Here is a 57,671-nt window from a genome sequence, read left to right as displayed (position 1 = left end):
GAACGGAACCATCGCCTAAGACATCATTGACCAGTTGTTTACGGTCAAGGGTCATGGACATCGCTTGACGTAACTTAGTATTTGACAATTCTTTGACTTTCTTTTCGTTGAATTCCAAATAGTTCAAACGCGACGACTTGCGGATGACCATTTTCTTATTGTTCTTTTCGTTCTTAACTTGTTGACCGGATAAGGTGGCCATATCGAGTTTGCCACTCTGGAACAAATTAAAACCAGTCGTCGTTGACTTAACATCTTGATCATTGATCTTGTCTAGGTAGACGTGTTTCTTATCCCAGTAGTCGTTGTTACGGACTAAGGTCCAAGTTGAGTTGGTGCCTTTCCAACCAGTCATCTTAAATGGTCCATCGTAAACCATCTTAGCAGAACTGGTCCCGTAATCTTTGCCATATTCTTGAACCACTTTTTGGTCTTGTGGGAAGAAGACGTCAAAGCCCATTAATAATTTGAAGTATTCCAAAGGCTTTTCCAAAGTCACGGTTAATTTGTACTTGCCATCGGCTTTAATCCCCAAGGTATCAACGTTCGCCTTGCCGGAAGAAATTTTATCGGCATTTTTAATGCCTGAATACAAATAAGCATATTGAGAAGCAGTCTTTGGATTAACGGTGCGCCGCCAAGCATAGACGAAATCTTGCGCCGTGACGGGATCGCCGTTACTCCATTTGGCATTCTTACGCAGTGTGAATGTATAAATTAACTTGTTCTTTGATTCGGTCGTGCCCGTCGCGATTCCGGGTGTGACCTTGCTATTATTGCCTAAACGATACAAGCCTTCTTGAGAGTTACTGATCATCGTACTACTGATGACGTCGGTCGCGAGCGATGAGTCTAGCGTCGTAATATCCCCACCATTTTCGGACCAGTTTAAAACTTGTGTTTTAGCCATATTGCCGCTTAAATTACCTGCATTTTCACCACTAGAACTAGCTTTTGTGCTGCCGCAACCAGCTAGTAATAATCCTACCGAGGCGGTGACTGTTGCCGCCGTCCCAATCATTTTCCACTTCATAATGATTCCCCCTCGGATCCTTTATATGATACGAGTCTGAGAATACATTAGAAAACGATTAAAATCAATTTGAAACAATGCTAAATTTTTACGATTAAAAAGCAAAAACGCGTAACCCCCGTCGCACTTGCGTTAACGGGGAGACGTGTTTGATTAGCAAGCCTGATTAACGATGCCAGCGCATGAGATAGTCAGGCTGATTGGTGGCTTTATCGATCGATTGTGACTGGACTTGAAAGCCACTGTGATGATAAAACGCCACGGCCGATCGATTGGCAATGTAGACCGATAATTGGAGTTTTGGTCGTTGGGCTTTGGCGGCGTTGAGCAATGCCGTGCCAACCCCATGCTGTTGCGCCTGATCAGCAACGAAAATGCCAGCGATGGTGTGGCCCTGCAGACCTAAAAAGCCAATGAACTGGTTGTCATCACTGGCAACAATTAAGTTGGCAGTGGGCAAGGCTTGACGAACAGCGGCGACCTGTTTGCGCCAATAATCAGCCTTAACGAATGGATGCGCAGCCAAATTGCCCGCGAGCCAAAGGGTCATGAGTTGGTCGAGTTGTGTTTCAGTCGGTTGTTTCAACGTTTCGATTTGCATATCGTTTCCTTAGTGATGGATTAACAGTCGGACGCGATAGACTGCCGGAATTTTATTTAGCGCGTCAATTAAGTGCTGGCTGCTTTCATGGTCAAGGTCATCCACGTCAATAATTGTGTAAGCTGTGTGTTGCTTAGCAGCGTTGGCCATTGTTGTAATGTTTAAGCCGGCCTCGGCTAACTTGGCTGTGATCTGACTGACCATGTTGGGAACGTTTTGGTGCATGACAGTGAAGCGATAGGCGGCATTGAAAGGCACGTTTAAGGTTGGCAAATTAATGGCGTACTGAACATTGCCAGTTTCCAAATAAGTCATAATCGTCCGAGCAGCTTGTGTCGCCCCGTTGACTTCGGCTTCAATGGTTGAGCCGCCGATGTGCGGGGTCACGGTGACAGCGGCTTGGTTGGCCAGACGCGGTTCACCAAAGTCGGTATAGTAATGCGCGACTTGGCCTGTTTGTATTGCGTCTAGGACAGCGGCATTGTCCACGATACCGCCCCGAGAATAGTTAAATAATTGCACACCCGCAGGCATCGCCTTTAGTTCAGTTGCCCCAATCAAATTCAAGCTGTCTTCACTCTTAGGTACGTGAACGGTCACATAATCCGCGTGATTAACGGCAAATTGTAAAGTTGCGGCACGTTGAACTTGTTTTGAAATGTTCCAAGCCGCATCTGCAGAAAGATAAGGATCATAGCCAATCACATTCATCCCAAGGCTTAAAGCCGCATTAGCGACTAATGACCCAACGTGACCTAAGCCGATAACGGCCAAGGTTTTACCAAGTAATTCGGTACCATTAAATTTCGTTTTGTCGTGCTCGGTTCGTTGTGACACATCTGCCTCAGTATGTTCGGCGGAATAGCTGGCCGCAGCCATTAGATTACGTGACGCAATGACTAGCAGCGCAATGATCAGTTCTTTGACGGCATTGGCATTACTCCCGGGCGTGTTGAAAACCGCCGTCCCGTTGTTTGTTGCCACGTCCAGCGGAATATTATTGACGCCAGCCCCGGCCCGGGCAATTACTTTGAGGGATTTTGGCAAGGCTTGGTGGTGCAAGTCAACTGAGCGGATGAGATAGGCATCTGGTTGGTCGGATTGGTTTAAGGCATAGTCATTAGTGAAAGTATCCAGTCCAGCTTGAGCAATGGCGTTATAAGTTTTAATTTGATACATGAGCAAGGTCTCCTTTAACATGATTGGCTTCAAAAGCAGCGAGATAATCAACGAGTGCTTGAACACCGGCGAGTGGCATGGCGTTGTATAAACTGGCCCGCATGCCCCCGACTAACCGGTGGCCCTTTAAGTTTAGCAAGCCTTGCTTGGTTGCCCCCGCAATGACTTGCGCATCTAATGCTGGGTTGCCAGTCACAAAGGGAACGTTCATGAGCGAACGGTCGGCCGGGTTAACTTGGCAAGTGAATAAGTTAGACTGGTCTAAGAACTCATAAAGTAAGGCCGCCTTTGTTTGATTGCGCTGCTCGATCACGTTTAGCCCGCCTTGCGCTTTAAGCCACTTTAAGACTAGTCCAGCAGCGTAAATCGCGAAGACCGGTGGGGTGTTGAACATTGAACGCTTGTCGGCAAATAGTTGATAATCCAACATACTTGGCAAGTTCTTGGCTTTACCGATGAGATCATCACGGACGATAACGATGGTTAATCCGGCTGGCCCGAGGTTCTTTTGCGCACCAGCAAAAATCATCCCAAAATCAGAAACGTTGTAGACTTGGCCCAAAAAGTTTGAAGACATATCCGCAACGAGTGGCACCTTGCCCGTGTCTGGTAGCGTGGTATAAGCGGTCCCTTCAATCGTGTTATTGGTTGTGAGATGGACGTAATCCAACTCTTGATCGACCGGGGCAGTTAGCGTTGGCAAGGTTGTAAAATTCGTCGCCGCGGCGGTGCCTAGAATCTCAACTTGGGTGTTAACGCGACGCGCTTCATCAGCGGCACGACTGGCCCAATGACCACTATCTAATAGCCCAATATGGTGATGCTTAGTTGCTAAGTTCAGTGGGGCGGCAGTGAATTGTAGCGTACCGCCGCCTTGAAAAAAGAGCACGCGATAATTATCAGGAATTTTCATTAAATCGCGTAAATCCGTTTCAGCGTCATTAATCACTTGGTCAAACAGTTGAGAGCGATGAGAAATCTCCATGATACTCATTTCGGAACCTTGAAACGACGGTAATTCGGCTTGAATTTGATCAATCACTGGTTGTGGCATGACGGCCGGACCAGCTGAAAAGTTATACGTTGACATAAAAAATCCCTACTTTCAAAGTTAATTTTTACTCACAAAAAAAGTCCTAATGGTTGTGATAACCACGAGGACTGTTGATTTCAGTAATAGTCTAGCCCTCGTCATCGAATGTTGGTGAACATCCATGAAGGGCTTAAAGTCACACGAAATTAGGCCGACACAGATGTTTGTGTTGACCAGGAGGAGACGATTAAGTTAGCATAGCGATTGATAAACATACTGACCACTCCTAAAATTTCATTGCCTTAAATTTACCAACTTGGTAAACTTTTGTCAAGATGAAAAATTAGACGATTTGAGCTTAGTATTAGAAAAAGACCGACTGTTTTCATGAAAACTTAATTTTAATATCAGGGAGCGACTTAAATGACAACTTTTTACATTATCCGTCATGGACAGACTACGGCGAATGCGCAAGATTTAAAGCAAGGCACAATCAATACGGCGATTACCCACTTGAATGACGTCGGCGAACAACAGGCCCAGGCCCTCCATGCGGCCTTTGACATCAGTTTTGCGGACCGCTTAATTTGCAGTCCGTTGGCTCGGACACAAGAGACGGCGGCAATTTTAAATCACGGCCGTGATCTACCAATCAAAACAGATTCACGACTATTGGAAATTTCGTATGGTCAGTGGGATGGGCAAAAAAATGACCAACTGAAAGCGACTTATCCGCAATATTTTGACCAAGCCTTACGCGATGTGTTACCCACTTATGTTGAAGTGGCGACCAAAGGCGAAACTTTCGACCAGGTCATTGCCCGAGCTCAAGATTTCTTGAACGGTATGGCGCAACAGTATCCCACGGAAAAAATAATCGTTGTGACCCATGGCTTTACGGTTAAGGCGATGGCGTTGGCGGTACTACAACCACAAAATCCGATGAGTTTACCGGAGCCGGAAAATACGAGTGTCACGAAGATTACGGTTGATTCGGCGCTAGACCGCGCCTTTCTGACGTATTATAACCGACAAGTCGGCTATTAGGTGACGATGATGACTAAATATGAATGGCGTAAACAAGATAAGCGCTTGTATCTTCCCAAGGCGGTGCCAACGCCGATTCAAGTACCAGCGTTTAATTATTACACGATTACAGGGCATGGCGATCCGAATGACCTCGAGTTTGGCGAGCGGACGGGCGCGTTATATCAAGCGGCCTATGGGATTCGGATGAATCCGAAAGCCGGCGTGGCGCCCGTTGGTTATTATGACTATACCGTGTTTCCATTGGAAGGGTTATGGACCTTAGATCCAGATGATGTTCGTGCTGATGGCAGTTTTGACAAGGCTGATCTGCGCTACAAACTGATGTTGCGCCAACCAGACTTTGTGACCCCAACTGTTGCACAGGAAAATTTAGTGCGGGTCCAAGAAAAGAAGGCCAATCCGCTTTTAAACGAGGTTAAATTTGAGACATTGACAGATGGCGATTGCTTACAAATCTTGCATGTCGGTTCGTATGACGATGAACCCGCGACGTTCCAACAATTGGCGGTATATGCCGCTGAGCGACAATGGAAACGTCGCACGTTAGCGCATAAGGAAATTTATTTATCCGATCCCCGTCGGACGGTGGCTGCCAAACGCAAAACGGTTCTACGTTGGTTAATGACACCATTAAAGGCTTAACGAATGGCTCATTTGGTCCTACAATAGGACTAGGTTGACTTGGGTCGCCCTAACTGTTGCTCTCGGACCCAAGTTTTAGTGATTAGTAGCAGCAACAGCAGACATCACATATCTGTAAACTCCTAAGTGAAGGCAATCCTGACTAATGCGAGGACTGCCTTTTTTGTTGTATCGGTGAAAAGTAACCGTGCCGCTTCCGGTCGCCGCTGATTACATGCGGGCGTGGGACCAGGACAAGCCAGGCACGTCTTGGCCCTCACGACCGATGCTATCAGCAGCAACCTCCAGCTAACTAGGTCTGGTAGAGACGGTCGAAGTCGCAGAGCAAGAGTCTAATTTAGAAGTGTTGGTTGTAGGCATAAAAACGTTCGCAACATATTTTTAATCTTAGTTGACCCATTAAAATCATCATTCAGAGGGATAGGTTGACTGGATTAATCGGTAATCAAAATGTAATTTAAAATATCGAACACACGTTCTGAAAATGTGCTATGATTAAGCTACTATTTTCGATGAGGTGATCTGAATGGAACAGCTGAAGACGTTAGAAGCGTCATTGTTACAAGCTTATGAGTTAAATTGCGTGGTACGGTTGACCTTGGAAGATGGGCAACGTCCCAGTGGTTTGATTGCGGCTGTGAATGCCGGGCAACTTTTATTAAATCAACAAGCGGGTGTCGTAACGCAAATTAAGATCAGTGATGTGACTGAAATCACCTTTTTGAAAGAACCGTGGTGGCAGCGTTAAAAATAAGCTTATTGCAGTGACTGGTGATTATTGCCAATCTTCAGCCGCTGCAATAACCATAAAAAAATAAGGTCCCGTATTTTTTTACGAGGCCTTTTTTGACCGATAGCACGAACACTACTTGTGTTGATTCTAGTTGCTTAACCATCCAGCTAAGAGTATTCGTACTGGTATTAATTACAGTGTCTTTCTGATAAAGCGATCTACTAGATCAATCATGGTTGGTGTAAAGAAGGCATCAGTTCCGTGATCACTTTTTGTCATTTTATAAAATGTGACATTTTGATGGTTCTCTTTGAGTGCATTATAGAGTAAGACGCTTTGTTCAAAAGGAACGAGTCGATCTTTGCTACCATGCATAATTAAAAACGGCGGGAGCTTTTTACTGCTGATATAACTGATTGGATTTCCTTTTTGAACGAGCTCTGGTACTTTGTACAGGTCATTGGTACCGAAAAATTCACCTTCTAGGCTATGTGGTGATACATGATCTTGAGTTGAAGGAACCTTGTTCATCCGGCTAATATCAGTGGGACCATAGAAGTCAATACAAGCAGCATAATGCAATGGGAGAACTGTGGTATCCTCGTCATTAAATTCTGGTAAGTTTTCAGTAACTACCGCGGTAGTTACTGTATGGCCGCCAGAAGAATCACCCCAAGCAATGTATTGTTTGGGATTAACGTGGTAGTCGCTTGCATGAGCTAGCATAAATCGTGTCGCAGTTTTTAAATCTTTAATTTGGGCTGGGAAGGGATTCTCTGGTGCCCACCGGTATTCAACCATGGCAACCACATATCCTCGTTTTGCAACCTCGATAAAGTGTGCCAAGTGATTGCCGAGGAATTGCTTATGAAAGGCAGAACCTTGAACCCACATAATTAATGGAAATTCTTGTGATTTCTCGGTTATAACTGGTGTGATAACGTGTAAATGTAATGAAAGCCCATTTTTTTGCGCGTAAGGGACATTTAAAATCACATGTGGATAGGTGTCATCCAATGGTTCATTTAATGTTAACATTCCTTCAGGAGCAGCAGAAGCTTCTGGGAAGGTATCCCAACTGTAATCCTGTGGTGCAATGAATTCAGATTGATTGTTCATGATAATAGTTGCTCCTTAGATGATTTTTGACTGGGTTTCTTTTCTGCTTGATACAAGTAAATTAGACCGATTAACAATATCAATGTAAAAGCGCTACCAAAATAGAACGAGAATTGACTGGTGTTGTTATTAAAAAGATGAGCTAGTAGGCCATAAACATATGGAGCTAAAAAATTGGCGAATGATGCGGCAGCAGTAGTGGCACTGGTGGCATAGGCAGAATTAGCGGCAGTTGTGTGCGTATTGACTGCTGTAAACATGTAGGGCATGAAAAGGCCAAAGCCGGCACCGGCCAAGATCATGGCCAGATAGTAAGTTACTGTCGTTGCGGACACGGCAACTAGCACGTTACCTGCTAAAAAGAGGGTTGCTGCAATAATACCGCCGTATTGTTTTGCAAACTTCATGTATATCCCAAAGCTTAGACCTGTTAACAGTCCTAAAATTGAGTATGCCACCATCATATTGGCCGCACCCGTGGCATTTGCAACGTGTTCTTCAACAACAGCTAAGTTAAAATCAAGAGTGATAGCATTTTGTCCCAAATTGAAGAATAAGGTAAGTACGACCCACCAAATGACTTCTTTACCTAACTTAGTTGAACCGGCTACCTTTTGTTGAGTGACTGTGTCTGCTTGGTTTTGAATTTCTTTTGGCAAATAGATAAAAGTGAGTAAGAAAACAAGCAGACCGACTAGATAAATTAAGAAAGCATAGCGCCAATTTAGGCCGATTAAGATCCCAATTGCGTAAGTTAAAACTGTTCCCGAAACGCCAATAACTGCACTTTGGATGCCCATTAAGGTATTGCGAATCTCTCCCTCATAGAAATCCGCAATCATGCTAGTTCCAATTGGTTGTATCAATCCTAAACTGAAGCCCAAAAATAATCTTGAAACCAAGATGAAATTAAAATTATGCATGAACAGTGGGATAGTCCCGCTGATAGTCCATAAAAGCGCACCTAGTAAGATGACACGCTTTTTTCCCAACTTTGTAGCTAAGAATCCGGCCATTAGTAATGCGATGAATTGTGGCAATGCAGGTAATGATAAAAATGATTGCAACGTTTGTTTGCTGACAGCGGGGAAAGCTGTTCGTAAGCTGGGTAATAATGCCGATGTCGCGCTGACGCCAGTTATTAAAAAGGTTGAAGATAGCAAAGAGACTTTAAAGATTAGTGTGTCCCGTTTATCATGTGTGTCGGACATGGGTAAGACCTCCAGAATAAGTTAATATCGAATTGCAATTCGTTTTACAAATGCAATTGTAACCGCTTACTGGGTTGGCCATTAAGTCATATTCAACTAAAAAAGCGTCATATTCTGCTTTGATGTCGCAGCCGATATTGATGTGGCGTCATTTGGTACTTAATTTTGAATGCTTTTGTTAATGATTTTTCGTTGGAAAAACCTGTTAATTCGGTGATTATTTCAATACTATGAGTTGAATTTAAAAGTAGCTGTTGGGCGTGTAAGAGCCGAACATCAGTCAAATAATCCAATGGGGTTTGTTGCAACTGCTTTTTGAAAATATGTGCAAGATAACTCACTGAAATATGGGCGACTCCAGCCAAGTCGTTAATTGAAATTGACTGTGAATGTTTTTTTTCAATCCAGTCAAGGACCGGTTTAAGATAATCCATTTGTGAAATGTTTCGATTAATAGTTACTGTATTTTTGTTAGCGCAAGCATAGTTTTTTATCAAAAGGCCAAATAGCAAGTATCCGTAGCCAATCTGCAGTGCTAGTTGGGCATTGTTTGAATTGCATGTTGATAAATATAACTTTTCTAACAAGTTTTTAAGACGTGGAAAGTTTTTGTCTGTGTGTGAAATGTAGTTTTGAATGGCGTATTGACTAGTGTAACCTGTAGTTCGAACGAACTTATCCGGTAACATGATAGTCATTGAAATACGATTAGGATTCTTGGGCAATGAAAGTCCGTGGACTTCGTACGGATTAACAACGACCAGATCACCGGTATGCTGAGTAAATAGGCGGCCATTTAAATAGTAATTAGGATTTTCACCACGAATGGTATATGAAATTTCGAACGACTTATGCCAATGGCGTAAAACAACATGTTCGTCGCCAGTATTATGGACAAGTAGTCGAAACGGTAGTTCATGGTTTGGCGTAATGTTTTCATAGAAGAAGTTGTCTTTTTGCAAGGTTAACACCAGCTCACATTAATTAATTAGGTTCAGTATAACAATATATTTCTTTGTAAACTGACATACCGTATAGATTGTTGGTTGTTTTTATCTAGCGGTTAGCGTTTTAAACGAATAAGTTCTGGGTGAATTAACAGGTCGGCGTGGTTAATCATTAAATATCAGTGATGCGATTGTCTTTTTGAAAGAACCTCGGTGGTGGCACAAAAAAACTTAGCTGAGGATAGGGGCAATCACAACTAAGTTTTTTAGCACTCTATTTATGATAATTTGAATTTTTTCATAACTTCTTGCTTGCGGAATTCAGTAATCCGCCGAATTAGATCTAGTGGGAGCGGGGTATCTAATGGAAACTGAATGGCACCCTTACTCGTTTTGTAGTTGGTCAATTCGGAAGCGAAGGCTGCAACCCCACTAGGCGTCGGATATAGCCCAATATGGTGCTTGAAGAGGGCAAAATGAATGACGTTTTCGTGCCAATAAAACGTTGGCATTTGATATTTCAGTTGTTCCTCAGCATCCGGTAGACTAGCTAAAATTGTGGTGCGTAGCGTGTTTAGTTCGGCCTGATAATCAGCAGGCTGTTGGGTAATATAGGTTTCAACAGGGGTCATCTGATCACTCCTCAATACGTAATTGTTTGACTAAAGTAGCATCTGGTCGGACCGTAATGGTTGCCGCTTTGCCGGAAAAAGTCACGAGTCCTGATTTCGCACCCTTGGGTTTGCGTAATTGGCTCACCTTTAAAACATCGACTGGGACCCGTGGATACTTGCGGCCTTTACTGTAATAAGCCGTCAAAACAGCCGCTTCTTGGAGTGCTTGTTGGCTAGGATGATTGCTATGGATGACGACATGCGAGCCCGCAAGCTCGCTGACATGCATCCAATAATAATCTTTTCGAGCGGTCAGCGTTAAGTGATCATTTTGGTCACTATTTTTGCCGACCTCAACGAGGACATGATCGGTCGTATAAAAACGACGTGGGTGAGCCGGTTCTGGCGCTTTGGATGAATGCAGCACGGTCGTTTTTAGCGCGCCTTCGGTAATGAGCTGTTGTTTAATTTCCGCGATAAGGTTGTCATTTGCAGGATCGAAGTCAGCTTGCCGGGCTAATTGCTTTTTTAAGTCGGCCTCGGCTTGGTCACGATTGCTAATGACTGTTTGAAGACCGCGTTTATCTTTACGATATTGATGAAAGTAAGCTTCTGCATTTGCCATGATTGATTTTGTCACATCCAGTTGGATCGTTAATTTTTGATCAGGATTGCGATAATCAGGTAATTCGACAAAATGATGGTGGCCATCAATTTGACTGGCATAGGTTTTTAGCAAGGTCCCCTTCACTTGTAAGTCGGTGGCGTCATCGACGCGCGCAATTGCACGGGTTAGGGCTTCAATTTGTTTATTTGTACGAAAAATTTGGCGTGCCATCGCTGTTTGAACGACAGCAGCATCGGTTGATTCGGCTTGAGTTGACATGGTTGGCCGTCCTTTTTTAAAATTAATGCTGCTTTTAGTATACCGCAGCGAAAATAATTCAGCAGTTTTCATGAAAATTCGGTATTCTATTAGAGGGAGCGTGATAACGATGCAAAAAACATTAATTATTAATGCTGGTAGTTCGTCATTAAAATGGCAATTATTTGAAATGCCAGCAGAAACGGTTTTAGCAAGTGGACTAGTTGAGCGAATTAGTATGCCAGGGTCAATTTTTACGATCAAGTATGGTGATCATCAAAAATTTGAAACGACCGTCGACAATTTGGACCAAGGTCAAGCAGCTAAAATGATGTTGACTGAATTGCAACGATTGGCAATTATTCAATCGCTAAGTGAAATTACGGCTGTCGCTCACCGAGTAGTTGCTGGTGGCGAAACGTTTAAGCACGCAGTTGAAGTCACGCCGACGGTTTTAGCTGAAATTAAGGGCCTCAGTAACTTTGCGCCTTTACACAATCCGATGGAAGCAAAAGGCATTGAGACCATGGCAGAGACATTACCGGACGTTAAACAATACGCCGTGTTTGACAGTCAATTCTTTACTGACCTACCAGAAATGAATGCGATCTATAGCTTGCCGTATGAGTTGACGCAAAAGTACCATATTCGGCGTTATGGTGAACATGGCATTTCGCACAGTTATTTAACTGGTCGCGCCGCAGAGCTGTTGAATAAACCCAAAAATGACCTGAATTTGGTCACCTTGCATCTCGGTAGCGGTGCCTCGTTAGCCGCAGTTAAAAATGGCAAGGCCTATGATACCTCGATGGGGTTCACACCACTAACCGGTGTCACGATGGGCACGCGCTCGGGTGACTTGGACCCGTCGATTTTACCTTTCTTGATGAAAGAGCTTAAAATAAGTGACCCTAATGAAATTATGATGATGCTGAATAACGATTCTGGTCTATTGGGCGTTTCTGGAATTTCGCCAGACATGCGTGAAATCAAGGCACAAGAACAGACGAGCGCACGCGCAAAACTGGCGATTGATATTTTTGTCAATCGGATTGCGAAGTATGCCGGTAGTTATCTCACCGAATTACATGGTGCCGATGCAATCATTTTTGCTGGTGGGATTGGGGAGCATAATGCCGAGTTACGACAACAGATTATTACTGAACTGCAAGTCTTCAACATTAAGTTAGACGCTGACCTGAACGCTGCTGGCAATGAGGGATTGATTAGCCGTCCTGATTCAGATATCAAAGTCTTGTTAGTACCAACCAATGAAGAGCTAGCCATGGTTCGCCAAGTCGCTGCCTTACAGGAATAATTAAGTTTTTTTCAAACTCAGGCATGTTGCTAGTGTCGGCCTGATTGACATGCTAAACTATTGGACAAGAACAGTAATGTTCAACCAGCGGTCGCGACGACCGTAAGGAGGGAAGCGCCGAACTTGGCGCGGAAAAATGATCGGTTTATTGATTGCTTTGGTGATTGGATTCTGGTTGCTAAAAGTTGTCTTTAAAGTTGGTTTTTGGCTACTAGGTGTGATTGCGATGGTCGTCATTGGGCTATTTCTAATTCGAGTGGTGTTATGGCTTGGGTTAGCGGTCGCCGCCATTGGTGGGCTGGCACTTTTAGCGATACCATTTCACAGTTAATTATAAAATGAAGGATTGAGCGATAGTGCTTGATCCTTTTTCATTACAGTAAAGTTCCTAACCAAACCATGGCTAAACCACCGAGTAGACTGCAGCCCAAATACCAACTGGCAGTGGTCCAGTGTCGATTTTGTATGAGTAAGACAATCTCATTAATCATCGTTGAAAAAGTTGTTAAGCCACCCATGATACCGGCGCCTAAAAAGAGCTGCCAGATGCTTGTGAGCGGGCTAGTCATAATCCAACCAAGTAGCAATGCGCCTAGCAAATTGAGGCTAAGTGTGGTCACTGGTAACTTGAAAAAACGGTTCAGTGGCTTAGTTACTTGCATAACTGCGTAACGAGAGACGGCACCTAATGCTGCGCCAAAGCTAACAATGGTTATCGTCATTATCATTGAGCGTCACCGACCTTTTTCAAGTGTGTGCTGAGTAGATTACCAGCAATACCGGCAAGTAGACCGAGGCCTAAACTCGCGCCAATATTTGCTAGAGCTAAAACGCTATGGCCTCGTTGTACGAGCTGTAGCGTTTCAAATGTAAAGGTTGAAAAGGTAGTAAAGCTGCCAATTAACCCCACACTCATGCCGGTGATGAGCGTTTCGGAGATGGGCAGTCGTGCAGGTAACAGGGTAATGACGAAGCTTAATAGAAAGGTACCGGTAACGTTGATGATGACGGTCAGCCAGAAGTGTTGTGGCCACGTCACTAACAGATTCAGCCATTCACGCAAGCCGCCGCCAATCATACCGAAAATAATAATTGCGAAAACCTTTTTCAACTGCAGTTCCTCCTCTTGCAAATAAGACTAGTTTACAAAAAAAGTCGACTGAGAACAATCTTTGATAAGTTGCAAAATCAGTTAAATCATGCTAACCTATGAATCAACTTATGAAAATACGGAGGATTTCAGCCAATGCGTAACTAATTAATTCTAGTAATTAAACAGTCGAACCAGCGTAACAGGGGTGGACTGTCTTTTTTCAGGATTAATTGGTTGCACTGGCTGGATTCTAATTGCCAGCGGTCTCTACTTAAACGAGAACGCTTTTTTTGTGCGACGATTTAATCCTTGATCCTAAGGAGGACGATTGAATGACTGAAATAAAATTATCAAAGCTCGAAAAATTAATTAACGGCCGACCACTGTTTACGATCGACCAGTTGCTTGCCAATGATGGGGATCATATTGGTATTGTCGGGCGCAATGGGGCCGGAAAGTCGACGCTGGCGCATCTGTTAACCGGTGTTGATCAAGACTATACGGGTCAATTAGTGGTGGCTGGACCGGTGACCTATGTCGCGCAAATTGCGCCTACCCAAGATCGCAGTGGGGGACAAGCCATGATGGCGCGAGTTCGTGAAGCGTTAAATACGCGGCCAGAGATTTTAATTTTAGATGAACCATCGTCTAATTTAGACGAACCGCATCAAGCGTGGTTGATTAAAAAATTGCGTCAATTTCGGGGGCTGTTACTGTTGATTTCGCATGATCGCCAACTGTTAAATGCCGTGACGACGCAGACATGGGCAGTGAGTCATCAGGAATTTAAAGCCTATCCCGGGAACTATGCGGCCTATTTGGCGCAAAAGAATCAAGCAATTGCCACACAACAAGCAGCCTACACGCGTCAAAATCGACACGAACATGACTTGCAACAAGCCATGCAAGCCCGCAAGGAAAAGGCCCAGCGGATTCGGAAGGGTAATCGCCGGATGACTGCTGGTGAACGGTCTAATTCGCGGTCTTTACGAGAAGCAACTGCAGCTAAAATGGATCGCAGTGCGAAGAGTCTCATGACTCGAGCAACGCGTGAAGCGACGGTCAGCAAACCGTTCACACAAGCTGGGTTTAAGTTAGTGGCAACTGACTTTCCCACTTTTACGGGTAAAACGGTCATTTCTGCTAGTGGCTTAACCTTACGTGAACATGAAGAACTGTTGCTTACACAGACCAGCTTTCAAATTAAACCAGGTGAGCGCGTAGCATTAGTTGGCCCCAATGGCTGTGGCAAGACAACATTGTTGACTGCGATTTTGGCGAAACACGCGGGCTTATCAGTTTCACCATCGGCTAAGATTGGTGTCTTTAAGCAAGATATGACCGCTTTAGATGGCAACTTAACCGTGTGGCAAACGGTGCGTGCAGCCAGTCAATTGCCCGATCAGACGATACGTAATGTCATGGGCGCGATTGGCTTGCCCGCCCGCTTTTATGGGCAAGCGGTTGCCGGCCTCAGTGGTGGCGAGCTGGTGAAATTGCAGTTGGTCAGCATTTTAGTTGGCGCCTATAACGTTTTGATGTTGGATGAACCGACGAATTATTTAGATGTGGATGCTTTGGATGCCTTGGCAGACTATTTGCAAAATTATCCCGGCACCGTCATCTTTGTTTCACATGATGCCGTCTTCCGCCAACAAGTGACGACCCGGACTTTGGCTTTCAAACAGCAACGACTAGTCGATCCTGACCAAGTAGCGACTAAAGCCAGTTCGCCGTCAGAGCTGCCATTATTACAATTTAAGTATGATCAGCTGATGGCTGACCCGGAAGCATCGACGGCGGCGATACAAAAGTTGCGTGATCAAATCGAAGCTGCCAAAGCCTAATTTTGAAAGTGAGTTTACTAACGTCTAAAGCTAGGCTGTGGTAAACTTTTAAACACTTTTGAATTTAGGAGTATTGTGATGACAACAATTTTGATCGTATTAGTTTTATTGCATTTTTTTCATGAACAATTTGAGTTCAGCTCGATTAATCGGCTAGGCTATTGGATTATTCCTATTCTGACTGGTTATGAGTTTTTACAAAGCTTTAGTTGGTCTTGGTTGAATGCTGGTTTGTTGGTCGGCATTTTAGGCTTTGCCAGTTTAGTCAGTTGGTATCAGGCTAAGCATACTAAAATTCGTTTAGAGGAAACGGCCACCACTTATTTTCGTGATGACCAGCAGCAAGAAGTGCCCATTTACCGCAAAGATGTCACAGCGCAAGGTGGCCGGTATTATTTATACGGTTGGCTAGTGGTTATCGTGGTGCAGTTGTTAATTGAAGCACTTTATTTACACGAAAACTTAACGCCGCATAAAGTTTGGGAAGATTTTTTTGAAGAAGTCATGGCCGATGTTTTCAGCTTTTATCGATTTACACGTGCGGGCGCGCCTACGAGCTGGATTTTATGGGCGTTAACGGCAAGTACTAGTTTAGGTTATACCTTGTGGTTGGCTAAGCTTTCCCCAGCGGCACGGCGGACCTTATTCGGTCAAACGAAGTATCGCCGTGTGACTGATGAGGAAAATTAAAAGGTCGTGCGATTAGTTCAGATGAACTGATTGCACGACCTTTTAGGTTTTAAACCCAAGGAACCAGGAAAATACCAACTTGCAGCAAGCCCACGCCAATAATCAAGATAGCCCAGTCTTGCCAGCACAAAACTGAGTGACGATAATGTGTTCGTGGCGCATCTTCGACAAAGCCGTGAGAAGTCATAGCTTGTGCCAAATTCTGTGACCAATTAATTGAAACTAAAATGGCTTTGAAATAGAGTTTTGGTGACCAGAACGAGAGCTGTTGCCCCCGCATTAACCCCGCGGTACGAATGATTTGGACTTCGTGCTGAATCTTAGGCACAAGATTATAGGCGGCCAAGACACCATACGCGAATTTCGATGGCAAGTGCCAGTTTTGTTCTAGTGCGTCTGCCAATTGAAGAATATTAGTGGTTAACGTAAATGTTGCGCCGGTGAAAACGAAGGCATAGATCCGAGTAAATAGGACCCAAGCCATCAAAGTCTTATTGCCGCTACCATTAATATATTGTGTGCTCCAGAGTCCAATTGCAGGTAACAACGGCACAATTAGCAACCAGCCAATCGTTCGTAGCTTGGTTCGGTGCGCGAGTAGATAAATCATTGCCAAAATGACTAAGGTAATATTTAAACTGATAATCATGGTGAATGAAATTTCGAGCGCAATGATGAAGAGTAGTAATAATTTAATACTGGGATTCATGTCGTCGCCTCCCGGTATTGCAATTGATGCTGGTCAAAGAGGAGATGATAGTCAATCAAAGGCGTTAAACCAGTCAATTGATGACTAATGATAATTAAAGATTGCTTAGTTGAGGCCAAGGTTGTCTGTAAAAGTGCAACCAATGCATGCACAGAGCTTAGATCTAAGCCCTTGAGTGGTTCGTCCATCAGTAAGACAGGGGACTGCATGATTAACATAATTAAGATTTGTAACTTTTTCTTTTGCCCTTCACTCAAAGTGTAGATGACCTGATCTTCATGACCGGTTAAATTCAATTGGGCCATGGCAGCGTCAATTCGTGCTTGGGTAAAATAGTCGCCATAGACATATTTTTGGCTTTGTGCCAGTTCTTCGGCTACCGTAATGTTTAAAAATTGCGTTTCAGCATCTTGAAAGAGTAAGGCGACTTGACGCGCATAGCGTTTTCGACGTAGCGTTTGGATGTCATCAGTCAAATAAGTGATTTTGCCAGTATAGCTGATTAGCCGGACTAGGCTTTCAAATAAAGTTGATTTGCCACTACCATTCGGCCCGGTAATTAAGGTGTTGTGTTGTTTGAGTAACGTTAAGTTAGTTGGTTGTAACAGCTGATGGCTACCCTGCTTCAGAGCCACTTGTTGTAATTGAAACAGTGGCGTGGCCGTTTCATCAGGTAAGGGCCAACGTTGATCTGACTGATTAGTTTTGGCGAAGGCTGAAAACAACGCTGACCAGTCTGAGGTTGGGACAGTTGCTAACTGACGTGCCGGCGTAATCCGCACAACTTGGTCAACGATAGTCGCATAGTCGGTTAAATCGTGGTCGGCCAAAATAATTGTTTTACCAGCCTCATCGCGCAACTGAACCAGACGTTTGAGTAAGCTCGCCCGTGCAGCTGGATCAACACTGGCAAAAGGTTCATCCAATAAGATGACATCGCTATCCATTGCAACGATGACCGCTAAGGCGACCTTCTGTTTTTCACCACCAGATAAATGATTGAGCTCACGTTTGCGTAGCTCACTGATACCAACAAACGATAGGGCGGCGGTGATTTTAGCGTCAATCTGGTCAGGCTGAACAAGGCGATTTTCCAAAGCAAAAATCAGCTCATTTTCAACGCTGTCCATCGCAAACTGTTGATTAGGATTTTGAAACATTAAGGCGACTTGTCCGGCCCGGTCGGTTAGTGCCATCTCAGCCAAATCCTGACCATCATAACTGATGCTTCCTTGCGTGCGTGGCAGGCTCAGAAGTCCGGTCATCAGTTTGAGCAAGGTGGATTTACCGGTACCGGAAGGCCCTGTCAGCAACGTAAATTGTTGCGGGTTAAATGTGAGCTGGACGTGATTCAAGGTTGGCGCTTGCGCCTCAGGGTACGTGTAGCTTAAGTTTTTCAGCGCAATGGTTGCCATGTTGCTCCCTCATTTCTAGTTAGTATGGGTTGATTTTAAGACATGACTACGATCTAACAAATCCGTAATTAAACGGGTCAGAACGCCGCCAAATAAGAACATTGAACAGAAGCGAACGACGAAATACAAGATTAATAGCCATAGTTGAAGCTTGAAGTAACCATTCCGGGCGAGATCCCAACCAAAAGTGACAATTGTGGTTGTCAACGCTGAAGCAGTTAAGCCTAGCCAATCATAGTGCTTGTAACGTGTCACGATGTAGCCTAACTCAGCACCAAAGCCTTGAGTCACACCAGAAATCAAAGTTGAAATGCCCCATTGACCACCGAAAAACATTTCGACGGTTGCGGCTAAGAGTTCACCTAAAGTCGCGGAACCTTTGAGTCGTAACATGTAGCCGGCGAGCATCCCTGGCATGCACCATAGTCCTAGTAAGAGCTCATTTGCGAGCCCAGATAGGCCGACCGGCGCCAAGACAGCGGTTAAAACATCGTAAACATAATTTGTTCCCATGAAGATTGCTCCAAAGAAAATCCCAATTAAGGCGATTAAGATAATATCGCTAAGTCGCCAAGCTTTTGCCCATTTCATGATAAAAAAACCTCCCAAAGTTGTTATCATCCATGCCACCGTGAGACAAAAAAACGGTCATCACTAGTTTTAACAACTAAGTGATGACCGGCTAAAGTCTGAATTGATGGTTCCCCAAATAAGCATTGCTCCCTTGCGCTGGCATTATCCAGATCAGGTTCAATGGGTATTATCTCAGCCGAATGGCACCCCAGTTGCTATGAATGATTGTCCTTAGTGTAACCGAATTCAAGGCCCAACGCAATTAACAATTTGGTATGCTGAGCAAAGTTCATTGGAAAGTCACGATTTTGTGCTTTACTATAAGTTAGTAAGGCTCGCAGCTTAATATGTTTAAGAGTGGGAGGCGATTTAAATGACGTCAGTTTATGATTTTAAAGAAACAGAAATGAGCGGTGAAGAACTTGCTCTTGAAACATATCGTGGACAAGTGTTATTGGTAGTTAACACCGCTAGTAATTGTGGCCTAGCACCGCAATTTAAAGGACTAGAAGAGCTTTATCAAAAGTATCAGAATGAGGGATTAGTTGTCTTGGGGTTGCCATCCAACCAGTTTCATCAAGAAAAAGCGGATGATGACGCGACACATGATTATTGTCAGCGACATTATGGGGTCACTTTCCCGATGACGAAGCGCGTGATGGTGAATGGCGAACAGGCCGATCCACTATTTAGCTATTTGAAACAAGCTGCCGGCCATGGGCGGATCAAATGGAACTTTACGAAGTTTTTGATTGGTCGTGATGGCCAAGTTTTGGAACGTTTTGCGCCAACCACACGACCGCTCACATTTGAAACGGCGATTCGCGATGCGTTAGCCGATCGGTAATTTATGCAAGGATATTGATATAGTAATGATTTGAGGAGGCTGTTCAGCTTGGAAACTTATACATTACGTGATGGTTTGACTGTCCCGAAAGTGAGCTTTGGGACTTATAAATTAAATGGCGCTCACGGGGTCAATGTCATTGATTCGGCGATTGACCGTGGTTATCGGCTGTTAGACACGGCGTTTAATTATGAAAATGAAGGCACAGTGGGTGAAGCCGTGCGGCGTTCCTCGGTGCCACGTTCAGAATTGATTATTTCATCGAAGTTACCGGGACGTCACCATGCTTATCATGAAGCGATTGACACGATTCAAGAATCTTTGTATCGCGCCGGACTGGATTATTATGATCTTTATTTGATTCACTGGCCAAATCCAAAAGAAGACCACTATGTTGAGGCCTGGCAAGCTTTAATTGATGCCCAAAAGTTTGGCTTAGTTCGTTCGATTGGGGTTTCTAATTTTCTACCGGCTCATTTAGATCGGTTGGAAAAGGAAACGGGCGTCATGCCAGTCATCAACCAAATTGAACTCCATCCGTATTTCAATCAACAGGCACAGCGCGATTACGACGCAGCGCATCAAATCTTGACGCAAGACTGGAGTCCACTTGGCCGTGCCAGCGAATTATTACAAAATACAACGCTGAAAAGCATTGCGGCCACCTATGGCAAAAATGTGGGTCAATTGATTTTACGCTGGGAATTACAATTAGGAACGTTGCCGATTCCAAAATCTTCAACACCCAAACGCCAGCTCGGCAATCTTGAGTTGTTTGATTTTGAAATTTCAGCTGCTGATATGGCAATTATCAATGGCCTTAGCACGGCGGATGGTCGGTTAAATAATCAAGATCCAGCTGTTTATCAAGAGTTCTAGTGGAAATCTAAATGATTTTAACAACGCCTAGATTAATTATCCGACCGGCCACGTCGACCATAAATGACTTAACTGCTTTAACTCAAATTCTCGCCGATGAGCAAGTCAATCAGTATTTACCATGGTATCCGGTGACAACTTTAGCTGCGACGAAGCGGTTTTACGATGAAAAAATTGCGCGCCTCAATGCTACTGATCAGGCGTTTTTCTGGTTGATTTGTTTAAAAACAACCCAGCAACCGATTGGCTATATTGATCTTAGTGACGATGCTGGTCATGACTTGGGATATGGCTTAGCTGTGGCCTATTGGCATCAGGGGATTGCGACTGAAGCCGGTACGGCAGTGATTGATTATTTACGCATGCCGTCATTGCCGTTCATTACGGCGACACATGATCGTCATAATGTGGGCAGTGGCAAAGTGATGCAGAAGTTAGGCATGCAGTATGCCTATTCTTATGAGGAACAGTGGCAGCCCAAAGATATTCTAGTGACCTTTCGCCTGTATCAACTGAATCTGGATGGCCAGACTGACCGTATTTATTGGCATTATTGGGACCAATCAGAGACCCATATGATTGAAAAAATGATATAAAAGCTGCCTTGAAAAGTTATTCAGGGCAGCTTTTTTAGTAGTTACTGGCGAGTGTGGCTAAGTATTGTTTAAATCCTAGTAAGAATTCGGGGCCTTGTAAAACTTTGGCACGGTTGCCAAGCGATAAAATAAACCGATAAGCATTTTCATTGTTCGGAAGTTCAATTTTAGCCGTAAAGCCAGTGGTTGTCTGGGTTTGAATTGTATGTTGACCAAAGCGTTCAACAAATTGGTCACGTACGAGATTGTCAATTTTTACGGTCAGTGAGACGGTCGTCGGCCGTAAGCGAGCTGCCAGATCAAAGTTTAGCGCTGGCACTGGCCGACTCATAAAGGTCGTGGTTGAAAAGCTGAGTTGTTGCATCCGCGAGAGCCGGAACAGTCGAAAGTCAGCGCGTTCCAGACTATACGCTTGGACATACCAACGTTCGCCTTTATAGACGAGACGGTAAGGTTCAACTTGGCGACTAGTGTAGTGGCCATTGCGGTCGCTGTAATTAAAACTGAGGTAATGATGTTGACTAATTGCCAGTTCGATTTGTTCAGCCAGCTGTTTAAGTTCAGTCGAACCAGGCCAATTTGGCCGGTCGATTAGTAGCTGGTCATCAGCGTTGTCACTAGCATACATGGCGGAGATTTTTTGAATGGTTGCATTAATCTTGGGCGTTTCAATGAGTGACTGCACGCCATTCAGTGCGACGCGTAAATTGCGAATGTCATCGGCAGTGAGCAGTTTCTTGTCCACTTTATAGTTTGCCATCAAGCGAACGCCGCCGTTGCGACCACGAGTCGCGTAAATCGGAATGCCGGCTAAATTCAAAGTTTCAATATCGCGATAAATGGTTCGTTTGGAAACCTCGAATTTTTGAGCCAGCTCGGTAGCTGAACATTGGTCAATGCGCAATAATAGCATGATTAAATTGATTAGGCGGGCAATGCGCAATTTTTTCAACTCCTTTTTTAATAGTTGACAGCAAGTTGTCAACTATTGGCTGGTAAACTAAGTCTATCAAATTGAAAGCAGGAATTAAACTAATGACTAATTATCAAATTAAGGTACTTCCAGAAACGACGATTACCGGCTATGCAACACAATTACCACTGCCAACTTTAGAAAACGTTGCGCAAGTTTCTCAACAGAAATCAGCTCATTTTGGCGCCTTGGCTAAAAGCGGTCAATTCGGCGCACTCATGGCAGGCAGCCGCGACAAGGTTGGTTATGCGCTGAGTGGCGTACACGATGGTCAATTGGAATATTTTGCTGGCGCCAATACGACAGTTGATGCCAAGAATGCTGAAACTCGAGAAATTCCAGCCGGAAACTATATTGTCTTAACGGCCCAAGGTGGTCCAAGTCGGCAGTTATTCGACGAGCTGATCAAACAATTTTTTAGTGAAATTTTGCCAAAACGGCCAGAATTATATACTGGCGACAGCTTTATTGTCGAAGCATTATTGAATGGCAATCCAATGGACGCGGTGGTTGAGCTACGCTTGCCAACGACAGTTACCGCGTAAACCGCAACAACTATAATCAAGCTAAAACTGAAAAACGCATCCGACCGTTATTGGCCAGATGCGTTTTTAGTTACGATGAATTTCAATAATTTTAACTTGATAACTGCCATTCGGTGCCGTGACCGTTACGATGTCGTTAACCGTATGATGATTGAGCGCATCGCCGATTGGAGAGGTGAACGAAATTTTATTTTCAGCCAAGTTGGCTTCTTGTTTACCGACGAGTTGGTAGGTCACCTGGTCATGATCGTCCATAAATTCCACGGTGACGGATTTACCAATATCGAGCTGATCATTGTCGGCGGGTTCAACAACTTTGGCATATTGGAGCTGTTTATTTAAAAAGCGGACGCGACTCTCTAACCGACCTAAATCGCGTTTGGCATTTGTGTATTCAGCGTTTTCCGAGCGGTCGCCTAAAGCTGCCGCTGCCGCCAAAACTTTGATTCGATGGGGACGCTGGGCGATTAAATCAGCAATTTCTTGCTCAATTGCATGGTAACCCGCTGGTGTCATTTTATTAAAGGTTGGTTCCATGGCTAAAACCTCGCATTTGTTTGATTTTACTGAGAATAGTTTAACGCACTTTGAGGGAAAATTGAACGTGGAAATTGAGGCGTGGGGATGATTTTAGTTGAATAAATATTGTGCAAAAATCGGTGGTGGTTTGTGCTTGGGATGCTAAGTGGCCAGTGCCAAGCCCGTGTTAATTACTTGACTAGGTAATGTGTTTTTCTACCTAAATAGTCGTAACGTGCAAAAATCAGCAGCGGCCTGTGCTTGCTACGCCCAGTGGTCAATGCCAATCTCGTGTCAATTACTTGGCTAGGCAATGTACTTTTCTACCTAAATAGTCGTAACGTGCCAATGCTCAGAAGCTAATCGCTGATTTTTGCACTCATAAAAAATAGCCAACGACTTTACAGCCTTGGCTAGTCGTAGAGTTTTTCACGCTCTACGGAGTTACGAACTCTTTAAGTATAGGCAAATTAATAGAATAATACAATTAATTTGTTATTGGGCGGATGCGGTGATGGTGAGAAATGATGGCGGTTGCAAAGAAAAAACAACTATTTTGAACAAACTACTTGAATTTTAGTCTAGACCAATATACAATTGGACTATACCAAATAAAGAGGGAGTCAGTTAATTATGAAAGTTATCGTAGTAAAGGATCAAGCTGCCGGCGGTGTAGAAGGATACAAAGTATTTAAGAATGCCTTGGACAATGGGGCTAAAGTATTTGGGTTGGCAACTGGTTCGACACCCGTTACAACTTATCAAGAAATCGTAAAGAGTGACTTAGATTTCAGTAACTGCACATCTGTTAACTTAGATGAATATGTTGGTATTGCACCAGAAAACGAACAAAGTTACAAATACTTCATGAAATCACACTTATTTGACCAAAAACCATTTAAAGAATCATTCTTGCCAAACGGTTTAGCTGCTAACCCAGCTGAAGAAGTAAAACGTTATGACAAAGTGATCGATGAACACCCAATTGACTTACAAATTTTGGGTATTGGCCGTAATGGTCACATCGGTTTTAACGAACCAGGGACTTCACGCGATGTGACAACTCACGTGGTTGACTTAACTGAATCAACAATCGAAGCTAACGCACGTTTCTTTGCTAGCGAAAATGATGTTCCTAAGCAAGCCTTCTCAATGGGCTTAGCTTCAATCATGAAGAGCAAGCACTTAATTCTTGAAGCTTTTGGCGAAAACAAGGCTGATGCAATTAAGGGTATGATCGAAGGTCCAGACACCGTCGATTGCCCAGCTTCAATTTTGCAAAACCATGCTAATGTTACGGTTATCATTGACGAAGCCGCAGCTAGCAAGTTAAGCAAAAAATACTAAGATTTTTAACCTAGGTAACCCCAATTAAAGATAAGTTAGTACAGGTAATCTTGTGCTAACTAAAAGATGATTCTCGAAGTTAATTAATTTCGGGAATCATTTTTTAGTTATTTAAATTAACCTTAATTAGGTCAAATCAACAGCAATAATTATCTTCCTTAATGACATCACTTATAACAATATTTTGACGCCAAAGTAGATAATCAGTAAGCCTAAGAATGGTGTTAAGACACGATTGACTTTATTTAAATCTAGGCGGCGAATGAGGAGTGGTGTGACGACAGCGCCAATAATGGCCCCAAGCATTAGAAGCCAACCAGCCTGCCAAGCAAAGGTACTTGTAAATAAATGGCCCACTAAACTAATTGCGGACATCGTCGTCAACACATAAGTTGCAGTCCCGGCTGCTTCGACAGCAGTCAAGCCAAGAATAGTTAAACCGGCCGCAGTTGTGGCACCACCACTGAGACCACCGATACCGACCATTAAACCGCTTAATAATCCGAATCCACGTGCAATCCAAAGTTGTTTTGAATTTTCAGGTTGTGCCTTTTTATGACGAACCGCTTTTAAGAGGACCATCAGACCCATTACGATAAAAATACTCCCAACAATCCAATTATATAAATTCTGTGGAATGAATTGCGCACTGACGGTCCCGATGATGATGCCGGGAATTGCGGCCAGAATCATTTGATTGCCAACGCGAAAGTTGACATTTTTAATTCGCATTTGAGTTAGAAAGCCAAAGAATAGTGCGGGTAGGGCAACTAATAGAGAGGTTGGCACCGCAATGGCAGTCGCCAACCCAAGCTGACTAGTGAGTACTCCCAAATAGAGCGCTGCACCGCCGCCACCAATTAAACTGACAAAAATACCAATGATTAAGCCGTAGCCTAAAATAAGCATGTAAGTGACCTTCTTTGCTTCCAAGAATACCTTAACTATAAGTGGAGCACGCTCCACTTGTCAAGAAGGAGCAATTAGCGTAAGCTTTCGGTAAAACGACTCGGGAGGTATCATAATGCGCAAAGATGCTCAGCAAAATCGAGATAAGATTCTCGCGACAGCCGCGAAATTGTTTCACGATCAATCAGTTGCAGCAGTTAGTATGAAAGATATCGCGGCGGCTGCTAAGATTGGTATCGGGACACTGTATCGAAATTATCCGAATAAGAGTGAGTTGTGCTTAGCGGTTTCTTTCAACTTTATTCATCAATTTGTAACAGACGGTCAAGTCTACTTATCAGAAACTACGGTATCGCCAATTGAACAATTTCAACATGTATTACAGCGATACTTAGACTTTCGCGAGCAACGCTTACAATTGTTGGCGTTTATTGAAAGTGGCCCAACTGTCATGGCGACGTACTATCAGAGTGAGCTGTATCAACAATTAGTAGTTTTATTCATGCAAGTGTTGGCACCAATCAGTGGTGAAATTGAGACTGGGGAGTTAGAATTTCGTGCAGATATGGTTATTGCGATGCTTAAAAGCAACAGCTATGCTTATCAGCGCCAACAGCAGGGATTGTCACCACAGCAAATCGCTGAAAATATTAGCAATCTCATGATCAGAGCGTAAAAAAAGTCACATCTGGAAAAATTAGCCAGATGTGGCTTTTTAACGGGTAACTAAAGGTTTTGTCCTTTTTCCCAACTCGTTTTCGATAACAATAACCCATGTTTAACTAGCTCATCAAATAACGCATAAGTCCGCTTAGAAATCTCAGCAGCGGTTTCAGCGTTGGCTTTCGTCAAGTAGTCGGTGACATCGCCGGCAACGTTGGCATCTGTTGCGGCAACACGGCCACGGGCGTAAGACTGACAGCCGTTGCGATAGGCGTTAACGGCTTCGGCAAATTCATGCCAGTGTGGTTCAATCAAAGTTGATAAGGTCTTGTTAAGCCAGTAGACGTTATGCACATCGACAGTTGCCGTGGTGTTCCGGTAGTCGAGTGGTGTGTCATTAATATTGGTAAAGAATGGTACGGATGGGGCATAAGCAAAGAATCCCATGGCAACCCACTGAATGGCCGCTTGTTCGGCTGGAACATCGTTACGAATTTGCAAGATTGATTGGCACTGGTTGCGGTCCATGGCAATTGACCGGTATTTCTTTTGGTCATCGGCCGTGCCAGAAGCGTAAGTGCCAAATGGATCGTAGGCGGTGCCATTATAATGAGAAGATAAGAAAAATTGGACGTCTTCAATTGCCAATAATTTGCTAGGTTTGCGGCACATTGGCATGCTTTGATCAGTTGGCTGTTGGTCAGCAATTTCAGGATTGAATAACTTTTGACCATACCAAGTTCGAGGTGTGTTGTAGTAAGCATCATCTTCACCATGCGTGCCAAAAATTTCACGGAAATTAAATTGGCTAGGCGTTGGATTTAAATGATAGGTTGCCACAAACTCGGCTAAATCAGTCGCACCAAGATAGTTGTCAGAATCACTTAAATCTAAGTTTTCGACAACGGTCTGGTTTGGCACGATCGCATAAGTCTCATCAGGTAAGCGCATGGCGCCCCAGTGGTGACCACCAGCGGTTTCTAAAATCCAAATATCATCGTGGTCATTGAAGGCGATACTGTTGGATTCACCGGTACCATATTTTTCGATCAAGGCGCCTAAACGTTGGACGCCTTCTTTGGCCGTCTTAATATAAGGTAAAACGAGGCTTACCATGGCCTCTTCATTAACGCCATCGTTGACTAAGGGATCATAGCCCAACACGCGGGCGTTAGTGGCGGTTGTCTCCGTGGCGCTCATGCCAACGTTGTACTCATTAATGCCGGCTTCTTCATATTGCCCATCGCTTTGATCAGCCTGTGGTGTGGCGGTATAGCGGCAAGCGTGGTCGGGCAGTGGCATGGTGACACCTGTCGTGGCGGATTTAAATTCAGCCTCGGGTTGATCCTTGGCTGGATGAACAACGAATTTAATTGGATTAATTGGGCCGTAACCATCTTCATTACGTGCCACAATCGTCGAGCCGTCAATCGTGGCAGCTTTGCCGACGAGAATTTCGGTACAATCAGAACTTTTTTTCAACATTAGTTCTGCCCCCTTTGTACTTCCAGTATAAGAGTCCGGTGAGGGAATACAACGGTGAATCCGTAAAATGGCCCTAAGTGACTTGTGAAACTGTTGACAGGTTAGGCATAAAAATAGTTATCAAAAGGTTGTAAATCCTAATATAAAGACAATTATTAAAACTGTGCCAACTTTGCAGCTTGTGAATTGCTGAGTTTAATTCTGGCACAACTTCCTGTGCCACGGGTCTGCCTAGAAGCTCTTGAAACCGTTTTCTTTAGCCGATATGATAGAGACGTTAAGAAAACGGAAGGAGCTTTAATCGAATGAGTGAAGCAAATGTAAATAAAAATACGGCATCACCCGCACCAAAGAAGAAAGTGGGACTGAAAGCCCGCGTTCAAAAATTTGGTAGCGCTTTAAGTAACATGGTTATGCCAAATATTGGCGCCTTCATCGCTTGGGGGTTAATTACCGCGATTTTTATGGCCGGTGGTTGGTTCCCGAACGCTGATTTAGCTAAAATGATTCAACCAATGGTGCACTACTTATTACCATTACTGATTGCGTTTACTGGTGGGAATATGCTTGCCGGTCATCGTGGTGGGGTCGTTGGTGCCATTGCAACGATGGGTGTCATTGTCGGATCATCAATCCCAATGTTTATCGGGGCCATGATTATGGGACCTTTAGGCGGTTGGGCAATCAAGAAATGGGACGATGCCATTTCTGATAAAGTCCACAGTGGTTTTGAAATGTTAGTCAATAACTTCTCCGCTGGGATTATGGGAATGTTGTTAGCAATTATTGGTTACTTCGGTATTGGCCCGGTTGTTGCCGGTGCCAGTGCTGCGATGGCAGTCGGTGTTAACTGGATTATCAAAGTTAACTTATTACCACTAGCCAACGTCTTCATTGAACCAGCAAAGATTTTGTTCTTGAACAATGCGATTAACCAAGGTATCTTAACGCCACTTGGGATTCAAGCTGCGGCGAGTGCCGGCAAATCAATTCTGTTCTTACTTGAACCAGATCCAGGTCCAGGTCTTGGGTTATTATTAGCCTTCGCGTTGTTCGGTAAAGGAACCGCGAAAGCTTCTGCACCAAGCGCGATGATTATTCATTTCTTCGGTGGGATTCATGAAATTTACTTCCCATACGTTTTGATGAAACCAGCGTTGTTCTTAGCCGTTATCGCCGGTGGTGTGACTGGGACGGCAACCTTTAGCTTGTTAGATGTTGGGTTGAAATCAACCCCATCACCTGGTTCAATCATTATGTTATTCGTCATGTCACCACGTAGCGTTTCCAACTATTTAGGCTTGCTCTTAGGCGTCACCTTGGCGACCTTAGCTTCCTTCATTGTTGCCGCAATTATCTTAAAACGTGACAAGACGATGGTTGATGATTCTTTAGCAACTGCCCAAGGTCAAATGAGTGATATGAAGAATGGCGGCGCTGAAGTTGAAACTAGCAATGCCGAACCAGCCGATGTGATTGCTTCTTATAAAGATGTTGACCATATTATCTTCGCCTGCGACGCTGGGATGGGATCATCCGCAATGGGTGCCTCCTTACTCCGTGACAAGGTCAAGAAGGCCGGCATTGATATGTCCGTCACGAATACCGCGATTAGCAACTTGAAAGATGAACCAGGGTTGTTAGTCATTACGCAAAATGAACTCGCTGACCGTGCGGCTCAAAAAGCCCCACATGCTTTACGATTGTCCGTGGATAACTTCTTGAGCAGTCCTAAATATGATCAAGTCGTTGTCAATTTGAAGGCTCGTGACCAAGTCAGTGCCGAACCTGCACCTGCTTCGGCCGCACCACAAGCTGCAACAACTGATGCGAGTGAGTTACCAGCCGGATTGAATTTGTCAGTCGTTAATGAGATTGTCTTTGTTCATCACGATGGTCATTTAGGAACGGCCACAATGGCAACGTCCTTAATGAAGGATCGGATTAAGAAAGCCAATAAGCAAGTTGCTGTTAAGAACGTTGGGATTGACGAGTTACAAGACGAAAACAGCTTGTTAGTTGTTTCCAGTCCGGAAGCGGCGAAGAACTTACGCACCCGTTATACACAAGTCCAAGTGCTCGTCACCGACGATCTTCTGAACTCACCTAAATATGATAAGATGGTATTAGCGCTAAAATAAACCGTTATCATACGAGGTGGCCCCATGGTTAAGTTCACAAAACGTCAAGACGAATTATTACAACTATTACTGGCAACGCCAGCTGGCTTGAGCATGAGTCAGATTGAAACCGCCATCAATAGCAGTCGTCGGACGATTTATCGCGAATTTAGTAACTTAGAGTTGGTTTTGGCCAATGCTAAGTTACAGATTGTCAATCAAGATCATCATTTTCAATTGAGTGGGACGTCAACCGACTTGGCTGACTTCCAATCTCAATTGTCGGACAGTCACGGCATTGCGCCGGCGTTTGATTCTCAAACTCGACAGAATGCGTTGGCTTGTCGAATCTTGATGGCAGATCGATCCATGAAGCTCAAAGAGTTGGCGTTGGACTTTGATGTCAGTATTGCGACAATTTCCAACGACTTGACGACCTTGGCGGCACCGTTTGCCGATTATGAACTGTCGATTGAACGCCTTAAATCTCGTGGGATTCAAGTTGCCGGGACAGAAAGTAATATTCGGAGCCTCTTTGCCACCATCTTGAATAACGCGATCAATGATTATGAGTTTTTCAAAACGATTGGTAAGTTACAACGAGGGCTGGAAATTGCGGCAACGGATGAACAATCTTATTTCTTGAAACAGCTGCATCCGACCGTCTTGTTACATTGTTATCAGGCTGTCCGAAATTTGAAAAAACAATATTTTTCCTCAGTCCCAGATGGTCAACTGCAACAGTTGATTATCACCTTAACGACGGCCGTGATGAGGTTACAGCATGGCCAACAAGTCACGTACTTACGGGGCATCAACCGTGATGATTTTCTAAACTATCAACGATTGGCATTGGCCATCTTGACACAGTTACCCGCTGAGATTAAAGCCCAAATCACGGGTGCAGAAATTGATTTTCTCGCTCAGCAGATTAAAGGGTTAACGTTTCGAATTGATCAGGAATCGGCGTTGTCAAATTATGATTTGCAACTCACCTATCGCGTGAAGAAGCTGATTGATGCGGTTGCGACGAATTTTGATTGGTCATTTGGAACGGATGATCAATTGCTGAATAATTTGACGGCCCACATGCAAGTTGCGCTCCAACGCAATGGCATGCCAGGACCGGTATCACCGAGTCCTGAGTTACAGGCGGTTCGGTCACAGTATCCTAAACTATATGCGGCAGTGGTGCGTGGCTTTGCGGCGACGTTTCCTGACCAGAACTTTCAGATTGATGAGTTAACGTACTTGCTGATTCACTTTGCCAGTACTTATGAGCAACAGTTGAGTCATCAGAGTTTGAAAGTTTTAGTTCTCTGTCCCAACGGCATGACAACTGCTCGCATTCTCAAAGTGCGGCTGGCGCGGTTGTTACCGGAAATTACCACGATTGAAGTTGCTCGGATTGGAAATCTTGGTCAGATTGACTTACAACAATTTGACATGATTCTTTCGACGACTCAGTTGCCAGGCTTCAAATTGAACTATCGGGTAGTTAGCCCGTTGTTACTTGAAAATGAAGTCAGTGCGTTGCGTGAGTATATTCATCAGTACTTTCCAAGTACCGAAACGATTGACTCACAGCCGGCCCCCCAGTCGGTAACGACATTGGATTTCGACACGGTGTATCAACGGATGACCATTGCCAAACGAATTTTAGATCGGTTCATGATTTCACCAATCAATAATGAGCATGAAACGATGGCAGAAACGCTTGTCAAAATTACGCGGCATATTGATCCAAAGCTCATTCGCGATCCCCTAGAAGTCGCGGGTAAGTTGTTACATCGGATTGGTCTGGCCCCGGTTGGTATTCCGAATACCAACTTGGCGCTAGTCCATACCTTGAGTCAACAGGTGACTGCACCGTATTGCGCCATCTTTGAACTGGCAGCGCCAATCGATTTTAAAAGTATGGATGCACAAACGATTCGATTACAACGGATTGTCTTGATGCTTGGTCCAGCTGACATTAGTGATTATGAAAATCAGTTAATGGGCAAGTTGAGTGCGTTAGTCATCGAAAGCCAAGGAAATACCGAGACTTTCATGACCGGCAGTCGCCAACAGCTTTATCAGTTAATTAGCAGTGCGTTTTTAAACGAACTAACGAAATAGCGTAGGTGAATAAAAATGGAAGCTTTAGATAAAAAAATGATTGCACTGAACCAACAAGTGGCAACGCAAGCAGAAGGCATCCGCTTAGCCGGTCAGTTATTGGTTGATGGTGGTTGTGTTGAACCAGAATATATTGATGCGATGCAAGCACGGAACAAAGATGTTTCTGTTTATATGGGTAATTTCATTGCCATCCCCCATGGTACTGAAGATGGCATGAAGTATATTAAGAAGACTGGTATCTCAGTCGTCCAAGTACCAATGGGTGTGAGCTGGGGTGATCCAGAAAATGATGATGATGATAAGACCGTCACCGTGATTTTCGGAATTGCTGGCTTGAATGGTGAACACTTGAACCTCTTGTCTCAGATTGCGATATACTGCAGCGACGTGGCGAACGTCGCCAAGTTGGCGGACGCTCAATCTGAAGATGAAATAATTAATCTATTAAAGGAAGTTGATTAGCATGTTAGACGTACATTTTGGTGCAGGTAATATTGGTCGGGGCTTCATTGGCGAAACTTTGGCTGACAATGGCTTTAAAATTACTTTCGTTGACGTTAACGAAACTTTGATCGATGAATTGAATAAGCGCAATGGCTATACCATTGAATTGGCCGCAGAAGGTCAAAAACACATTGAAGTTCATGATGTCAAAGGAATCAACAATGGCAAAGACCCTAAGGCAGTTGCCGAAGAGATTGCCAATGCTGATATGGTGACCACCGCGATTGGTCCTAAGATCTTAAAGTTCATTGCACCTTTAATTGCTGACGGGATTAAGTTACGTCAAGCTAACAACAACACGACGCCAATTGACGTCATTGCTTGTGAAAACATGATTGGCGGGAGTCAATCATTGAAGAAATCCGTTTATGAAGCCTTAAATGACGATGAACAAGCTTGGGCTGACCAATATATTGGTTTCCCTAATGCTGCCGTTGACCGGATTGTGCCACTACAAAAGCATGATGACCCATTGTTTGTTTCCGTAGAACCATTTAAGGAATGGGTTATTGACAAGTCACAAATGGCCAACCCTAAGATTGAACTCAAGGGTGTCGACTACGCGGATGATTTGGAACCATACATCGAACGGAAGTTATTCTCTGTTAACACTGGCCATGCGACAGTTGCTTACACTGGTAATATGAAGGGTTACAAGACGATCGGTGAAGCGGTTAAAGATGACAGTGTTGTTGAACAAGCTAAGCATGTTTTAGCTGAAACTGGTGACTTGCTCATTCAAAAGTGGGGCTTTGATCCTGAAGTTCATCACGCTTACCAAAAGAAGATTTTAAGTCGTTTTGAAAATCCTTATATCTCAGATGATATTGAACGGGTTGGCCGGACACCAATTCGGAAACTTGGCTTTGACGAACGGTTCATTCGCCCAATTCGCGAATTGAAGGAACGTGGCCGTGACTACAGTGCTTTAGTCGATACTGCCGGCATGATGTTCTTTTTCAACTATCCCAATGATAGCGAAAGCGTCAAGCTACAACAGATGCTTAAGGATGAACCAATTGACCAAGTTATTCGTGAAACCACTGGGTTGAAGGATGAAGATTTAATCAAAGAAATTAAAGCGTCATATGAAAAGCATTTAGCTGAAAAGTAACCTGTGGTTGAAAAAGGACTGAAATTAGCGGTTTAACGCTAGTTTCAGTCCTTTTATGTCTGATCTTGTGACGGAATAGTGCCACTTCCGGTTGTTGCCGATGCTATGCGGGCGTGGTTATCATTTCGCGGCCAAAACTCACTAGTCCAGGTTAGTAGCGCCAGAATTGCCACCATGGATGTTGTGGCTTGGGGGCAGCCTGTTGATCCAGCTTGACTAGGACCTGATTTAAACGGTGATTTAAGGAGTCTAATCGACGAATCATAATCTGTTGTTGCTTGTACAGTTCTTCGTTCGATGGACCGCTTGGTTGCACCGGCTTGATTGCTGGTTGTGGTTCTACTGGGGATACTGGTTTGGTTGGAATGGTGCTTTCAACGACAAAATTCGGCTGTTGTGCTGGTTGATCAAAGCTTTTTTGTAGGGCTTCGGCTAAGGTTGTCCCTTGTTCAGTCAGCGCGATTGCAGCTTTGAAAGCCGCGAGGTCGGTCGCAGTGTATAGGCGATGGCTAGTCCCCGTTGTGCGGAATAGGTCTTCATTGTTAAGCTGCTTTTCAATCATGGTGCTGTATTTTCGTAACGTGACCGCTTTAATTCCGAGTTGGTCCGCGGCAACTGAGGCGACTAGTTTGGTGCTTTGGTCTGGTTGCGTGGTTTTAGTTGGCAAATCAATTTCCTCCTTGCAAATATCGTTTCTATAACGTTATTATAGCGAATTTTGACACGTTTGCGTAGGGAATTGATTACGGCAGGTCAATATATGGCTGATTTGCGAGCTTTAAGCGCGAATTAGTGTTTCTAAACGTGCTATGATAAATAAAAAGCTGAGTTGAAATGAGGAATGACGATGATTGAACCAGTCAGTGCTGCTGACTTTGATAAGGTTGCAACTGGGACAACGATAACTGTTGTCGACTTTTGGGCAGATTGGTGTGGCCCATGTAAGATGCAAACGCCAGCCTTAGAAGCGTTAGATGAAGAATATGATGGTAAAATTAAATTTGCGTCACTCGATGTGGATGCGAATAAAGCCATCGCAGAACGATTTGAGATTATGAGTATTCCAGCGTTGGTGGTGTTTAAAAATGGTCAACCGGCTGAAAAAGTTGTCGGGTTTCATCCGCAAAGTGCACTGAAAAAATATTTGGATCAAAAGCTCGTCGAAGTAGCGGCTGATTGAGCCTGAGTGACTGCCAAGTTGGTAGTCATTTTTTATTGGTTTAGTAATAAAGCTGATAAATCCGTTGGACTGTCAAATTAAATTAGCATGAAAACTAGAAAAGGCGCGAACGACGATGACCGGTATGGGCACGATTCGGTTATTAATAATTAAACCAAGGTCGAACGGCCTGATATAAATCGTGAGTGAATGGTATCCTTAATTAACTTGTGGACGATTAGTTGTGAGGAGCGGTAATGACATGATGAAACGATTAATGATAGCGGTCAGCCTTGGTATTGCGGGACTGACTGCGGTTCTAGTGCAGCAACAGCGGCAAGCGTCGGCGGTGTTCGTTCAGCAGGCGCAACCGATTCGGCAAACAGCGACGACCGCTGAAGTTGATCCTTGGCGTTCGAATGATGGTGTAACAGTTGAAGTGCCACTGCCAGTCAATGTGCGCGGGCGACTCGCCGGGTAACCAAACAAATCGTCTCTAGTCAGCTTTTGTGACTGGGGACGATTTATGATTATAGTTGCGCATACAAGGTTTCGATTAAATCATCACTAGTGTTGATCAGTTGGCGATTTAAGGAAATTAAATAGCCTGGTTGCGTTGGGTTGAGTATATTGTGAAAGGTATCTTGGATGAGACAACCGGTCATGAAAAAATTGACCTGTGGACTTTGCACCGTGATTGTAAAGGTTTGGCGGTCGTTGGTGACAACAACGTTGGCACCAACGAGATAAGTCAAGTTGAGACCGAGCGTCGCGGTTGCGTCAGTTAGACCGAGAACACCAGTCTTCATGATCAACTGTAAGCAGTCATCAACACGTTTCGAGGCGGCATACATTGAGAAGTGACGGTCTGATTGTTCGTGTGGTTTGCGTAAAAACGGTCCGACAACTAAATTCATAATGATCCCCCCAGAATCCTGATTTGATAAGTTAATCATACGGAGTTCGGGAAAATGAGGCGAACATTGCGACTTTTCTAGCCGGTTAGTTGCGTCACTTTACTGGATAACTCGTAAGACTGATTAACAAGGGGGCTGTTTCATCAGAAAAGGGAACTACAAATCCTGTATTTATGCGAAAAAAACGCATTGGTCAGTAATGAAGACCAATGCGTGGCTGGTTATTTTTTAGCCGTCTTCTCGGCGACATCTTTACGCGCTTTAACTGCTAGCTCAGGGAACCAAATCGCAATTTCGTGATGCGCATTTTCGCGGCTATCAGAAGTATGAATGATGTTACGGAGGATACCATCTGGATATTCATGGGCGAAGTCGCCACGAATTGTACCAGGTTGGGCATCGTTGGGCCGTGTTTTACCGGCTAAATTGTGGACAGATTTAACGACACCGGTTCCGCTGACGATGATGGCAACTAGTGGGCCTTCCGTCATGTAAGTCTCAATTTCAGCGAAATACGGCTTTTCGACCTTCTCACGGTAATGTTGTCGAAGCTGTTCTGGTGTTGCCGTGATAACCTTTAAAGCGGTAATCTGATAACTTTTTTGTTCTAAACGGGAAATGATTTGACCAATATGTCCTTCAGCGACACCATCGGGTTTAACGAGTACTAAAGTCTTTTCTGAATTTGCCATAATGAAATTCCTCCTTAGTTTTAGAAAACGTTTTCATTCCTTGATAACTTAAATTGTAGCTGAATCCACGGTGGGCGTCAATGGAAGACCTGTTTAATTAATGACTTCAGACAATTATTTTAATAAAATTGTCGGCTTAATCCTTTCGTTTTGACCAGATAAATCGTTATAATGGAAATAGTTTAAAACAAAGGATTGATGTTCATGCCACCACTTGATTTATCACATATTCGCCAGCATCATACTGTGGCCGAACTGATTGCGTTAGGCAAAGCGCGCCGGTTAGTCACGTCGTTTGATCAGCTCGGGTCATTTACGCCGGTTAAACGCGATGCCGCCGGATTTTTGAAACGTGTTCGTGAGATGTTAGTGCCAGAATTATTACCGCTACGTCAGGAACGGATGTCGACATCGGCTTTCGCCTTTTTTCGTGGGTCCGTCGAATTGATGGATTATGATTTAGATTATCAAAAGTCAACTGAAATTCCAGCTGTGGTTTGCGGTGATGCGCACATTGGGAATTTTGGGTTTTATGCATCACCAGAACGGCGCTTAGTTTTCGATTTGAATGACTTCGATGAAGCCGGTGTGCATCCGTGGGAATGGGATTTACGGCGGTTACTCGTGAGCGTTATTTTAGCGGCTCGAAATTCGGACTTTAAGCCGAAAAAAGTTGAGGCTTTAGTCCGGGAAGCGAGTGCCAGTTATCGTGAGGCCATCAAGCGGATGTTCAATCAGACCACGCTCGAACGTTTTTACCGTGATAATGAAGTTCAAGCTGTCTTGAATTTTGGTGGCGAGCCAGCAGATACGGCTGATTTCATTGCTGATTTGGTCAAAAAGGCGACGAAGCGTAATTCGGAACAAGTCGTTCGGAAGTTTACTTGGACGACTAGCAAGGGTGAACGGCAGTTTAAGGATAATGCCCCACGTTCCGTGCACATTGATAAAAAAACTTATCGCGCATTGAAACAAGGTATCACCCAGTATTTGCAGACGGTACGGACGGATGTGGCCTTGCTGTTATCGCAATATGAAGTTACCGATATTATTCGCCATAGCGTTGGTGTCGGTAGTTTTGGGTCGTTGTGCTACCTCGTGCTACTCACTAGTACGGATGGGAGTCACATGGTATTGCAAATCAAGGAAGCCTTGCCAACACGTAAAGTCGGGAGTCAGTCACGGCAAGCTTTGACGGCTGCGATGGAACTTACCGAAGGCCAACGGATTGTCAGTTCTCAACGAATTCTACAATCGACTTCGGATGTCTTTTTAGGCTACTTCCAAATGGCTGATAAGAGTTTTTATGTCCGCCAGTTTCGGGATATGAAGGAATCAATTGATATTCCGACCTTGTCATGGGGGCAATTCCAAGCCTACGCGAATACTTGTGCGATGATTTTGGCGCAAGCCCATGCGCAGAGCCCAACCGCCGCAATGATTCGTGGCTATGTTGGGAGCTCAACGAAGTTCGATGACGCGATGGCTAATTGGGCCGAAGCGTATGTGACCCAAGTTGAAAATGATTATCAAACTTTTTTAGAGTTGGTTTAAGCTTTAATTGATAATACAAACTAAAATGGTGAGTTCAGAGTCACGAGGACTCGAAAAAATTAAAAAGCTGTCAGTTGTTACTTGAGAGAAGTCTCGCGTAATAACTGACAGCTTTTTAGCAATTGCTCAACTCAAAAGCAGTTTAACAATGCGGTTTACCATAAATATTCGACTGGGTTCTTAATATAATGATTATAAACATCACGCACAATAGCCATTTGATCCGCTGTAAAAGGCGCCAAATCTGCGGCAGCGGTGTTGCGCTCGATTTGGGTTGGATTGCTGGCACCCGGAATGACCGCTGAAACGGCGTCATACATGAGAATGTAGCGCAAAGCCATGGCAGCCAGTTGATCGGTTCCCAACCGTTCCTTTAAGTCATCGGCAGCTTTGACACCGGTAAGATAATCCACGCCAGAGAAGGTTTCGCCTTTGTCAAAGTGTTCACCATGACGGTTATTACTGCGATGATCCGCTGGTGAAAAAGTGGTGTGCGCGGTGTATTTACCGCTGAGTAAGCCACTTGCTAATGGCACCCGCGCTAAAATACCAACTTGTTGTTGCTTGGCTAGCTCGAAGAATAGTTTGGCTGGCCGTAAGCGGAACATGTTGAAGATGATTTCAATACCTGCAACGTTATAGTCGAGTGCTTTTATACCTTCCTCGACCTTTTCGACACTGACACCATAGTGGCGAATTTTACCGACTTTTTGGAGTCGATCTAGTTCAAAGAACGTTTCTGGTTGGTAAAGCACTTGCGTTGGTGGACAGTGTAACAATACCATGTCCAAGGCATCGAGACCCATGTTCTTAAGCGAGGCATCAACGTAACGATCCAAGCTGGCTGGGGTGAAATGGTCCGCAGTCAGTGGTTCCTCTTTACGGCCAATCTTAGTGGTGAAGTGAACGTCGGGATGAGCTTTGATAAATTTCCCGACTGCTCGTTCACTGGCGCCACCTTGATAACCATCAGCGGTATCAAAAAAGTTTACGCCTTGCGCATAGGCCTCGGCTAAAGTGTCTTCGGCGTCTTTTTCGCTAAACGGCGCGCCCCATTTGCCACCTAATTGCCAAGTTCCCAATGAAACTTCACTAATATTAAATCCAGTCTGACCAAATTGACGATATTGCATTTTAAAGGCTCCTTGTATATTAAATATGATTATATATAACTATTATGCCACTTATCTTAGGTTCTGGATCAAGCATACCATGTTACTAACTAGATGCTTAGAAAATGATGGCTAGATGGTGTTGCGGTGGTTTAAACATTGCGAGTTATGCTGGTCGATTTCTGAGGATGACTTAAACTATGCCATCAAAAAGCCCTCAGGATTGACATTGCTGTCCAATCTTGAGGGCTTATACTGTACTATTTCAACAAATATTTAGCATCGAAATCGTGGTCATATGAAGATAGGATCTTTGGGCCGTCATCAGTAACGACTAAAGTATGTTCGTATTGGCAACTTAAACTGCCATCCATTGTCCGAACCGTCCAACCATCATCAGCGGTTTCGCCAGAACGCCAGTCGCCAACGTTAACCATTGGTTCGATAGTAATCGTCATCCCAGCCTTTAAGCGGGTACCATGACCGGCTTCACCATAATGAGGAACGTCAGGTTTTTCATGCATCGTCGGTCCGATACCATGACCGATGTATTCACGAACCACGCCATAACCCATTTGGTTTTCAGCGTAATTTTGAATCGCCCAGCCAATATCACCGATACGATTACCGACAACTGCTTGGTCAATCCCAAGGTACAAGGCTTTCAAGGTAACATCCATCAATTTTTGAACTTCAGGGGACGTCTTACCAGCGACAAAGGCGTGGCAAGAGTCGCTCAAATAGCCATGATAGTTAATGACGGTGTCGACTTTTAATAAGTCGCCGTCCTTAATTAGGATATCTTTGCTAGGACAGCCGTGACAAATCATGTCATTTACGCTGACACAAGTTGAGTATTTGTAGCCTTCAAAGTTGAGTTCGCCAGGGGTAGCATCATGTGCAATGATGTATTCATAGGCATAGTGGTCAACGTCCCAGGTGGTCAAGCCGGGTTTGATGTAATCTTCGAGTGCATGGAACAAGCCAACCATAATATCGCCGGCTGCTTGCATGCCCTTAATCTCACGATCTGATTTAAGAGTTATCATATTTCCTCCAAAAAAATTTAAATAGTGTTAATCAAAAAGATTCCTTGTCTAGTATACTCCAGGCGAGGGGTTCCGACAAAAAGCAATGTTTGTGAGCGTCGGGGGGAGTCATATTAGTGATTGAGTTTATAAATATTATTGTAGTCGCCAGTTAAAAATACGAAATAAAGAGACTGGATTCTCTAAAATGCAGGGAATCCAGTCTCTTCTTATGAAGTTATAGGACGAGTATCATTGAACTGCAAAGAGTTCTAAGCGGTGGCCCAATCGAATGCTTCAACATTGGCGTGGTTAGTTGATGTCTGATTTGAAAATCGGTAATTAAAATCCAATTGCAATAACCACTTGGCGCTTAAGCCGGTTGCTTGCTCAATTTGTTTTGCAACGGCGATACTCATGAATGCGCGACGGTTTAAAATGACTGACAACTGTTTTTGAGAAATCGCAATATGAGCAGCGAAGTCGGTCTGTGTAATATGGTGATAAGCCATCGTTTCTTTTAGGACATCTGCAGCTGAAGTCGTTGGGGCAACTTCCATCTCAATCGCACTATCAAGCTCAACTTTGTACATGAAAATTCCCTCTTTCTAGTGGTGGTCAGCAAATGACAGGCGATGATAGTTTTCTATAAAAATTTCTTGTACGAAAAAGCACCGCGCTGACGGGAAGGAAACGGATTCGTTGTTTACAATTGAATTAATATTTGAAAATTAGCTCTTTTCATCCGAAAAGATAATGATACAATATATAGTGTTGTTTCAAACAGAAAGCACTACATATTGTGGTGTAAAACGTGATAGTTGGCCAACTATGATGACACAACGTTATCTTTTATATACGGAAAGAGGAGCATGATTTTGAGTAACTATTTTAAATTTCTATCGCACCAATTGAAAGGTTGGCCACAACAGAACTACTATTTATTTTATTTTAGCTTGGGTTGCCAAGTAATGACCTTGGTAAGTGCCCCAATCACAGCGCTATCTATTCTAACATTTATTGGGACTACTTTGGGCGTTTTATGTGTGTTAGCAATTAATGCGGCTAAGTCAGTTAACGGGTTGCTTGGGGTTATCTCAGCGGCATGCTTCATCGTGGTTGGTTTCTCAGCCAAGAACTATTTGAGCATTGGCGAACAATTGGCCTATGTTGTTACGTTGGATATTCCAGTGTTACTCAGTGCAAGCTGGAACGTCAACATGGTTTCCAAAATCCGTAAATTTACGGGGAAGACTTGGATCGTTGCTATTGTGTCAACGTTAGTTGTTTATGGTATTTCCGGTTACTTAATTGGCGCGTTGACGGATGATCCACGTCCATGGGTTGATGCCATTAGTTTCGCCATTTGCTTAACTGCTGGGGTGATCTGCTTCTTACGGTATAACAATCAATATTTCTGGTGGATTGCGTCCGGCTTAGCACAAATGGTGCTGTGGTTTATTTCATTCCGTCAAGGTTCAGCAACGCTCGCAATGTTTATCAATAGTTCTATTTATTTGATGAACGATGTGTTGGCCTTCACGGTTTCACCTTGGTACAACAAGCATGAACGGGCACGCTTGATTGCTGAAGAAAAAGCGAGTGCTCAAGCTGAAAAGTCTACTGAAGCCAATGTTTATGGCTTAAATCATCAAGCTTAATTAACATGATAAAAATAACGATTACTAATCTTGCGAGGAAGATGCTAAGGTTAGTAATCGTTTTTTTGTCTAAAAGTTTATGAAAGCGAACAGAATTGTTTTCAAAATTCCGTGACGAAATCTTCCTCATTTTCAGCAACTTATTTTATAATTAGTTCAAGCAGTTAGTTGAGTGACTCAACGGGCTGACTAACTTTGGGGGAGACTTTTAAGCATGCAAAAGACAACGGACCATCAGCGCCATTTTAAAATGTACAAACACGGTAAGATGTGGCTAACGGCTGGCATAACCGTCGTGGCTTGGCAAGTTGGGGGACTCGTTAGCCAGGCTGCTAACACTGTGCCAATCCAGACGGCAGCGACAAAAACGAGCGTGATTGCACCAGCAACAAAGTCGACAACTTTACGACAGTCGACTAACATTGATAAAGCGAATAGGGCCACCGTTTCAGCACCGTTAGCCCCAAAAAAGTCACTTGAAACGACAGCTAGTAAAGTTGTGGGGCAACAAACTGAAAGCAAGCCACAACCGCAGCCAACACTTTCCGTGACACAACCAGCGCCAGCGAAACCTAAATCGGCTCAAGTTGTTCAAGCTCAGCCTGCAACGGTGCAGACAAGTTCCCAGCCGGTAAAAGCGCCAGTTGATCAAGTGCAGGCCAGCAAGTCGTCATCGGAGCACACAAGTAAGCCTAAACCAACGGAAAAGTCAGTGCCTAATGAGCCTGTAAAATCAGCGATTCAGCCGGATAAGCAGCCCATTAAACGTTCTGGAACTGATCCGACCGCACCAACCACAGCCAAGGACTATCCTGCTTACAAGCAAACAACTAATCTTGATCAGGGCCTCTTTGGCACGAGTGAATGGTGGGTAGATGCTAATCGGAACTTGCATATTGGTGCGGGTCAGTTAGCAGATACTCATATTTGGGACAACTATGATCCTGACCAAACGGCAGATTTTAGCCGTAATCGTGCGGCACGGTTGTCGAGTGATAACTCACTTTGGGGCAGTGAAAAGGACAATATTAATAAGATTATTTTTGAAGATACGGTTAAAACTGGCGCAGATGCTTCCGGACTATTTGCTGGTTTTGACTCATTATCAGAAATTATTGGCCTGACTAAATTAGAGACAAGCCAGGCGACTAATATGGCGTTCATGTTTGCGATGGATTTCAAGTTGACCCAATTAGATTTATCGAATTTTAAGACGGCTAATGTGACGAATATGAATGGCAGCTTCGTTGGCCTCAGCAGTCTAGAAACGATTGATGTTTCTAAACTTGATACGCATAATGTGACTGATATGACAGAAATGCTGGCGGAAAACGCCAATTTGACGCAGCTGGATCTTTCGACCTTGGATACGCATAATGTCACCCGGATGACCGGCATGTTGATGGATGATGCTAGTCTGACACAACTTAATATGACCCATCTGGACACGAGCAATGTCACCCGGATGGATTATATGCTTCACGGTTTGGATAGTCTCCAAACTATAGATGTCAGTGGCTTTAACACGAGTCAGGTTGTTGATATGCGGGCGATGTTTGGCCGAGATGCGCCGGAGTATTTTACTGATTCAGAAATGCCAATCGAAAACCCGCTGTCGCTTGATCTGTCTAATTTTGAGATGGGCAAGGTAGACTCGCTGTTAGAACTGCTGAAGGTGCCACTTCAAACAATCACGCTCGGACACGGGTCGCGCTTGACGGTAGCGGTCCCTTATCAAGATGATCAAGGTTACGAACATGAGCAGCAAACGACTGGTTTGTCGGCGGCCTATGAGGCCAATACTGTCTATGATGGCAAGCTGTACACCGGCAAGTGGGTCAACACGCAAACTCAGCAAGTTTACACGACGGCCGAACTGGTGGCACTTTATTCAGAAACGGGTGCCCGTCCGGTTGCGACTTATCGACAACAGACCAATCTAGAAGTTAAAGATACGGTTGTTAAGCTGGGGACAACTTGGCAAGCCGCGGATAATTTTGTCAGCGCGACTAATGCTGATGGGAGTGCGGTTGAAGTGGACAATCCACTGATTCAAGTTGACCAGCAACCAAATACGCAACAACCGGGTCGCTATCAAGTCAGCTATCACTTTGTGAATTCTGAGGACGTTGCCACTAGCCGGCAAGCTCAGACGGTGGTTACGGGTATTTTGCTGAATGAAACCAGTAAGCAACTCAGCACGGTAGCACCATGGACACCACTCGACAATGTCAAATTAGCCGTTGATGCAACGGGAGCGGTTGTCACAACGACGGGTGTACACGCGACAATTATCGATGAAAATAACCAAGTGGTGACGACCGTTAACATTCCAGGCCGCTATCGGGTCAACTACTACCTCGCTGATGATCCGACCAATGTCGCGACGATGCAATTGACCGTATATAACTTGGCGAATGTCACGGCAAAAGACAGTGCCATGACCCTTGGCGAAACTTGGCAAGCGAGTGATAACTTTACTGCCACAGATGAAAATGGGCAGTTATTGACGTCAGCTGCGATGATGCCACAGCTCACGGGACAACCCAATACGCAAGTTCCTGGCAATTATACTGTGAGCTATACGACTACCGATCCAGCGGGGAACCGGCTGACCGTCACTGCAACGGTGACTGTTGCCGGCATACAATTGAAACAACCGCGGCTAAATTTGGTCACGACGGCAAATTGGCAACCACAGGAAAATTTAGTCTCAGCAGTCAATGCTGCTGGACAACGATTAGCGATCACAGAATTGCAAGTAGTCGTGACTGCAATGATTAATCGGCTGCAAGCTAAGGCTGGGTCACTGTCACAATTAACCGTTCCAGGAACTTATATGGTGAGCTATCAATTCATCGACCGTTTGGGCAGCCATCAAGCTCAGACTTTAGTGACAGTCACGAGTCAGGCTAGCGTAAACGCACGCGATCAACAACTACAGCTGGGTGAGTCTTGGCAACCACGCGCTGGTTTTGTGAGTGCGACGGATGAAGCCGGTCGACCGCTTGCTTGGAATATGATTAAGGTGACCGGACAGGTGGCGACACAGCGCCCGGGCCACTATTTGGTGAGCTATTCGTACACTGATGCCGCTGGCAATACAACAACTAAAACGACAACTGTCACCGTTTTAGCCACTCACGCCGTTGCTAAGCCAGACAATGATAACCGGCCAGCTAGTAGTCAGACGACAAAAGTAGCAACACCGCAACCGAACTTGAAAAAATTAGCGGTGCAACCGACGCATTCAAACGCCAAATTGCCACAAACTGATGACTCACAATTGGACGCGATTTCAACGATTGGGCTAGTCGGACTAGCGATGACTGGCTGGTTGACGGTGCTAGCTTATCGTAAAAAGCACCGATCTTAGGTAACACAAGTAATTCTAGAAAACACTGGTCCTAACTATTCGGAGATATTAAAGGCATCGTGGCTGTAGTCACGATGCCTTTTTACGACTTGTCTATACTTGATAGACAAGACGAAATAAAAATGAAAGCTACTAGTATCGGCATTTATAACGACTAAAATTAAAACGTTGACAACTTGTCTAAACAAGTTTAAGATGAATTTTGTAAGCGATTACTAGAAGGCTGAGGAGGTTAGTTTGAATGGTAAACAAAGCAGCGTTAGTTTATGACGATTTGCTACAAAAAATTGATCGCGATGTTTATAAGCCGGGCACCTATTTACCTAGCGAAAATCAGTTATGCCAACTCTATGGCATTTCCCGTGAGACTGGCCGTAAAGCCCTAGCAGAACTAGCTGAAAATGGCTATATTCAAAAAATTCGGGGCAAAGGGTCAATTGTCATTGAACATCGGCAGTATGAATTTCCAGTGTCCGGTATTGTGAGTTACAAAGAATTGGCCGAAAAAATGAATGTCACCACAGAAAATGTGGTTTATGGTTTTGAGGAACATGTGAGTTTACCTGTTCAGATGTTTACCTCATTGGGGGTGGAAATGACGGCAGCGCCAGTAACTGCAATTAAGCGCGTCCGGGTGATTGATGGTGAACCAGACATTATTGATAAAGATTATATTTTAACTTCAATCGTCCCTAAGCTACCTAAAGCGGCGGCTGCCGATTCATTATATGCTTATTTTGAAGGTGAATTGGGCTTAGACATTGCGTATGCAACTAAGGAAATTACGATGGAGCCGGCCAATGATGAAGATCGCGAACAGTTACAACTGGATGCTGGCGCGTATGTGGCTGTCGTTCGTAGTGTGACGAGTTTAGCAGATGCCACACCATTTCAATTTACAGAATCTAGGCATCGTGCCGATAAATTCCGTTTCCGGGATTTTGCTCGGCGGACTAAGAAGTAATAAGCAGAGAGGGAAAGCAAGATGAAATTATCGCAACAAGTGATTTATCAGATTTATCCAAAATCTTTTTACGATAGTGATGGCGACGGTATTGGTGACTTACGTGGGATTATTGATAAGATTCCGTATCTTCAAAAGTTAAACGTTGATATGATTTGGTTTAACCCATTTTTCGTCTCACCTCAAAATGATAACGGTTACGACATTGCGGATTATTATCGGATTGATCCAACTTTTGGGACAATGAGTGATTTTGACGAATTAGTCGCTAAGTTAAAAGCAGTCGGAATTGGCGTCATGTTGGATATGGTTTTTAATCATACGTCGACTGAACACGCTTGGTTCCAAAAGGCCCTCGCAGGGGATCGCAAATATCAGCAATTTTATTATTTGCGCCACGCTAAGCCGGATGGGAGTTTGCCAACCAATTGGGAATCTAAATTTGGTGGCCCTGCTTGGAGCCGGTTTGGCGACTCAGATCTGTACTATTTACACTTATATGATCCAACACAGGCCGACTTAGATTGGCATAATCCGGCAGTCCGGGCAGCTTGTGCCGAAGTGGTGAATTATTGGCGTGATAAAGGGGTTAAAGGCTTTCGTTTTGATGTAATCAATGTCACTGGTAAAGCCGATCAATTGGTGGATGCGCCTAAAGGTGTTGCCAGCAAGACGCTTTACACCGATACCCCGATTGTTCAAGACTATTTGAAGGAATTAAATAAAGCGAGTTTCGGTCAAGACGACGCCAGTGTCACGGTTGGCGAAATGTCTTCCACAACAATCAAAAACAGTATCGGTTACACGAATCCAGCTAATCATGAATTATCAATGGTGTTCAACTTTCATCATCTCAAGACGGATTATGTCGATGGCCGCAAATGGTCGCGGATGTCCTTCGACTTTCCGCGGTTAAAACATTTACTGGATGGCTGGGCCACTGGAATGGCGGCTGGGAATGGTTGGCAAGCACTATTCTGGAACAATCATGACCAACCGCGGGCACTCAATCGGTTTGGTGATGCGGGTCGCTATCGGGTTAAATCCGCTGAAATGTTGGCGACCGTCATTCATTTGTTGCGGGGAACCCCATTTATCTACATGGGTGAAGAGATTGGGATGACCGATCCGACTTATGACTCGATGGCCGATTATGTGGATATTGAAGCGTTGAATGCTTATCGCGCGCTAGTTCGAAGCGGCTACAGTCATGCGGATGCGTTTACCATTGTAAAAACTAAGGCCCGTGATAATTCGCGGACGCCGATGCAATGGGATACAACTGCGACAGCCGGTTTCACAACTGGTCGGCCGTGGTTACAGCCCACGAATCAAGCCAAGATCAACGTGGCTGATGAATTGGCACACGGTGAAATTTTCAATTATTATCAACAGTTAATTAAATTACGCAAGACGATGCCAATCGTGGCGGATGGCAGTTATCGGAGCTGGCGTTTAGATGATGATCAAGTTTTCGGCTATTGGCGTGAGCTAGGATCACAGCGATTACTCGTTTTAAATAATTTTTATGACACAGCTACCACCGTTGCGTTACCAGCGGAGATGCTGGCGGCCAAAGTTTTATTATCAAATTATGATGACGTTAAGGTTGAACCACAGCTGGTGCTGAAACCATACCAGTCGATAGCCTTATTACGTGATCAGAAATAAAAGGAGCGAAATATTATGGCAAAAATGCAAGCGGTCACAATTGCAACACCGGTCAATGGTGATGTGATTCAACTTAAAGCAGTAAAAGATCCCGTCTTTTCAGCGGGCATGATGGGTCTCGGGTTTGGGGTACAACCGAGCGATGGCCAAATTGTGGCACCTGTTAGTGGTAAAGTAACGATGGTTGCCGAAACGAAGCATGCCCTTGGGTTTGCAACCCCCGACAACAACTTGGAAGTCTTAGTTCATTTGGGGATTGATACGGTTGAACTTAAAGGCAAGCCGTTTGAGTTAAAAGTCGGCGTGGGTGACGAAGTGAAAGCTGGCGACTTGATTGCGACCATGGATATGGACATGATCAAGGCGGCCAATAAACAAGATACCGTCATCTTAGCGGTAACTAATTCCAGCGATAAGTTGGAATCTCTAGATATCCACGAGGGGACTGCTACGGCCGGCACGGCAGTTGCCACTGGACGTTTGAATGCCAATACTTTCAACGCGAAGCGCCAAGGACGATTGCCAAAAGAAGGCAAGTATGATGAATTAGCAACTGAAATCATCAAAAATGTCGGCGGTGTCGACAACATTAGTAGTTTGATTCATTGTATTACACGGTTGCGGTTTTATTTGAAAGATGAAAGCAAAGCTAACGATGAGGTCATTGCCAACTTAAAAGGCGTGATTGATGTTGCTAAAGCGGCAGGTCAATACCAAGTCATCATTGGCCCGGCCGTGACGGATGTTTACGATGCGGTCATCAAACAAATTGGCCCGGAATTATCAAATGATGCTGAGACCGCCAAAGCTGTTGCTGAGACAACTGCGGCTGCTAATCGACCAACGACCGTTTGGGGCAAAATTAAGTGGGGCTTTAGTAGTTTAATTGGGGTCATCACGGGCTCAATGATGCCAGTGATTGGCTTGTTGGCTGCTTCCGGTATCTTAAAAGGGGTGCTCGCACTATTAACCACCTTCAAGTTGGTCAGCCCAACGGATTCCACCTATGTCATCATTAATGCCATGGGCGATTCAGTCTTCTACTTCTTACCAATCTTTGTCGGCTTCACGGCGGGTAAAAAATTGGGTGCAGATCCAGTCATCATGGGGATTATCGGTGGGGTCTTAACGTACCCGGCGTTGGTCACAATGGCAAGTGGTAAAGCAATTAGTTCGATTTTAGGAATGAGTGTTAACGCAACGTTCTTCGGGTTGCCTGTACACATGGCTTCTTATACCTACTCAATCTTTCCAATGATTGCCGGGGCGTGGTTAGCTAGCAAGTTGGAACCGTGGCTCAAACGAGTGATTCCAACCGTGTTACGGATGATTTTTGTGCCATTATTTGAAGTGATTATTGTTTCTGGTGTGATTATCTTGTTCCTTGGTCCGATTATTACGATGCTCTCAACTGGTTTAGCAAACGGGATCGTTTGGATCTACAATTTGAGCCCATCAATTTCAGGCTTGTTAATTGGTGGTTTCTATCAAGTCTTAGTTATTTTCGGTTTACACTGGGCGGTTGTCCCAATTGTTGCCAACGATATTGCCTCAACTGGTCACAGTTATTTAAATGCGATTATTTCGGCAACAATGGTTGCGCAAGGTGGCGCTGTTATGGCGATTGCCTTGAAGTCAAAATTAGCTAATATCAAAGAATTAGCTTGGCCAGCAACAATTTCGGCGTTTTCCGGCGTCACTGAACCTGCGATGTACGGGATTAACTTGAAGTATGGCCGGGCATTCGTGACCGCCAGCATTGGTGCTGCTGTTGGGGGCTTCTTAACTGGTTTGATGCGGGTCAACATGTGGGGCTTTACTGGTTCTCTGATCGGGTTCACCTCATTTGTTAATCCTAAGGGAATGGACTTTAGTTTCTGGGGCTTCTGGATTGCTTCTATTGCGACAGTAATCGTATCCTTCACGTTAACTTGGCTATTTGGGTTTAAGGATGAAGATGTCAATGCGGTTAAAACGGCACCTAAGAAGCGTCATTTAGGCGAAACGGCCTAAAGTGATCTTGAATATAGGACCTTGCTGATAAAATAGCAGTCGGTCATGACTTGTGTTGCTTCTTCAAGTCATGACCGACTGCTGTTTTTTGCTTACGCTTGGTTTTGAATTGATGGTGAGTGAATCGTCCTTGGCTGTGTCAAGCTGGTCGGACTAAAGAGCTGATCAACTAAGGTTGCGGATAATAAGTTTTCTTTCAATAATAGCGTTTTAACTGACTGGTGCTCGGCAACCGCGCGCTTGATTAACTTGGTTGTCGCCATATAGCCTAAATAAGGGGTTAAGACCGTGGCGGTGATGGCAGATTGTTCAACGGCAGTCGCACAAGCGGCTTCGTTAACGGTCAAGTCGCGCAGACAATTTTTGACGAGCGTGTGCATGGCTTGCTGCAAGTAGCGTTCGTTAGCCAATAGGTCGCGAAGCATGATTGGCTCAAAAGCGTTCAACTCCAGCTGGCCAGCCTCAGCAGCCATCGTCACGGTGACATCGTTGCCGATGACTTCGAAGCAAACTTGGTTCACCACCTCTGGAATAACGGGGTTAACTTTTCCGGGCATGATTGATGAGCCAGCTTGTTTGGCCGGCAAGTTGAGTTCGGCCAAACCGGCTTGTGGCCCACTCGACAAGAGGCGTAAGTCATTACTGAATTTTGATAAATTGACGGCAAGGGTCTTCATTGCACCCGAAAATTCAACAAAGGTATCACAGTTTTGCGTGGCGTCAATCAAATCTGGTGCTGACTGCAAATTAAGCTTGGTGTTTTGATTAAGTGCCAATAAAATATGGGTCTGATAATAGGGTGTCGCATTGACGCCGGTACCAATTGCCGTGCCGCCAAGATTGACAAGCTGTAAGTGCTCGCCAGCGGTTTGCAAACGTGCTAAATCCCGTTTGAATAAATGATAGTAGGCTTTAAAAGTGCGGCCATAAGTTGTCGGCACGGCGTCTTGTAACTGGGTGCGGCCAACTTTAATGGTCTCGCGATAATGATTAGCTTGTACGAGTAGTGTCTGGATTAATTGCCCAACTGCGCCTAATAAACCAGGTAGTTGCTGAAGCAGGGCCATTTTACCGGCTGTGGGAAACGTATCGTTGGTAGATTGTGACTGATTAACGTCGTCATTGGGCTGTAGCTTGAGCGCTGGATTTAACCGATGCGCCAAGTTCGCCACAACTTCATTAACGTTCATATTAGCCGAAGTGCCGGCGCCGCCTTGAATTGCCGGCACAATAAAACTATCTGCATGCCGGCCGATTAACAATTGGTTGCAAGCGGCTACGATGGCAGTTTGCTTTTCGACTGATAAGGTGCCAGCAGCTTGGTTGGTCATTGCTGCTGCCTTTTTGATTTGAATTAAGCTTTGAATAATTAATGGATCTAACGGTTCGTGACTAATCGGAAAATTCCGCACTGCCCGTACCGTGTGAATGCCATATAATGCCTGCTCATCAATTGGTAATTTGCCAATACAATCCTCTTCAATCCGCATGCCATAACCCTCTTAATTAGATTTCATGTTAGAACTTCTTACATGAATAGTTAGAGTTTAGACCATTAGATTTATAATACAATGGCTGGGAAATAGTTCTGAATAATCTTAATCAAATGGTGTTGATGACTAACGTTTATTCAGCAAAAATCATAGTTGACTTATTTTTATGTTGTAAAAATCAAATGAGTTAACATAGACCAATTGTGACGAGCTGTGAAATTTTATAAGCGCTCTGTCAGTCAGAAACGTTGTGCTGTGCGGGACAGTCTCAGCCAAAGGACGGTCTGAGACTTCGATTCAAAGCCGACAATTCACGTCTTTGAATCGCCCTGTAAGATTAGGCGGCCAAGGACGCCGGCCAATCTTACCGACACGGCACAACGTTTCTGACTGACTCCGCTAAACCTAATTATCTGGAAGTTGGGACTGATAGTATCGGTTGCGAGGGGGGAAGCTGTACTTGGTTTGTCCCAATCCTAACTGGAAGCGACAGCAGTTAACTAATTTGACTGGGCTGATTATCAACACGGTAGGTTTTGTTCGAAAATTTCATCTTTCAGTTAATCAGTAGTCAAAAACATCAGTTAGTCATTACTTGAAGTAATGGCTAACTGATGTTTTTGCACGAACTAACTGAAAGATAGATGGTGGCTATCAATCTTAGTTTAACAATATAAATAAAATATTAATCACGGACAATCAATAAAAATAGCCAAGAGATTTCAAAATATTGCTGACCGGCGCCATTATTTTGAAGAATCAAATCAACTGTTTTTAAGTCTTTTATCCTTATAGCCATTAACCTAGCTGGAGAGCGTCGCTGATTGCATCGGACGTGAAATTCCCGTTAGAACGGCGCTTTTTGCCGGTCTTACGGGACGGACGGTCCGGGATAGTTGCGATTTTTGCAACCATTCCGGGCGAAGGCCAAGACCGTTCTTCAGGCTTGGCCTGGTCCCTCGTCCGCATGTAATCAGCGACGCCCGGAAGCGAAAACGTTAACTTCTTTTCATCGCCAATGTACTGGATACTACTATCGTTTTTCAACCTTTACGAACTAAACCTAAGCAAGGCTTAGATTGCTTGTAATTGTGCTTGTTGCCGAATGGCTTCCACGTAAATGCGCACGAAAGCTGTGCCATAGGTTGCCGCCAGTTGTTGTTCCAAATGTGGCGTCGGTGGTAATTGCCGCAATAGTGGTCGAATCCATTGATTTGTCGGCAATAAGCGCAATAGTTGATGACTCGTAAACTGTGAAAACAGCAAATTGCGGCCAAAATATTGACTTAATCTTGCTTGAAATGCTGGTTGCTTAACTGGCACCAGCTGTAAGCTGCTGTTATTCATATTTCCTAATAACAATTTGGCGCTGGGGAAATCATCGTGTAAATCCAACCGCTGATTCTTATAAGCTTTAGCGATGGTTGGTGATAACTGGACTAACCAAATCAATTGATGCTGTTCCAAATGTAAAATGAGCCGTAAAGTCACAATATCAAGATTGCTTAACTCGTAGCTGTACTGGCGTAACGTGGTTGGCGTCAAGCGTTGCCGCAACGTTTGCTGGATTGTCGTGAAATCCCCAGCTTCCCAAGTGACTGCTAATTGATCGTGATTACTCAGCCACAAGCTGTGGTCTGCGATACGTAGCGTTAGAAAACGGGGGGCCGAGTGAGACACGGAATCGAGCATTAATAACCAATAAGAACTGGCACTCGAGCGGGCAAAGTTACGGGCCAAGACATGAACATTTGTTGGCAATGCCGTTTGAACTGCGAGTTGCAGTTGTCGGCGATGCACATCAGTATTTACGAATTGATTTGGATCATGATTAATTCGTCGTTTTGCCATTGGCCGTCTCCTCCTTCAATGATAAATCGCCTTAATTATAAGTCAAAATGGTGATGCCAACACAGATAAGTTCTAAATTAACCCCGATTTTAGGCAATCGATGGTGAATCCAGCTATTGAGCTGATTTTCGGGGTATACTTAAAAGTAACTGTTAGCGATTTAACGCTAATTGTAAACGGAAACAAAAATCGATGAGGGGGTCCAGCATGAATTTATGGAAAATTACTGCCACGCAACCAACCCGTGAGCTAGCATCTAAATTGACGGTTAGCAATGGGTTAATCGGCGTTAAGGACTTAACTGAAGTACCGCAGTTACAAGAGGGATCGCAAACTGAATCAGTCGTCTACGTCAATGGGTTCTATGATTATGAACCAATTCAGTATGGCGAAGCACAATTCGGTTTTCCACAACGTAACCAGACGATGATTCCATTACCAGCGCCAACACGTTTTGAACTATGGCTTGACGATGTTCCGGTTGATTTAGAACAAGGTAAGCTAGTTTCACAACAGTATGCCTTGTCGATGCAAACGGGGCAGTTCACCCATGAGTTAGTTTGGGAGGAGACTGCCACTGGTCGGCAATTAGAAATCAGGTTAACAAGACTGACAAGTTTAAAAACGGCGGCGTTATTAACGCAACAAGTTGCCGTCAAAGCCCGCAACTTTAAAGGTGGTAAACTGCGGGTAATCTCTGGGATGCACGCGCCAGCAACACCCCAATCTGCTGATTTTGACCCCCGCTTAGCGCATTATGATGCTGCTGAAATTTTGGATAACCAACAAGTTAAGCAATTGTCACCAACCGTGCGAAGCTTAACCTTTAAAGCGTTACAAAGTGATCAGCAATTGAGCTTGTTGACTAGTTATGATCAAGCCGGTGACTGGGTTGCTGACGGCAATTGGATGGGTGAATTTGAATTAGGTGCAACGCCGATTACGGTGACTAAAAAAATCTGGGCCGAATTAGGTGACGCTGAGCTCACTGACGCAGCGCAAACGAATTTGGCTGCGACATTTGAAGACATTAGTCAATCACAGGCAGCCGCATTGGCAGACTTTTGGGCGACTAGTGACATTCAAATTACTGGCGATACGGAATCGCAATTAGGGATTCGGTTCTCGCAATTTGGGTTATTACAAGCCGTTGGACTGCATGAGAGTGGCCGAGGGATTGCTGCCAAAGGCTTAACCGGTAGTGGCTACAACGGTCATTATTTTTGGGATACCGAGATTTATGAAGCACCATTTTTCTATTGGAATCATCCCGAACTTGCCAAGCGCTTGCTGATGGTTCGATACCAACAATTATCGCATGCAAAAGCCTATGCGCAGTCACTCGGCTTGGATGGGGCCTTGTTCCCTTGGCGGACCATCAACGGGGAAGAGGCATCGGCCTATTTCCCAGCTAGTACCGCGGCCATCCATATTGACGCTGATATTGCCTATTTGGTGATTCGTTACTATCAAATTACACACGACGCCACCTTTATGCGTGATTATGGACAGGAACTTCTAGTTGAAACAAGTCGTTTTTACTTGAGTTATGGTAATTTTGCTGATGATAAAGGTTTCGTTTTGAATACGGTTACCGGACCGGATGAATATACGGCCTTAGTGAATAATAATGCCTATACGAATTATTTGGTTCAATTTGAACTCCGCTATCTGACAGATCATTTTACGCAAAAAGATATCGGGCGGTTTAAAGTCTCGCAACGTGAATGGACAAGCTTTAAAACGGCTGCTGATCAGATGTACTTTGAAACGCATGGCGATTTGATTGCACAAGATGACAGTTTCTTGTCCAAAAAGCGCCTTGATCTGACTCGGATTTCTAAAGATCAATTTCCATTGCTGACGCATTTTCATCCATTAGTCTTGTATCGCTTGCAAGTTCTAAAGCAAGCGGATTTGCTCTTAGCGATGGTCTTGTTACCAGAACAATTCAGTGATGCGCAAGTGCAGACGAACTATGATTATTACGAACCACTCACGACGCACGACTCATCATTGTCGCCGGCGATCTATGCGATTGCTGCAGCGCGATTGGGCAAATATGATGGTGCCATCGAATTTTTCAAACGGACGATTAATACCGACTTGCAGAATACGCAAGGAAACACGGCCGATGGGTTGCATTTAGCTGCCATGGGCGGTAGTTGGATTACGTTCGCCTGGGGCATGATGGGATTAACGGTGACGGATGATACCGCTGAACTCAAGCCATATTTGCCAACCGGTTGGACAGGATGTCGCTTTAAGCTTAGCTATCGTGGGACAATTTATACGATTGATGTCACGGCAACGGCATTGACGGTGACTGGTGCAATTAGTGATGAAGTGACAGTTAATCAGGAACAAGGGACGATTACTATTAACGCCATGAAATAAGCCAAACCCAGCAAATGGTCTACCAGTATCAACTGGCACAGACCGTGCTGGGTTTTTAATTGGTCTAATATAAAACAAATTATGAATAGTGTCGCCATAATCTTTTAAAATCCGGTAAACTAAAAGAAAAGTTGTTGGAAAATGGGGGCAGTTTTAATGCGTAAATGGTGGGGATGGTTAGTTGGACTAGGTATTTTATTAGGACTGAGCAGTGGTTATTGGTATTATCGCATGCACCGAACCATTATGACTGGTGAGCTACGGGCGACCACCTTTGCACTCGTTTCAAGTGCCGAAAACTCGTCATTGGACTATCAAAAGCAATATCGCTATATCGCTGATATTGGTGACGGCCGGGGCTATACTGCTGGTATCATTGGGTTTACTTCCGGGACGGGTGACTTATTGCAAGTCGTCAAACGTTACCAAACGCTACAGCCAAAAAACCGGTTGGTCAAATATTTGCCAGCTCTCAAACGCGTGAATGGCACTGAAAGTCATCGGGGATTAGGGCGTGCTTTTGTAAGAGATTGGCATCAAGCGGCCAAAGATCCGAAATTACGCCAGGCTCAAAATGATCTGTTGGATCGACACTATTTGAAGCCAGCTGTACGTGCGGCACAACAAGATGGGTTATCGCCTTTGGGGCAGTATATTTATTATGATGCAATCGTTGTCCATGGTCCTGGTAATGATGCCACTAGTTTTGGTGGTATTCGGAAAGCCGCGCACCAACGGGCCAAAACGCCAGCACAAGGTGGGTCTACTAAAACCTATTTACGGACTTTTTTGACCGTCCGCGCGCACATTATGCGTGAAGAAAGTGCCCATCATGATTTGTCACGACTCATCACGCAATGGCAGTTCGTTTGTGATGGCAAAGACCAATTGCAGTTGCCACTAGCTTGGAAAATGTACGGGGATAGTTACCAATTAACGCCGGCTAAATTAGCCAAGCTTCGCTGAAATAAAGGCAAAATTAACGCTAGCTTTCGTTTTTAATAGTCACAAATGGAATAACACATCGTCTGAAGATGAGTTGTTCAGCTTACCGGTCATCGCTAGAATAGATGGTAAGTGAAAAACAGTGATTTTTAAAAAGTGAAGGTGACAAAATGAAGCGACTTATTGTTGGGATTACCGGTGCATCAGGTACGGTGTATGCGGTTGAGTTATTAAAAAAATTACATGAGCTCAAAACGGTTGAGGTTCATCTGGTAATGAGCACTTGGGCCAAGAAGAATTTAGCGTTGGAAACGACCATGACACTCAAACAGTTACAGGAGTTGGCCGACTATACTTATAATATCAACGATCAAGGGGCCACGATTGCTAGTGGGTCTTTTCTGAATGATGGGATGGTCATTGTGCCAGCAAGTATGAAAACTGTGGCTGGGATTGCCTATGGTTTCGGGGATAATTTAATTTCACGAGCGGCGGATGTGACGATTAAAGAGCAACGCAAGTTAGTGATTGTGCCACGTGAAACACCGCTGAGTGTGATTCATTTGGAAAATTTGACTAAGTTAGCGCGATTGGGCGCCCAAATTGTGCCACCAATCCCGGCATTTTATAATCATCCCCAGACGATCCAAGACTTGGTTGATCATCAGACGATGAAGATTTTAGATGCGTTTCAAATTCCAAATGAAAATGATCATCGCTGGGAAGGAGATTAGCCGATGGCAACTTTTACGACCGCCCAAGCGGGATACACCATGATGGCTGAGCTACAGGTGATTGGTCAAGATCTCTTAATCGTCGTTACCGGTGGGACTAACCCGCATATCGGTGACGTGACCACGGTGACGGCCAACACGACTGCCCAAACCGTTAAATTTCCGAGCCACGATGGCCGTTTTCATAAGGATAATTTTATTTCTGAGCGAATGGCAGCAAGTCTTAAACCATACTTACCGGGAAGTTGCACGATTACGGCTGGAATTCATGTTAATCAAATTACCAAGGCACAAATTGCGGCCGCCGCACCGATGACGCTCGCACTGAGTGAACAAATTATTGACTGGTTACGGGTTAATCCGATTGTTGCTGCGACGCCAGAATATTATGGCCCAGATGACGCGCCAAAATAACTGCGGTTATTAAAGTAGTCAACGTTGTCGCTTCCGGGCGGCGCTGATTACATGCGGACGATGGACCAGGCCAAGCCTGAGGAGCGGTCTTGACTTTCACGTCCGATGCAATCAGCGACGCCGGCCGGTTAATTAACGATTGGCAGATTTCGGTTGAAGCCATAGACGGGTCTGTCCCGCTATAGCACAGAGATCCCGACTGATGGTGGTAATCACAATGCCAACCTAGAGTTGCCTATCGCTAACATAATAGTACTTACGTATGTTTTGTGTTTGCAACTTTGACTGATATTAGCTAAATTAACGACAAATAAAGGGCTCTTTGTCAACTGTTGTTGGTAATCAGCTATCATTAGCGCCCAGCCGCCCCGTGGCTGGGCGCTTTCTGTACAC

Annotated in this window: 55 protein-coding genes and 1 riboswitch (1 of these 56 running past the window's edge); of the genes, 29 read left to right on the top strand and 26 right to left on the bottom strand. The window is 44.4% G+C overall.

The window, feature by feature from the left end:
• From FFM74_RS08995 to serC, 4 genes are all read right to left on the bottom strand, one after another.
• Positions 1 to 1,033 carry the 5' portion of a peptide ABC transporter substrate-binding protein gene (locus FFM74_RS08995; protein WP_137626294.1) on the bottom strand. Its footprint begins 635 nt before the window's first position, so only the first 1,033 of its 1,668 coding nucleotides appear in the window; its start codon is at positions 1,031 to 1,033; its stop codon lies off the left edge, out of view.
• 166 nt (positions 1,034 to 1,199) lie between these two features.
• Positions 1,200 to 1,634 (bottom strand): GNAT family N-acetyltransferase, encoded by a 435-nt coding sequence (locus FFM74_RS08990; protein WP_137626293.1) that lies wholly within the window; start codon positions 1,632 to 1,634, stop codon positions 1,200 to 1,202.
• Between the two features lie 9 nt (positions 1,635 to 1,643).
• Entirely contained in the window at positions 1,644 to 2,813 is a 1,170-nt protein-coding gene (locus FFM74_RS08985) for a phosphoglycerate dehydrogenase (protein ID WP_137626292.1), read from the bottom strand.
• Positions 2,800 to 3,903, bottom strand: a complete 1,104-nt coding sequence (serC, locus tag FFM74_RS08980) for a 3-phosphoserine/phosphohydroxythreonine transaminase (RefSeq protein WP_137626291.1) — start codon at positions 3,901 to 3,903, stop codon at positions 2,800 to 2,802. Before serC ends, FFM74_RS08985 begins: the two co-directional genes overlap by 14 nt.
• A gap of 366 nt (positions 3,904 to 4,269) precedes the next feature.
• Between serC and FFM74_RS08975 the strand changes: the two genes are divergently transcribed.
• The 3 genes from FFM74_RS08975 (at position 4,270) to FFM74_RS08965 (ending at position 6,286) form a co-directional block, all read left to right on the top strand.
• Positions 4,270 to 4,893 carry a histidine phosphatase family protein gene (locus FFM74_RS08975; RefSeq protein ID WP_137626290.1) on the top strand — a complete coding sequence of 208 codons (624 nt, stop codon included), beginning with the start codon at positions 4,270 to 4,272 and terminating at the stop codon, positions 4,891 to 4,893.
• 6 nt (positions 4,894 to 4,899) lie between these two features.
• Complete coding sequence (locus tag FFM74_RS08970; RefSeq protein ID WP_223877207.1) at positions 4,900 to 5,538, top strand: GyrI-like domain-containing protein; 639 nt, start codon at positions 4,900 to 4,902, stop codon at positions 5,536 to 5,538.
• 526 nt (positions 5,539 to 6,064) lie between these two features.
• Complete coding sequence (locus FFM74_RS08965) at positions 6,065 to 6,286, top strand: hypothetical protein (protein WP_137626289.1); 222 nt, start codon at positions 6,065 to 6,067, stop codon at positions 6,284 to 6,286.
• A gap of 177 nt (positions 6,287 to 6,463) precedes the next feature.
• Here the strand turns inward: FFM74_RS08965 and FFM74_RS08960 are convergent, their stop codons facing one another.
• The 5 genes from FFM74_RS08960 to FFM74_RS08940 form a co-directional block, all read right to left on the bottom strand.
• Complete coding sequence (locus FFM74_RS08960; protein ID WP_223877206.1) at positions 6,464 to 7,390, bottom strand: alpha/beta hydrolase; 927 nt, start codon at positions 7,388 to 7,390, stop codon at positions 6,464 to 6,466.
• Positions 7,387 to 8,601 carry an MFS transporter gene (locus tag FFM74_RS08955; RefSeq protein WP_137626288.1) on the bottom strand — a complete coding sequence of 405 codons (1,215 nt, stop codon included), beginning with the start codon at positions 8,599 to 8,601 and terminating at the stop codon, positions 7,387 to 7,389. Before FFM74_RS08955 ends, FFM74_RS08960 begins: the two co-directional genes overlap by 4 nt.
• A gap of 107 nt (positions 8,602 to 8,708) precedes the next feature.
• Complete coding sequence (locus tag FFM74_RS08950; RefSeq protein WP_137626287.1) at positions 8,709 to 9,563, bottom strand: helix-turn-helix domain-containing protein; 855 nt, start codon at positions 9,561 to 9,563, stop codon at positions 8,709 to 8,711.
• 263 nt (positions 9,564 to 9,826) lie between these two features.
• A complete protein-coding gene (locus FFM74_RS08945) occupies positions 9,827 to 10,180 on the bottom strand; it encodes an iron chaperone (protein ID WP_137626286.1) in 354 nt (117 codons plus the stop codon).
• Between the two features lie 4 nt (positions 10,181 to 10,184).
• Positions 10,185 to 11,048 carry an NFACT RNA binding domain-containing protein gene (locus tag FFM74_RS08940; protein ID WP_137626285.1) on the bottom strand — a complete coding sequence of 288 codons (864 nt, stop codon included), beginning with the start codon at positions 11,046 to 11,048 and terminating at the stop codon, positions 10,185 to 10,187.
• A 109-nt stretch (positions 11,049 to 11,157) separates the two neighbouring features.
• Here FFM74_RS08940 and FFM74_RS08935 point away from each other — a divergent pair, with 109 nt between their 5' ends.
• Both FFM74_RS08935 and FFM74_RS08930 read left to right on the top strand, forming a co-directional pair.
• A complete protein-coding gene (locus tag FFM74_RS08935; RefSeq protein WP_137626284.1) occupies positions 11,158 to 12,345 on the top strand; it encodes an acetate/propionate family kinase in 1,188 nt (395 codons plus the stop codon).
• Between the two features lie 148 nt (positions 12,346 to 12,493).
• Entirely contained in the window at positions 12,494 to 12,676 is a 183-nt protein-coding gene (locus FFM74_RS08930) for a small multidrug resistance protein (protein WP_223877205.1), read from the top strand.
• Between the two features lie 43 nt (positions 12,677 to 12,719).
• On the opposite strand, the gene FFM74_RS08925 is transcribed toward FFM74_RS08930, so the two are convergent.
• Both FFM74_RS08925 and FFM74_RS08920 read right to left on the bottom strand, forming a co-directional pair.
• Positions 12,720 to 13,067 carry a fluoride efflux transporter FluC gene (locus FFM74_RS08925; RefSeq protein WP_223877204.1) on the bottom strand — a complete coding sequence of 116 codons (348 nt, stop codon included), beginning with the start codon at positions 13,065 to 13,067 and terminating at the stop codon, positions 12,720 to 12,722.
• Between the two features lie 2 nt (positions 13,068 to 13,069).
• On the bottom strand, positions 13,070 to 13,456 hold the full coding sequence (locus tag FFM74_RS08920) for a fluoride efflux transporter FluC (protein WP_137626281.1): 387 nt from the start codon (positions 13,454 to 13,456) through the stop codon (positions 13,070 to 13,072).
• 314 nt (positions 13,457 to 13,770) lie between these two features.
• Here FFM74_RS08920 and FFM74_RS08915 point away from each other — a divergent pair, with 314 nt between their 5' ends.
• On the top strand, positions 13,771 to 15,285 hold the full coding sequence (locus tag FFM74_RS08915; protein ID WP_137626280.1) for an ABC-F family ATP-binding cassette domain-containing protein: 1,515 nt from the start codon (positions 13,771 to 13,773) through the stop codon (positions 15,283 to 15,285).
• Between the two features lie 78 nt (positions 15,286 to 15,363).
• A complete protein-coding gene (locus FFM74_RS08910) occupies positions 15,364 to 15,975 on the top strand; it encodes a hypothetical protein (protein ID WP_137626279.1) in 612 nt (203 codons plus the stop codon).
• A 49-nt stretch (positions 15,976 to 16,024) separates the two neighbouring features.
• Here the strand turns inward: FFM74_RS08910 and FFM74_RS08905 are convergent, their stop codons facing one another.
• Genes FFM74_RS08905 through FFM74_RS08895 form a run of 3 tightly spaced genes read right to left on the bottom strand, consistent with a single transcriptional unit; the run spans position 16,025 to position 18,690 of the window.
• The gene (locus tag FFM74_RS08905) at positions 16,025 to 16,684 is read right to left on the bottom strand and encodes an energy-coupling factor transporter transmembrane component T family protein (RefSeq protein ID WP_137626278.1); all 660 of its coding nucleotides are present in this window, start codon (positions 16,682 to 16,684) and stop codon (positions 16,025 to 16,027) included.
• On the bottom strand, positions 16,681 to 18,099 hold the full coding sequence (locus tag FFM74_RS08900) for an ABC transporter ATP-binding protein (protein ID WP_137626277.1): 1,419 nt from the start codon (positions 18,097 to 18,099) through the stop codon (positions 16,681 to 16,683). The genes FFM74_RS08905 and FFM74_RS08900 overlap by 4 nt, the downstream gene beginning before the upstream one ends.
• Positions 18,100 to 18,114: 15 nt before the next feature.
• A complete protein-coding gene (locus FFM74_RS08895; protein WP_137626276.1) occupies positions 18,115 to 18,690 on the bottom strand; it encodes an ECF transporter S component in 576 nt (191 codons plus the stop codon).
• A gap of 110 nt (positions 18,691 to 18,800) precedes the next feature.
• Positions 18,801 to 18,893, bottom strand: a riboswitch (TPP riboswitch).
• 152 nt (positions 18,894 to 19,045) lie between these two features.
• On the opposite strand from FFM74_RS08895, the gene FFM74_RS08890 reads away from it, so the two are divergent.
• Genes FFM74_RS08890 through FFM74_RS08880 form a run of 3 tightly spaced genes read left to right on the top strand, consistent with a single transcriptional unit; the run spans position 19,046 to position 20,994 of the window.
• Complete coding sequence (locus FFM74_RS08890) at positions 19,046 to 19,519, top strand: glutathione peroxidase (protein WP_137626275.1); 474 nt, start codon at positions 19,046 to 19,048, stop codon at positions 19,517 to 19,519.
• A 48-nt stretch (positions 19,520 to 19,567) separates the two neighbouring features.
• Positions 19,568 to 20,398 (top strand): aldo/keto reductase, encoded by an 831-nt coding sequence (locus FFM74_RS08885; protein ID WP_137626274.1) that lies wholly within the window; start codon positions 19,568 to 19,570, stop codon positions 20,396 to 20,398.
• Positions 20,399 to 20,409: 11 nt separating this feature from the next.
• Positions 20,410 to 20,994 carry a GNAT family N-acetyltransferase gene (locus tag FFM74_RS08880; RefSeq protein WP_137626273.1) on the top strand — a complete coding sequence of 195 codons (585 nt, stop codon included), beginning with the start codon at positions 20,410 to 20,412 and terminating at the stop codon, positions 20,992 to 20,994.
• A gap of 34 nt (positions 20,995 to 21,028) precedes the next feature.
• Here FFM74_RS08880 and FFM74_RS08875 read toward each other — a convergent pair whose 3' ends face one another.
• Positions 21,029 to 21,937, bottom strand: a complete 909-nt coding sequence (locus tag FFM74_RS08875) for a helix-turn-helix transcriptional regulator (protein WP_137626300.1) — start codon at positions 21,935 to 21,937, stop codon at positions 21,029 to 21,031.
• Positions 21,938 to 22,029: 92 nt separating this feature from the next.
• On the opposite strand from FFM74_RS08875, the gene FFM74_RS08870 reads away from it, so the two are divergent.
• Positions 22,030 to 22,512, top strand: coding sequence for a GyrI-like domain-containing protein (locus FFM74_RS08870; protein WP_137626272.1), 483 nt, complete (start codon positions 22,030 to 22,032; stop codon positions 22,510 to 22,512).
• Positions 22,513 to 22,578: 66 nt separating this feature from the next.
• Here FFM74_RS08870 and greA read toward each other — a convergent pair whose 3' ends face one another.
• A complete protein-coding gene (gene greA / locus FFM74_RS08865) occupies positions 22,579 to 23,049 on the bottom strand; it encodes a transcription elongation factor GreA (RefSeq protein ID WP_137626271.1) in 471 nt (156 codons plus the stop codon).
• Positions 23,050 to 23,664: 615 nt separating this feature from the next.
• Here greA and FFM74_RS08860 point away from each other — a divergent pair.
• The gene (locus FFM74_RS08860) at positions 23,665 to 24,378 is read left to right on the top strand and encodes a glucosamine-6-phosphate deaminase (protein ID WP_137626270.1); all 714 of its coding nucleotides are present in this window, start codon (positions 23,665 to 23,667) and stop codon (positions 24,376 to 24,378) included.
• Positions 24,379 to 24,549: 171 nt separating this feature from the next.
• Here FFM74_RS08860 and FFM74_RS08855 read toward each other — a convergent pair whose 3' ends face one another.
• Complete coding sequence (locus FFM74_RS08855) at positions 24,550 to 25,311, bottom strand: sulfite exporter TauE/SafE family protein (RefSeq protein ID WP_223877203.1); 762 nt, start codon at positions 25,309 to 25,311, stop codon at positions 24,550 to 24,552.
• A 91-nt stretch (positions 25,312 to 25,402) separates the two neighbouring features.
• Here FFM74_RS08855 and FFM74_RS08850 point away from each other — a divergent pair, with 91 nt between their 5' ends.
• Complete coding sequence (locus tag FFM74_RS08850) at positions 25,403 to 25,963, top strand: TetR/AcrR family transcriptional regulator (RefSeq protein ID WP_137626269.1); 561 nt, start codon at positions 25,403 to 25,405, stop codon at positions 25,961 to 25,963.
• 50 nt (positions 25,964 to 26,013) lie between these two features.
• Here the strand turns inward: FFM74_RS08850 and FFM74_RS08845 are convergent, their stop codons facing one another.
• Positions 26,014 to 27,432 carry a C69 family dipeptidase gene (locus tag FFM74_RS08845; protein ID WP_137626298.1) on the bottom strand — a complete coding sequence of 473 codons (1,419 nt, stop codon included), beginning with the start codon at positions 27,430 to 27,432 and terminating at the stop codon, positions 26,014 to 26,016.
• A 308-nt stretch (positions 27,433 to 27,740) separates the two neighbouring features.
• Between FFM74_RS08845 and FFM74_RS08840 the strand changes: the two genes are divergently transcribed.
• From FFM74_RS08840 to FFM74_RS08825, 4 genes are read left to right on the top strand one after another with little or no spacing between them, the layout of a single operon-like run.
• Complete coding sequence (locus tag FFM74_RS08840) at positions 27,741 to 29,576, top strand: PTS mannitol transporter subunit IIBC (RefSeq protein WP_137626268.1); 1,836 nt, start codon at positions 27,741 to 27,743, stop codon at positions 29,574 to 29,576.
• A 24-nt stretch (positions 29,577 to 29,600) separates the two neighbouring features.
• Positions 29,601 to 31,676, top strand: coding sequence for a BglG family transcription antiterminator (locus FFM74_RS08835; protein ID WP_137626267.1), 2,076 nt, complete (start codon positions 29,601 to 29,603; stop codon positions 31,674 to 31,676).
• Between the two features lie 15 nt (positions 31,677 to 31,691).
• Positions 31,692 to 32,141, top strand: coding sequence for a PTS mannitol transporter subunit IIA (locus FFM74_RS08830; protein ID WP_137607990.1), 450 nt, complete (start codon positions 31,692 to 31,694; stop codon positions 32,139 to 32,141).
• Position 32,142: 1 nt separating this feature from the next.
• Entirely contained in the window at positions 32,143 to 33,297 is a 1,155-nt protein-coding gene (locus FFM74_RS08825) for a mannitol-1-phosphate 5-dehydrogenase (RefSeq protein WP_137626266.1), read from the top strand.
• Between the two features lie 151 nt (positions 33,298 to 33,448).
• Here FFM74_RS08825 and FFM74_RS08820 read toward each other — a convergent pair whose 3' ends face one another.
• A complete protein-coding gene (locus FFM74_RS08820; protein WP_137626265.1) occupies positions 33,449 to 33,964 on the bottom strand; it encodes a MerR family transcriptional regulator in 516 nt (171 codons plus the stop codon).
• A gap of 180 nt (positions 33,965 to 34,144) precedes the next feature.
• Here FFM74_RS08820 and trxA point away from each other — a divergent pair, with 180 nt between their 5' ends.
• Entirely contained in the window at positions 34,145 to 34,477 is a 333-nt protein-coding gene (trxA, locus tag FFM74_RS08815) for a thioredoxin (RefSeq protein ID WP_137626264.1), read from the top strand.
• 241 nt (positions 34,478 to 34,718) lie between these two features.
• Positions 34,719 to 34,937, top strand: coding sequence for a hypothetical protein (locus FFM74_RS08810; protein ID WP_137626263.1), 219 nt, complete (start codon positions 34,719 to 34,721; stop codon positions 34,935 to 34,937).
• A gap of 49 nt (positions 34,938 to 34,986) precedes the next feature.
• Here FFM74_RS08810 and FFM74_RS08805 read toward each other — a convergent pair whose 3' ends face one another.
• Both FFM74_RS08805 and ndk read right to left on the bottom strand, forming a co-directional pair.
• A complete protein-coding gene (locus FFM74_RS08805) occupies positions 34,987 to 35,373 on the bottom strand; it encodes a hypothetical protein (RefSeq protein ID WP_137626262.1) in 387 nt (128 codons plus the stop codon).
• 221 nt (positions 35,374 to 35,594) lie between these two features.
• Positions 35,595 to 36,065, bottom strand: a complete 471-nt coding sequence (gene ndk / locus FFM74_RS08800) for a nucleoside-diphosphate kinase (RefSeq protein WP_137626261.1) — start codon at positions 36,063 to 36,065, stop codon at positions 35,595 to 35,597.
• Positions 36,066 to 36,269: 204 nt separating this feature from the next.
• On the opposite strand from ndk, the gene FFM74_RS08795 reads away from it, so the two are divergent.
• Positions 36,270 to 37,619, top strand: coding sequence for a DUF2252 domain-containing protein (locus FFM74_RS08795; RefSeq protein ID WP_137626260.1), 1,350 nt, complete (start codon positions 36,270 to 36,272; stop codon positions 37,617 to 37,619).
• 155 nt (positions 37,620 to 37,774) lie between these two features.
• On the opposite strand, the gene FFM74_RS08790 is transcribed toward FFM74_RS08795, so the two are convergent.
• From FFM74_RS08790 to FFM74_RS08780, 3 genes are all read right to left on the bottom strand, one after another.
• The gene (locus FFM74_RS08790; protein ID WP_137626259.1) at positions 37,775 to 38,752 is read right to left on the bottom strand and encodes an aldo/keto reductase; all 978 of its coding nucleotides are present in this window, start codon (positions 38,750 to 38,752) and stop codon (positions 37,775 to 37,777) included.
• Positions 38,753 to 38,991: 239 nt separating this feature from the next.
• On the bottom strand, positions 38,992 to 39,780 hold the full coding sequence (gene map, locus FFM74_RS08785) for a type I methionyl aminopeptidase (RefSeq protein WP_137626258.1): 789 nt from the start codon (positions 39,778 to 39,780) through the stop codon (positions 38,992 to 38,994).
• Between the two features lie 251 nt (positions 39,781 to 40,031).
• Positions 40,032 to 40,352, bottom strand: coding sequence for a helix-turn-helix transcriptional regulator (locus FFM74_RS08780; protein WP_137626257.1), 321 nt, complete (start codon positions 40,350 to 40,352; stop codon positions 40,032 to 40,034).
• 279 nt (positions 40,353 to 40,631) lie between these two features.
• Here FFM74_RS08780 and pnuC point away from each other — a divergent pair, with 279 nt between their 5' ends.
• From pnuC to FFM74_RS08755, 5 genes are all read left to right on the top strand, one after another.
• On the top strand, positions 40,632 to 41,420 hold the full coding sequence (pnuC, locus tag FFM74_RS08775; RefSeq protein WP_137626256.1) for a nicotinamide riboside transporter PnuC: 789 nt from the start codon (positions 40,632 to 40,634) through the stop codon (positions 41,418 to 41,420).
• A gap of 214 nt (positions 41,421 to 41,634) precedes the next feature.
• Positions 41,635 to 44,796 (top strand): bacterial Ig-like domain-containing protein, encoded by a 3,162-nt coding sequence (locus FFM74_RS08770; RefSeq protein WP_137626255.1) that lies wholly within the window; start codon positions 41,635 to 41,637, stop codon positions 44,794 to 44,796.
• A gap of 241 nt (positions 44,797 to 45,037) precedes the next feature.
• Positions 45,038 to 45,760, top strand: a complete 723-nt coding sequence (treR, locus tag FFM74_RS08765) for a trehalose operon repressor (RefSeq protein WP_137626254.1) — start codon at positions 45,038 to 45,040, stop codon at positions 45,758 to 45,760.
• A gap of 21 nt (positions 45,761 to 45,781) precedes the next feature.
• The gene (gene treC / locus FFM74_RS08760; protein WP_137626253.1) at positions 45,782 to 47,431 is read left to right on the top strand and encodes an alpha,alpha-phosphotrehalase; all 1,650 of its coding nucleotides are present in this window, start codon (positions 45,782 to 45,784) and stop codon (positions 47,429 to 47,431) included.
• Between the two features lie 15 nt (positions 47,432 to 47,446).
• On the top strand, positions 47,447 to 49,444 hold the full coding sequence (locus FFM74_RS08755; protein WP_137626252.1) for a PTS sugar transporter subunit IIABC: 1,998 nt from the start codon (positions 47,447 to 47,449) through the stop codon (positions 49,442 to 49,444).
• 92 nt (positions 49,445 to 49,536) lie between these two features.
• Here the strand turns inward: FFM74_RS08755 and FFM74_RS08750 are convergent, their stop codons facing one another.
• Together FFM74_RS08750 and FFM74_RS08745 are read right to left on the bottom strand one after the other, a co-directional pair.
• Positions 49,537 to 50,934 (bottom strand): aspartate ammonia-lyase, encoded by a 1,398-nt coding sequence (locus FFM74_RS08750; protein ID WP_137626251.1) that lies wholly within the window; start codon positions 50,932 to 50,934, stop codon positions 49,537 to 49,539.
• Between the two features lie 1,077 nt (positions 50,935 to 52,011).
• Complete coding sequence (locus tag FFM74_RS08745; RefSeq protein ID WP_137626250.1) at positions 52,012 to 52,788, bottom strand: hypothetical protein; 777 nt, start codon at positions 52,786 to 52,788, stop codon at positions 52,012 to 52,014.
• 207 nt (positions 52,789 to 52,995) lie between these two features.
• Between FFM74_RS08745 and FFM74_RS08740 the strand changes: the two genes are divergently transcribed.
• From FFM74_RS08740 to lpdD, 4 genes are all read left to right on the top strand, one after another.
• The gene (locus tag FFM74_RS08740) at positions 52,996 to 55,185 is read left to right on the top strand and encodes a glycoside hydrolase family 65 protein (RefSeq protein ID WP_171000693.1); all 2,190 of its coding nucleotides are present in this window, start codon (positions 52,996 to 52,998) and stop codon (positions 55,183 to 55,185) included.
• Between the two features lie 156 nt (positions 55,186 to 55,341).
• Positions 55,342 to 56,151 carry a chitosanase gene (locus tag FFM74_RS08735; RefSeq protein WP_223877202.1) on the top strand — a complete coding sequence of 270 codons (810 nt, stop codon included), beginning with the start codon at positions 55,342 to 55,344 and terminating at the stop codon, positions 56,149 to 56,151.
• A 149-nt stretch (positions 56,152 to 56,300) separates the two neighbouring features.
• On the top strand, positions 56,301 to 56,864 hold the full coding sequence (locus FFM74_RS08730) for a UbiX family flavin prenyltransferase (protein WP_137626247.1): 564 nt from the start codon (positions 56,301 to 56,303) through the stop codon (positions 56,862 to 56,864).
• Positions 56,865 to 56,867: 3 nt separating this feature from the next.
• Complete coding sequence (gene lpdD / locus FFM74_RS08725) at positions 56,868 to 57,278, top strand: prenylated flavin chaperone LpdD (protein WP_137626246.1); 411 nt, start codon at positions 56,868 to 56,870, stop codon at positions 57,276 to 57,278.
• Positions 57,279 to 57,671: the final 393 nt, after the last annotated feature.

The sequence above is a fragment of the Lactiplantibacillus pingfangensis genome (assembly GCF_005404945.1).
Classification (GTDB): domain Bacteria; phylum Bacillota; class Bacilli; order Lactobacillales; family Lactobacillaceae; genus Lactiplantibacillus; species Lactiplantibacillus pingfangensis.
The sequence above is the reverse complement of the archived record's forward strand: the minus strand, read 5'-3'. Positions and strand labels throughout refer to the sequence as shown.

Coding starts and splice junctions, on each gene's coding strand:
- map (WP_137626258.1), bottom strand. CDS start 39,780: ATGATAACTCTTAAATCAGATCGTGAGATTAAGGGCATGCAAGCAGCC.
- FFM74_RS08825 (WP_137626266.1), top strand. CDS start 32,143: ATGTTAGACGTACATTTTGGTGCAGGTAATATTGGTCGGGGCTTCATT.
- FFM74_RS08965 (WP_137626289.1), top strand. CDS start 6,065: ATGGAACAGCTGAAGACGTTAGAAGCGTCATTGTTACAAGCTTATGAG.
- greA (WP_137626271.1), bottom strand. CDS start 23,049: ATGGAACCAACCTTTAATAAAATGACACCAGCGGGTTACCATGCAATT.
- FFM74_RS08805 (WP_137626262.1), bottom strand. CDS start 35,373: ATGAATTTAGTTGTCGGACCGTTTTTACGCAAACCACACGAACAATCA.
- FFM74_RS08780 (WP_137626257.1), bottom strand. CDS start 40,352: ATGTACAAAGTTGAGCTTGATAGTGCGATTGAGATGGAAGTTGCCCCA.
- ndk (WP_137626261.1), bottom strand. CDS start 36,065: ATGGCAAATTCAGAAAAGACTTTAGTACTCGTTAAACCCGATGGTGTC.
- FFM74_RS08945 (WP_137626286.1), bottom strand. CDS start 10,180: ATGACCCCTGTTGAAACCTATATTACCCAACAGCCTGCTGATTATCAG.
- FFM74_RS08850 (WP_137626269.1), top strand. CDS start 25,403: ATGCGCAAAGATGCTCAGCAAAATCGAGATAAGATTCTCGCGACAGCC.
- FFM74_RS08840 (WP_137626268.1), top strand. CDS start 27,741: ATGAGTGAAGCAAATGTAAATAAAAATACGGCATCACCCGCACCAAAG.
- FFM74_RS08795 (WP_137626260.1), top strand. CDS start 36,270: ATGCCACCACTTGATTTATCACATATTCGCCAGCATCATACTGTGGCC.
- FFM74_RS08790 (WP_137626259.1), bottom strand. CDS start 38,752: ATGCAATATCGTCAATTTGGTCAGACTGGATTTAATATTAGTGAAGTT.
- FFM74_RS08860 (WP_137626270.1), top strand. CDS start 23,665: ATGAAAGTTATCGTAGTAAAGGATCAAGCTGCCGGCGGTGTAGAAGGA.
- FFM74_RS08915 (WP_137626280.1), top strand. CDS start 13,771: ATGACTGAAATAAAATTATCAAAGCTCGAAAAATTAATTAACGGCCGA.
- FFM74_RS08835 (WP_137626267.1), top strand. CDS start 29,601: ATGGTTAAGTTCACAAAACGTCAAGACGAATTATTACAACTATTACTG.
- FFM74_RS08755 (WP_137626252.1), top strand. CDS start 47,447: ATGGCAAAAATGCAAGCGGTCACAATTGCAACACCGGTCAATGGTGAT.
- FFM74_RS08905 (WP_137626278.1), bottom strand. CDS start 16,684: ATGAATCCCAGTATTAAATTATTACTACTCTTCATCATTGCGCTCGAA.
- FFM74_RS08940 (WP_137626285.1), bottom strand. CDS start 11,048: ATGTCAACTCAAGCCGAATCAACCGATGCTGCTGTCGTTCAAACAGCG.
- FFM74_RS08740 (WP_171000693.1), top strand. CDS start 52,996: ATGAATTTATGGAAAATTACTGCCACGCAACCAACCCGTGAGCTAGCA.
- pnuC (WP_137626256.1), top strand. CDS start 40,632: ATGATTTTGAGTAACTATTTTAAATTTCTATCGCACCAATTGAAAGGT.
- lpdD (WP_137626246.1), top strand. CDS start 56,868: ATGGCAACTTTTACGACCGCCCAAGCGGGATACACCATGATGGCTGAG.
- FFM74_RS08960 (WP_223877206.1), bottom strand. CDS start 7,390: ATGAACAATCAATCTGAATTCATTGCACCACAGGATTACAGTTGGGAT.
- FFM74_RS08990 (WP_137626293.1), bottom strand. CDS start 1,634: ATGCAAATCGAAACGTTGAAACAACCGACTGAAACACAACTCGACCAA.
- FFM74_RS08770 (WP_137626255.1), top strand. CDS start 41,635: ATGCAAAAGACAACGGACCATCAGCGCCATTTTAAAATGTACAAACAC.
- FFM74_RS08750 (WP_137626251.1), bottom strand. CDS start 50,934: ATGCGGATTGAAGAGGATTGTATTGGCAAATTACCAATTGATGAGCAG.
- FFM74_RS08830 (WP_137607990.1), top strand. CDS start 31,692: ATGGAAGCTTTAGATAAAAAAATGATTGCACTGAACCAACAAGTGGCA.
- FFM74_RS08985 (WP_137626292.1), bottom strand. CDS start 2,813: ATGTATCAAATTAAAACTTATAACGCCATTGCTCAAGCTGGACTGGAT.
- FFM74_RS08810 (WP_137626263.1), top strand. CDS start 34,719: ATGATGAAACGATTAATGATAGCGGTCAGCCTTGGTATTGCGGGACTG.
- FFM74_RS08880 (WP_137626273.1), top strand. CDS start 20,410: ATGATTTTAACAACGCCTAGATTAATTATCCGACCGGCCACGTCGACC.
- treC (WP_137626253.1), top strand. CDS start 45,782: ATGAAATTATCGCAACAAGTGATTTATCAGATTTATCCAAAATCTTTT.
- FFM74_RS08910 (WP_137626279.1), top strand. CDS start 15,364: ATGACAACAATTTTGATCGTATTAGTTTTATTGCATTTTTTTCATGAA.
- FFM74_RS08935 (WP_137626284.1), top strand. CDS start 11,158: ATGCAAAAAACATTAATTATTAATGCTGGTAGTTCGTCATTAAAATGG.
- FFM74_RS08735 (WP_223877202.1), top strand. CDS start 55,342: ATGCGTAAATGGTGGGGATGGTTAGTTGGACTAGGTATTTTATTAGGA.
- FFM74_RS08730 (WP_137626247.1), top strand. CDS start 56,301: ATGAAGCGACTTATTGTTGGGATTACCGGTGCATCAGGTACGGTGTAT.
- FFM74_RS08975 (WP_137626290.1), top strand. CDS start 4,270: ATGACAACTTTTTACATTATCCGTCATGGACAGACTACGGCGAATGCG.
- FFM74_RS08895 (WP_137626276.1), bottom strand. CDS start 18,690: ATGAAATGGGCAAAAGCTTGGCGACTTAGCGATATTATCTTAATCGCC.
- treR (WP_137626254.1), top strand. CDS start 45,038: ATGGTAAACAAAGCAGCGTTAGTTTATGACGATTTGCTACAAAAAATT.
- FFM74_RS08745 (WP_137626250.1), bottom strand. CDS start 52,788: ATGGCAAAACGACGAATTAATCATGATCCAAATCAATTCGTAAATACT.
- FFM74_RS08925 (WP_223877204.1), bottom strand. CDS start 13,067: ATGACGATAACCATTGTTAGCTTTGGCGCAGCATTAGGTGCCGTCTCT.
- FFM74_RS08890 (WP_137626275.1), top strand. CDS start 19,046: ATGACGTCAGTTTATGATTTTAAAGAAACAGAAATGAGCGGTGAAGAA.
- FFM74_RS08970 (WP_223877207.1), top strand. CDS start 4,900: ATGATGACTAAATATGAATGGCGTAAACAAGATAAGCGCTTGTATCTT.
- FFM74_RS08900 (WP_137626277.1), bottom strand. CDS start 18,099: ATGGCAACCATTGCGCTGAAAAACTTAAGCTACACGTACCCTGAGGCG.
- FFM74_RS08870 (WP_137626272.1), top strand. CDS start 22,030: ATGACTAATTATCAAATTAAGGTACTTCCAGAAACGACGATTACCGGC.
- trxA (WP_137626264.1), top strand. CDS start 34,145: ATGATTGAACCAGTCAGTGCTGCTGACTTTGATAAGGTTGCAACTGGG.
- FFM74_RS08955 (WP_137626288.1), bottom strand. CDS start 8,601: ATGTCCGACACACATGATAAACGGGACACACTAATCTTTAAAGTCTCT.
- serC (WP_137626291.1), bottom strand. CDS start 3,903: ATGTCAACGTATAACTTTTCAGCTGGTCCGGCCGTCATGCCACAACCA.